Annotated in this window: 49 protein-coding genes (1 of these 49 only partly in view); 21 read left to right on the top strand and 28 right to left on the bottom strand. The window is 52.3% G+C overall.

What is annotated here, in order from left to right; genetic code table 11:
- Positions 1 to 197: 197 nt before the first annotated feature.
- The 5 genes from ABIB59_RS19065 to ABIB59_RS19045 all read right to left on the bottom strand — a co-directional run bounded on the left by ABIB59_RS19065 (position 198) and on the right by ABIB59_RS19045 (position 3,793).
- On the bottom strand, positions 198 to 449 hold the full coding sequence (locus tag ABIB59_RS19065) for a hypothetical protein (protein WP_125123757.1): 252 nt from the start codon (positions 447 to 449) through the stop codon (positions 198 to 200).
- 65 nt (positions 450 to 514) lie between these two features.
- Positions 515 to 730, bottom strand: a complete 216-nt coding sequence (locus tag ABIB59_RS19060) for a hypothetical protein (protein ID WP_165159548.1) — start codon at positions 728 to 730, stop codon at positions 515 to 517.
- Positions 731 to 1,074: 344 nt separating this feature from the next.
- Entirely contained in the window at positions 1,075 to 1,299 is a 225-nt protein-coding gene (locus tag ABIB59_RS19055; RefSeq protein WP_041851292.1) for a hypothetical protein, read from the bottom strand.
- A gap of 297 nt (positions 1,300 to 1,596) precedes the next feature.
- Positions 1,597 to 2,328: a MerR family transcriptional regulator gene (locus ABIB59_RS19050; RefSeq protein ID WP_041851291.1), complete on the bottom strand. Its 732-nt coding sequence runs from the start codon at positions 2,326 to 2,328 to the stop codon at positions 1,597 to 1,599.
- A gap of 244 nt (positions 2,329 to 2,572) precedes the next feature.
- Positions 2,573 to 3,793, bottom strand: a complete 1,221-nt coding sequence (locus ABIB59_RS19045; RefSeq protein WP_354036592.1) for a diguanylate phosphodiesterase — start codon at positions 3,791 to 3,793, stop codon at positions 2,573 to 2,575.
- 346 nt (positions 3,794 to 4,139) lie between these two features.
- Here ABIB59_RS19045 and ycgZ point away from each other — a divergent pair, with 346 nt between their 5' ends.
- The 3 genes from ycgZ to ABIB59_RS19030 all read left to right on the top strand — a co-directional run bounded on the left by ycgZ (position 4,140) and on the right by ABIB59_RS19030 (position 5,147).
- A complete protein-coding gene (gene ycgZ, locus ABIB59_RS19040; protein ID WP_041851289.1) occupies positions 4,140 to 4,382 on the top strand; it encodes a regulatory protein YcgZ in 243 nt (80 codons plus the stop codon).
- A 131-nt stretch (positions 4,383 to 4,513) separates the two neighbouring features.
- Entirely contained in the window at positions 4,514 to 4,825 is a 312-nt protein-coding gene (locus ABIB59_RS19035) for a hypothetical protein (protein WP_107224418.1), read from the top strand.
- A gap of 55 nt (positions 4,826 to 4,880) precedes the next feature.
- Positions 4,881 to 5,147: a biofilm development regulator YmgB/AriR family protein gene (locus ABIB59_RS19030; RefSeq protein ID WP_041851440.1), complete on the top strand. Its 267-nt coding sequence runs from the start codon at positions 4,881 to 4,883 to the stop codon at positions 5,145 to 5,147.
- A 49-nt stretch (positions 5,148 to 5,196) separates the two neighbouring features.
- Here the strand turns inward: ABIB59_RS19030 and ABIB59_RS19025 are convergent, their stop codons facing one another.
- The gene (locus ABIB59_RS19025) at positions 5,197 to 6,390 is read right to left on the bottom strand and encodes a BaiN/RdsA family NAD(P)/FAD-dependent oxidoreductase (RefSeq protein ID WP_110295415.1); all 1,194 of its coding nucleotides are present in this window, start codon (positions 6,388 to 6,390) and stop codon (positions 5,197 to 5,199) included.
- A 230-nt stretch (positions 6,391 to 6,620) separates the two neighbouring features.
- Between ABIB59_RS19025 and pitA the strand changes: the two genes are divergently transcribed.
- Positions 6,621 to 8,117, top strand: a complete 1,497-nt coding sequence (gene pitA, locus ABIB59_RS19020; RefSeq protein ID WP_041851286.1) for an inorganic phosphate transporter PitA — start codon at positions 6,621 to 6,623, stop codon at positions 8,115 to 8,117.
- A 39-nt stretch (positions 8,118 to 8,156) separates the two neighbouring features.
- On the opposite strand, the gene uspB is transcribed toward pitA, so the two are convergent.
- Positions 8,157 to 8,492 (bottom strand): universal stress protein UspB, encoded by a 336-nt coding sequence (gene uspB, locus ABIB59_RS19015; protein WP_041851285.1) that lies wholly within the window; start codon positions 8,490 to 8,492, stop codon positions 8,157 to 8,159.
- 518 nt (positions 8,493 to 9,010) lie between these two features.
- On the opposite strand from uspB, the gene uspA reads away from it, so the two are divergent.
- A complete protein-coding gene (gene uspA, locus ABIB59_RS19010; RefSeq protein WP_041851284.1) occupies positions 9,011 to 9,448 on the top strand; it encodes a universal stress protein UspA in 438 nt (145 codons plus the stop codon).
- A gap of 260 nt (positions 9,449 to 9,708) precedes the next feature.
- Here the strand turns inward: uspA and rsmJ are convergent, their stop codons facing one another.
- The gene (rsmJ, locus tag ABIB59_RS19005; RefSeq protein WP_354036589.1) at positions 9,709 to 10,461 is read right to left on the bottom strand and encodes a 16S rRNA (guanine(1516)-N(2))-methyltransferase RsmJ; all 753 of its coding nucleotides are present in this window, start codon (positions 10,459 to 10,461) and stop codon (positions 9,709 to 9,711) included.
- Positions 10,462 to 10,589: 128 nt separating this feature from the next.
- Positions 10,590 to 12,632 (bottom strand): oligopeptidase A, encoded by a 2,043-nt coding sequence (gene prlC, locus ABIB59_RS19000; RefSeq protein ID WP_041851282.1) that lies wholly within the window; start codon positions 12,630 to 12,632, stop codon positions 10,590 to 10,592.
- A gap of 231 nt (positions 12,633 to 12,863) precedes the next feature.
- On the opposite strand from prlC, the gene ABIB59_RS18995 reads away from it, so the two are divergent.
- Positions 12,864 to 13,313: a hypothetical protein gene (locus ABIB59_RS18995; RefSeq protein WP_052249309.1), complete on the top strand. Its 450-nt coding sequence runs from the start codon at positions 12,864 to 12,866 to the stop codon at positions 13,311 to 13,313.
- A gap of 42 nt (positions 13,314 to 13,355) precedes the next feature.
- On the opposite strand, the gene ABIB59_RS18990 is transcribed toward ABIB59_RS18995, so the two are convergent.
- On the bottom strand, positions 13,356 to 14,627 hold the full coding sequence (locus tag ABIB59_RS18990) for an acid phosphatase (protein ID WP_354036587.1): 1,272 nt from the start codon (positions 14,625 to 14,627) through the stop codon (positions 13,356 to 13,358).
- 193 nt (positions 14,628 to 14,820) lie between these two features.
- Between ABIB59_RS18990 and ABIB59_RS18985 the strand changes: the two genes are divergently transcribed.
- The 4 genes from ABIB59_RS18985 (at position 14,821) to ABIB59_RS18970 (ending at position 18,592) form a co-directional block, all read left to right on the top strand.
- Entirely contained in the window at positions 14,821 to 15,663 is an 843-nt protein-coding gene (locus ABIB59_RS18985; RefSeq protein ID WP_354036585.1) for a 23S rRNA (adenine(2030)-N(6))-methyltransferase RlmJ, read from the top strand.
- Between the two features lie 228 nt (positions 15,664 to 15,891).
- Positions 15,892 to 17,244 carry a glutathione-disulfide reductase gene (gorA, locus tag ABIB59_RS18980; protein ID WP_039080270.1) on the top strand — a complete coding sequence of 451 codons (1,353 nt, stop codon included), beginning with the start codon at positions 15,892 to 15,894 and terminating at the stop codon, positions 17,242 to 17,244.
- Positions 17,245 to 17,485: 241 nt separating this feature from the next.
- The gene (locus tag ABIB59_RS18975; RefSeq protein WP_039080253.1) at positions 17,486 to 17,851 is read left to right on the top strand and encodes a VOC family protein; all 366 of its coding nucleotides are present in this window, start codon (positions 17,486 to 17,488) and stop codon (positions 17,849 to 17,851) included.
- Positions 17,852 to 17,884: 33 nt separating this feature from the next.
- Positions 17,885 to 18,592, top strand: a complete 708-nt coding sequence (locus tag ABIB59_RS18970; RefSeq protein ID WP_039080252.1) for a helix-turn-helix transcriptional regulator — start codon at positions 17,885 to 17,887, stop codon at positions 18,590 to 18,592.
- Between the two features lie 65 nt (positions 18,593 to 18,657).
- Here the strand turns inward: ABIB59_RS18970 and ABIB59_RS18965 are convergent, their stop codons facing one another.
- The 3 genes from ABIB59_RS18965 to ABIB59_RS18955 form a co-directional block, all read right to left on the bottom strand.
- Positions 18,658 to 19,398 carry a class I SAM-dependent methyltransferase gene (locus ABIB59_RS18965; protein WP_354036582.1) on the bottom strand — a complete coding sequence of 247 codons (741 nt, stop codon included), beginning with the start codon at positions 19,396 to 19,398 and terminating at the stop codon, positions 18,658 to 18,660.
- A gap of 144 nt (positions 19,399 to 19,542) precedes the next feature.
- A complete protein-coding gene (locus tag ABIB59_RS18960; protein WP_071195007.1) occupies positions 19,543 to 21,441 on the bottom strand; it encodes a methyl-accepting chemotaxis protein in 1,899 nt (632 codons plus the stop codon).
- Positions 21,442 to 22,234: 793 nt separating this feature from the next.
- Positions 22,235 to 23,182, bottom strand: a complete 948-nt coding sequence (locus ABIB59_RS18955; protein ID WP_354036580.1) for a bifunctional helix-turn-helix transcriptional regulator/GNAT family N-acetyltransferase — start codon at positions 23,180 to 23,182, stop codon at positions 22,235 to 22,237.
- Positions 23,183 to 23,481: 299 nt separating this feature from the next.
- On the opposite strand from ABIB59_RS18955, the gene ABIB59_RS18950 reads away from it, so the two are divergent.
- Complete coding sequence (locus tag ABIB59_RS18950; RefSeq protein ID WP_108700486.1) at positions 23,482 to 24,240, top strand: glutamine amidotransferase; 759 nt, start codon at positions 23,482 to 23,484, stop codon at positions 24,238 to 24,240.
- Between the two features lie 37 nt (positions 24,241 to 24,277).
- Here ABIB59_RS18950 and ABIB59_RS18945 read toward each other — a convergent pair whose 3' ends face one another.
- The 5 genes from ABIB59_RS18945 to ABIB59_RS18925 all read right to left on the bottom strand — a co-directional run bounded on the left by ABIB59_RS18945 (position 24,278) and on the right by ABIB59_RS18925 (position 31,388).
- Positions 24,278 to 25,270 carry a fimbrial protein gene (locus ABIB59_RS18945; RefSeq protein WP_335256603.1) on the bottom strand — a complete coding sequence of 331 codons (993 nt, stop codon included), beginning with the start codon at positions 25,268 to 25,270 and terminating at the stop codon, positions 24,278 to 24,280.
- Positions 25,271 to 25,868: 598 nt separating this feature from the next.
- Positions 25,869 to 26,843, bottom strand: coding sequence for a fimbrial protein (locus ABIB59_RS18940; protein ID WP_354036578.1), 975 nt, complete (start codon positions 26,841 to 26,843; stop codon positions 25,869 to 25,871).
- 702 nt (positions 26,844 to 27,545) lie between these two features.
- Complete coding sequence (locus ABIB59_RS18935) at positions 27,546 to 28,511, bottom strand: fimbrial protein (RefSeq protein WP_354036577.1); 966 nt, start codon at positions 28,509 to 28,511, stop codon at positions 27,546 to 27,548.
- 702 nt (positions 28,512 to 29,213) lie between these two features.
- A complete protein-coding gene (locus ABIB59_RS18930; protein ID WP_155525380.1) occupies positions 29,214 to 30,200 on the bottom strand; it encodes a fimbrial protein in 987 nt (328 codons plus the stop codon).
- Between the two features lie 291 nt (positions 30,201 to 30,491).
- Positions 30,492 to 31,388: a LysR family transcriptional regulator gene (locus ABIB59_RS18925; protein WP_354036575.1), complete on the bottom strand. Its 897-nt coding sequence runs from the start codon at positions 31,386 to 31,388 to the stop codon at positions 30,492 to 30,494.
- A gap of 144 nt (positions 31,389 to 31,532) precedes the next feature.
- Between ABIB59_RS18925 and aguB the strand changes: the two genes are divergently transcribed.
- Together aguB and aguA are read left to right on the top strand one after the other, a co-directional pair.
- Complete coding sequence (gene aguB / locus ABIB59_RS18920) at positions 31,533 to 32,420, top strand: N-carbamoylputrescine amidase (RefSeq protein WP_039080240.1); 888 nt, start codon at positions 31,533 to 31,535, stop codon at positions 32,418 to 32,420.
- The gene (gene aguA / locus ABIB59_RS18915; protein ID WP_071195014.1) at positions 32,420 to 33,502 is read left to right on the top strand and encodes an agmatine deiminase; all 1,083 of its coding nucleotides are present in this window, start codon (positions 32,420 to 32,422) and stop codon (positions 33,500 to 33,502) included. Before aguB ends, aguA begins: the two co-directional genes overlap by 1 nt.
- Positions 33,503 to 33,603: 101 nt before the next feature.
- On the opposite strand, the gene ABIB59_RS18910 is transcribed toward aguA, so the two are convergent.
- On the bottom strand, positions 33,604 to 34,008 hold the full coding sequence (locus tag ABIB59_RS18910) for a GNAT family N-acetyltransferase (RefSeq protein ID WP_110295427.1): 405 nt from the start codon (positions 34,006 to 34,008) through the stop codon (positions 33,604 to 33,606).
- A gap of 82 nt (positions 34,009 to 34,090) precedes the next feature.
- Positions 34,091 to 34,852: a sulfite exporter TauE/SafE family protein gene (locus ABIB59_RS18905; protein WP_071195016.1), complete on the bottom strand. Its 762-nt coding sequence runs from the start codon at positions 34,850 to 34,852 to the stop codon at positions 34,091 to 34,093.
- A gap of 156 nt (positions 34,853 to 35,008) precedes the next feature.
- Here ABIB59_RS18905 and ABIB59_RS18900 point away from each other — a divergent pair, with 156 nt between their 5' ends.
- Together ABIB59_RS18900 and ABIB59_RS18895 are read left to right on the top strand one after the other, a co-directional pair.
- A complete protein-coding gene (locus tag ABIB59_RS18900) occupies positions 35,009 to 35,914 on the top strand; it encodes a LysR substrate-binding domain-containing protein (RefSeq protein WP_107224337.1) in 906 nt (301 codons plus the stop codon).
- Between the two features lie 252 nt (positions 35,915 to 36,166).
- The gene (locus ABIB59_RS18895) at positions 36,167 to 37,816 is read left to right on the top strand and encodes an alpha,alpha-trehalase (RefSeq protein WP_039080235.1); all 1,650 of its coding nucleotides are present in this window, start codon (positions 36,167 to 36,169) and stop codon (positions 37,814 to 37,816) included.
- Positions 37,817 to 37,829: 13 nt separating this feature from the next.
- Here ABIB59_RS18895 and ABIB59_RS18890 read toward each other — a convergent pair whose 3' ends face one another.
- Positions 37,830 to 39,419 carry an STY4199 family HEPN domain-containing protein gene (locus ABIB59_RS18890; protein ID WP_079496948.1) on the bottom strand — a complete coding sequence of 530 codons (1,590 nt, stop codon included), beginning with the start codon at positions 39,417 to 39,419 and terminating at the stop codon, positions 37,830 to 37,832.
- A 152-nt stretch (positions 39,420 to 39,571) separates the two neighbouring features.
- Between ABIB59_RS18890 and ABIB59_RS18885 the strand changes: the two genes are divergently transcribed.
- Positions 39,572 to 40,108, top strand: coding sequence for a GNAT family N-acetyltransferase (locus ABIB59_RS18885; RefSeq protein WP_354036571.1), 537 nt, complete (start codon positions 39,572 to 39,574; stop codon positions 40,106 to 40,108).
- Between the two features lie 67 nt (positions 40,109 to 40,175).
- Entirely contained in the window at positions 40,176 to 40,574 is a 399-nt protein-coding gene (locus ABIB59_RS18880; protein ID WP_039080232.1) for a YdeI family stress tolerance OB fold protein, read from the top strand.
- Between the two features lie 88 nt (positions 40,575 to 40,662).
- Here the strand turns inward: ABIB59_RS18880 and ABIB59_RS18875 are convergent, their stop codons facing one another.
- Positions 40,663 to 41,421 (bottom strand): SDR family NAD(P)-dependent oxidoreductase, encoded by a 759-nt coding sequence (locus tag ABIB59_RS18875; RefSeq protein ID WP_039080231.1) that lies wholly within the window; start codon positions 41,419 to 41,421, stop codon positions 40,663 to 40,665.
- 118 nt (positions 41,422 to 41,539) lie between these two features.
- Here ABIB59_RS18875 and ABIB59_RS18870 point away from each other — a divergent pair, with 118 nt between their 5' ends.
- From ABIB59_RS18870 to ABIB59_RS18860, 3 genes are all read left to right on the top strand, one after another.
- Positions 41,540 to 42,439: a LysR family transcriptional regulator gene (locus ABIB59_RS18870; RefSeq protein ID WP_071195020.1), complete on the top strand. Its 900-nt coding sequence runs from the start codon at positions 41,540 to 41,542 to the stop codon at positions 42,437 to 42,439.
- A 53-nt stretch (positions 42,440 to 42,492) separates the two neighbouring features.
- A complete protein-coding gene (gene yhjD, locus ABIB59_RS18865) occupies positions 42,493 to 43,536 on the top strand; it encodes an inner membrane protein YhjD (protein ID WP_039080229.1) in 1,044 nt (347 codons plus the stop codon).
- Positions 43,537 to 43,798: 262 nt separating this feature from the next.
- Positions 43,799 to 45,115 (top strand): MFS transporter, encoded by a 1,317-nt coding sequence (locus ABIB59_RS18860; RefSeq protein WP_271849351.1) that lies wholly within the window; start codon positions 43,799 to 43,801, stop codon positions 45,113 to 45,115.
- A gap of 161 nt (positions 45,116 to 45,276) precedes the next feature.
- Here the strand turns inward: ABIB59_RS18860 and ABIB59_RS18855 are convergent, their stop codons facing one another.
- The gene (locus ABIB59_RS18855) at positions 45,277 to 47,331 is read right to left on the bottom strand and encodes an AsmA family protein (RefSeq protein ID WP_125123742.1); all 2,055 of its coding nucleotides are present in this window, start codon (positions 47,329 to 47,331) and stop codon (positions 45,277 to 45,279) included.
- Between the two features lie 72 nt (positions 47,332 to 47,403).
- Positions 47,404 to 48,174 carry a cyclic-guanylate-specific phosphodiesterase gene (gene pdeH, locus ABIB59_RS18850; RefSeq protein WP_039080226.1) on the bottom strand — a complete coding sequence of 257 codons (771 nt, stop codon included), beginning with the start codon at positions 48,172 to 48,174 and terminating at the stop codon, positions 47,404 to 47,406.
- 231 nt (positions 48,175 to 48,405) lie between these two features.
- Here pdeH and kdgK point away from each other — a divergent pair, with 231 nt between their 5' ends.
- Positions 48,406 to 49,335 carry a 2-dehydro-3-deoxygluconokinase gene (gene kdgK, locus ABIB59_RS18845; protein WP_335256590.1) on the top strand — a complete coding sequence of 310 codons (930 nt, stop codon included), beginning with the start codon at positions 48,406 to 48,408 and terminating at the stop codon, positions 49,333 to 49,335.
- Positions 49,336 to 49,536: 201 nt separating this feature from the next.
- Here kdgK and ABIB59_RS18840 read toward each other — a convergent pair whose 3' ends face one another.
- The 4 genes from ABIB59_RS18840 to bcsC form a co-directional block, all read right to left on the bottom strand.
- Positions 49,537 to 51,030 carry a M16 family metallopeptidase gene (locus ABIB59_RS18840; RefSeq protein ID WP_039080224.1) on the bottom strand — a complete coding sequence of 498 codons (1,494 nt, stop codon included), beginning with the start codon at positions 51,028 to 51,030 and terminating at the stop codon, positions 49,537 to 49,539.
- A 218-nt stretch (positions 51,031 to 51,248) separates the two neighbouring features.
- A complete protein-coding gene (locus ABIB59_RS18835) occupies positions 51,249 to 52,535 on the bottom strand; it encodes a dicarboxylate/amino acid:cation symporter (RefSeq protein ID WP_039080223.1) in 1,287 nt (428 codons plus the stop codon).
- Positions 52,536 to 52,692: 157 nt separating this feature from the next.
- Entirely contained in the window at positions 52,693 to 54,699 is a 2,007-nt protein-coding gene (gene hmsP / locus ABIB59_RS18830) for a biofilm formation regulator HmsP (protein ID WP_039080222.1), read from the bottom strand.
- Between the two features lie 217 nt (positions 54,700 to 54,916).
- Positions 54,917 to 57,671, bottom strand: partial view of a cellulose synthase complex outer membrane protein BcsC gene (gene bcsC, locus ABIB59_RS18825; RefSeq protein WP_354036560.1) — the 3' portion only. The gene runs 737 nt beyond the window's last position; 2,755 of the gene's 3,492 nt are visible here — the last part of the coding sequence; the start codon falls outside the window, past its right edge — the gene reads right to left on this strand; its stop codon occupies positions 54,917 to 54,919.

The following is a 57,671-nucleotide window of genomic DNA, read 5'->3' as shown; positions in this document are numbered from 1 at the left end:
GAAAGGATATCCGATCCTGTTAGCAAAGATAACTGCCCCGGAACAGTGACATTAAAAGCATGATACGTTAAAAAACAGTGTGTCTCACAATGTCAGACGTTTAAGATTTTACTTATCTAATTAATATCAAAGCCAAATAACTTACTGAAACAACAACAATAAAAAAGCCGAAGGTGGTTATTCACCTTCGGGGTGGTTTAATGAATCTGATAGCTGCTGTGGTAAATTCCGCAGTGAGATTGCGGTGAAAAACGCTGGTGCGTTCGCACCTCATCAATCGCCCTTGAATAGCTCATTCGCAGGTTGCGGTCAGTTACATTAACCCGGTTATCATCCAGAGTGTGAATTAGTGTGTCATGCGTTATTTCCGCGCCACACTCAAGTAATTGAACCAACGCCTCACTAATAAGAATTTCTGTGGCTTTGTCGGTCGTTTTTACTGTCATCATCGCCTCCTCATGATTTGAATGTCAGGCTGCGGATATCGTCAATTCGCGCAGCCTGGTACATTTATTTACTGCATTTTACGCAAAACCATTTTTCTGGCTTCCTGATAAATAGCCTTACGCTCTGCAATATTTGTTTTCTCCTCTTCCATCAGAAGAGTCAGGCTTAACCCGCGCGTGGTCACGGGTAGATTGTTTTTAATTAAATATGCTGCTGCGAAGCCTATCGCTTCACGAATCAGTTCATCCCGGGTCAAATTTACATTACCGGATTGTTTAGTCATATAAACGAAAAAGTCTCCTGTTTCTTTTAGAAAGAAAAATTTACATATGTCAGATACAAGCCATCAGGCCTGAATAATTAATGACATTGGATGCGTAAATATCTCGCCACCCGTATTCCATAAAGAGTCGGGGTATCCGGAAAATCATTATGAGCCGGACAAATAAAGGCAAAGCGTCCTCTTCCCTGTGCCAGTTAGCAGGGCAGAGTGTCAGGATATAAATGAAATCCAAACGCGAGTAGCAGCCCGATTAACGTGCCTGAACAAGCCCCGTAAAAGAGTGCCTAGCCTATCCCGGGGCTGTTTTAAAGCCGATTTTTACGGCACGGGTACGTTACTGAAAACTAATTTTCAGTAAGTGAGCTATGGTCATGGCGGGCATTTTTGAGCAGCGAATGCCCCAGCCAGATTTGAGATAATTGGTATTCATTCGTCACCTCCTCAGCGTGTTGCGTTAACATCAGCATTAGTGACTCACGTGATATTGCCTTGTTACTGGCTATATGAGAAAGTACTGCTTCACCGATCGCGATATAACCTAACTCATGTTTATCAATGGTTTTTACCAAACCCACCTCCTTTATTTTCAGCCATAAATAATGTCTTGCATTTTTATTATAGCCAGGCGGTTATTCGCCAAATAATATTCAGGGGATTCTTAACAAGGTAATAGAATGGATGAAAGGCTTGAACAGGCTGTGATCAGGGGGAATTATGTTGCGGGATATAAAGCGAGGAACGGAACAGAGTGAAAGGATTATCACGCAGCGGTGGCTGAACAATGCGAGAAGAATAAACGGAGGGCGGAAGTGAGCGACTCACCTCCAGTACAGGAGACAGAACAGCGTGCGCGTTACATTTCCGCACTATGCCCCATGCAACGCGATGGCGAATCCCTGCTCCCGCCAGTGGGTAAACTGTTCTTGCTGATGACGCGATAACGCTTTACCGGTCCAGACAAAAATGTGCAGGCCTGGAAAAAGCTCCGGACGAAGAGTTTCCAACGGCTCCGCGAGGACGTCAATATTCCAGTCATGCTGAGACAACCGCCAGGCTTCCAGCCACATACGGGTGCGATCATCGTTGCCCCAACCAATAAACAGCGCATCTTTTCCCATCTTCTTACGAGAACGGGTAAGGCACAGGACGGCGTAATCAATTAACACGCCATCTAATAAGCTACACATGGCGCGAGCCGTACTCTGATCGAGCGAAAGCCGTTGGCGTACAGGGACAAAGACATGATCGATAAGAACATCGGCGGTATGTTCCCGTCCCATCGCCATAATCAAGGCACGTAATTTTGCAGGGCGAACCTGCCTTAATACAGACATGACCTCTTCCTGAAGCGACTCCCAGCCATCATGGGAATCTACTTTTTTATCTTCAAGAAGCGCTTTGACTTTACCGACCGGGACGCCGCTTTCAATCCAACGTTTAATTTCCTCAATCCGTTGAATATCTTCTTCGTCAAATTGTCGATGGCCCCCTTCACTACGCTGAGGTTTCAACAATCCATAGCGACGCTGCCACGCACGCAGCGTGACAGGATTTATTCCACATCGTTCAGCGACATCGCCAATACTGTAAAAGGTCATTGCTTCCCTCAATTCAAACCCAATACGTTACACTTCACATTCACTCTTCTGTACAGATTGTACAATTTTCATAACTTGTACAAACCAGAAAGTGCTTATGAGCAAGCATAACCGGAAACGGGCCATGTGCAAAAATGGATTTTATTTCACCGAAGCCAGCGCACGCAGAGAAAAGGCTGGCTTCCCCATACTGCCGAAAACACGTTGCGGCAAGGGAAAGCCAGTTGCTCACAGCAGATGGAATTTAAAGGCCACCTCTTTTTTCCGGCCACGCAATGGCAGGAATAGCCCCGGATGCAGGAGGGGCAAAAAGATAACCCTGGAATTGAGAGATACCCGCAGACTCCAGCCACATCCACTCTTCTGCCTTCTCCACCCCCACGGCCGAAACCATGATTTCCAGAGAAACGCAGCATTTGATGATGGCCTGAATAATGGCCTGCCGGGGGCCGCTTTTATGGACATCTTTGATCAGGTCGCGGTTAATTTTGATCCGCTCAGGCTGAAATTGCGCCAGCAACAGCAGGCCTGCAAATCCGGCGCCAAAGTGATCGATGGCCACCCGAAACCCGGCTGCTTTCAATAACCTAACGGCATTCGTAAACTCATCCAGGCGGGAAATAACTTCATTTTCGGTGAACTCCACAATGACCTGTTCAGGCACCAGACCGTTGGTTTTAATGGCATCTAAAAGAAAACTAACCGCTCCGGGAACATTCACCAGCGTCATTGGCAGCAGGTTCACGGAGAGTGTCTGAGTCCCCAGATTCAGTGCGGCCGCCATCGCAAACGCCACCTGTTTACTTTTGAGATCGGCCTCATAGATTTCATCACGGCTAAGCCCTTCAAACCAGGCTTGCGCCGAGCGGCCCTCAGGGGTACGGATCAGGGCCTCAACTGAAACCACTTGCCGGGCGAAGGGATCGATAATGGGCTGGAAGGCAAAATAACAGCCGGCCTCGCGGTCAGGGGGCAACGTTTGAGAGAATGAATCGTTTTCATCCGTCACAAACTCCCAGGCATCACCCGGTGGAATCTCAAAATAGTTCTCTTTTTCCAGGTCTTCTACAAACGTGCGAAAGAACTGAAGTGCGCGATCTTCATAGGTCAGTTGGTATCTGGAGGTGCCTTTATCAAGCACATGCTGCAGAACTTCCTCTCTGTCATATTCACGTAAATCAAAGAGTTCCATTCCTGACTTACCAAATCGCCGCAAGGGCGCGTAGTCGCGCAACAACTCAACCAGGTTGTAGTGCCGCTTATCGTTACAAATATGCTGATAAATAGCAGAAACACTTTCCTCAGGGCCTTCAAGCAACTGGAAAAAGTGGGTGCCGTTGAAAAGCAAAATCCCGGTGATATCTGCCTCACCATTTTTGAGATTCGCCGCAGCAACCATCTCCTCCAGCACGCTAAAGGAGACGTTATCGCAGATATGGCTGCGGTAAATAAGAGTTGTGAGCATGAGCTATCCAAGAGAAAGCGTTGTAATTACCACAATGACAGAGGCTTACGCAGGGGACCTTGTAAACAACCATGACCAACGGCGGGTATACAACAGGTGAATGTGGAGACGACAGTCCCAACATCCATGTGGTTTTTTATGTCATCGCAGATAAACGCGTCCCAAAAGTGTAGCCTGGAATGGTGAAATGTGCTGATTTTCTCCCGCCTATCTTATTGAAAATAAACATATAGCATTTATTGCTTAAAATCATTGTTAAATTTGTACAATTTTTATGTACAGCTTTTCTATAGTTGTATAGCTTAACGACTTCAATTATTGACAACGGGTTATACAGGAGTGATGTATGCATCAGAACGGCTATCTTCCGGACACAGCGAATGCCATCGCTCGCTATTTCAGCGCTGCGGATCTTCCGTCACAACAAGAGACGTTAGGGCAGATTGTAGTGGACATCCTGCGGGATGGTCGGCATCTGAACCGTAAATCACTTTGTACAAAGTTACTGAGCCGTCTTGAGCAGGCGTCAACGCCAGAAGAGGAACGCCATTATCAGGGGCTTATCAGCCTGCTTTTTGGTAATGATTAAGCCAAATGCAGTAAAAGTATCCTGATAAATCAAGTCACTTCTGAGGGTTAAGGTGTCAGCCTGATTCCTGTCCAGAGATGACTTCATGCCGCGTTTCATTCATGAACAGAGCGGCAAGCAGAGATGCAGTTATGAATAGTAGTGATAATGAACAACTGACAGATGAATTGATCGGAGAGGCGCTACTTTTTCTTCTTAAAGAAAATGGCCCGATAAACACCCTGGCCCTCATTGCCCGGCTGCAAGAAATGGAGAGCCGCGAGCAGGATAGCCAGAGACGGGCGGTGCTTATGCGTCTGATCGAGGAAATCAGCAGTAATAAATTTGCCTCATCCCGTGTTCAGAATGGGAATGAGCAAGACGAGAACATCAGAGACGCCGGAGATAATGTCTATCCATTATTCGGCAATCGCCAACGGCAGGGCCGCAGTAAAAAGCAGTGATAGCTGATGGCCCCATTACGGAAAACTATACTAAGGCGTGAAAATGAACCAGGTGATGATTGAAAAATCAGAGCTTTATAAGAATTTGCCCAACAAGACATTGTCTGATTATTTTCGTAACGCTGGCGATTTATTGGCCGAAGAGGCGATTATTCTCGGGGGCGTGATCCGCAGCATTCTGGCTTACGATGGTCAAGTGACCAACAAAGCCATCATCCTGCGGCTGATTAACCTGATGGAAAATACAGAAGATGTCGTCAGAAAGGACATTCTTCGCAAAACCCTGGAGATCGTGGTCGATCATACGATGGACGATATCTGATCTTCGCAGGACCGGAAGGCACAACGGATCATGACCATCCAAAGACCACTTATTCTTCAGCCAGCGCCTGCGCACACGCCCAGGCGCTGGCCCATGCCCACTGAAAGTTATAGCCGCCCAGCCAGCCGGTAACATCCATCACTTCACCAATAAAATAGAGCCCCGGTACCTTGCGGGCTTCCATCGTGCGTGAAGAGAGTTCGTTGGTATCGACACCGCCGAGCGTCACTTCCGCCGTGCGATAGCCTTCGGTGCCGTTAGGCTGCACGCGCCAGTTCGTCAGCGCGTCGATCAACGTTTCCTGGTCGCGGCTATTGAGCTGCTTAAGCGTGACATCCGGGATCTGCCCCAGTTGTTGCAGACACTCCACCAGCCGTTTCGGCAGTTGCATCGCCAGCGTGTTTTTCAGGCTTTGATTCGGGTGCGCCTGGCGCTGCTCGTTAAGCAGACTGTCGAGATCGCACTCCGGCAGCAGGTTGATAGTGACAAACTCCCCCGCCTGCCAGTAGCTGGAAATTTGCAGCACCGCTGGCCCGGAAAGGCCGCGATGGGTGAAAAGCAGGTTCTCTTTAAATACCGTGCCGTCCTCTGCGGTAATCACAGACGGCACCGAGACGCCGGAAAGCACCTGAAATTGTTCCAGCAAGGGTTTATGCAATGTAAACGGCACCAGTCCGGCACGCGTCGGCAGCACATTCAGGCCAAACTGTTCAGCGAGCTTATAGCCAAACGGCGATGCGCCCAGACCTGGCATAGAAAGCCCGCCGGAAGCGACCACCAGTTTTTTCGCCGCCACCGTGTCACCATTCAATTGCAACGTGTAGCCATCGTCATCACGGGAAACACTCAGGACTTCACTACGCAAACGCAGCGTCACCTTGCCTTTTTCACACTCCGCCACCAGCATGTCGACAATCTGTTCAGCAGAGTCATCACAAAAGAGCTGGCCCAGCGTCTTTTCATGCCAGGCGATCCCGTACTTGCCCACCAGGTCAATAAAGTCCCATTGGGTATAACGGGCAAGGGCAGATTTGCAGAAATGGGGGTTCTGGCTGAGATAAGCCGCAGGCTCGACATAAAGGTTAGTAAAGTTGCAGCGACCGCCGCCGGACATCAGGATCTTGCGGCCAGGTTTCTTGCCATTATCCAGTAATAGCACGCGTAACCCCGCCTGCCCCGCCTGAGCTGCACAAAACATTCCCGCCGCACCGGCACCGATAACAATGGCATCAAACCGTTCCACACTAAAATCCTCTTCATTATGTCGCGGCGGATTGTAAATAGTTCAGGGTGGTCACACCAGCACGAATACGCAGACCAATATCCATTGCATTGAAAAATATAAGAATATGCTTAAAGCAAAGGAGGCGAACCAGAAAGAATGTCAAAAAAAGTCCATTTTTCACTTTGCCGATGCTGCCAAACTCCCTGATAATGCGCCGCGTTCATGTCCTCAAAATGGCGTAACGTCCTATGCTACATTTATTTGCCGGTCTGGATCTCCATACCGGGCTGTTACTTTTGCTTGCTCTGGGTTTTGTTCTGTTCTACGAAGCGATCAATGGCTTCCACGACACGGCGAACGCAGTGGCAACGGTTATCTATACCCGCGCTATGCGCTCACAGTTGGCTGTTGTTATGGCAGCGGTATTTAACTTCTTCGGCGTACTGCTGGGTGGGTTAAGCGTGGCCTATGCGATTGTGCATATGCTACCGACCGATTTGCTGCTTAACGTCAGTTCAGCACATGGCCTTGCGATGGTCTTCTCTATGTTGCTGGCCGCGATCATCTGGAACCTCGGTACCTGGTATCTCGGCTTACCTGCATCCAGCTCCCACACCCTGATTGGCGCGATTATCGGTATTGGTTTAACCAATGCCCTGATGTCCGGCACCTCGGTAGTGGATGCGCTTAACATTCCAAAAGTGCTGAACATTTTTGCCTCCCTGATTGTCTCGCCAATTGTTGGCCTGATTTTCGCGGGCGGGCTGGTGTTCCTGCTGCGTCGGTTCTGGAGTGGCAGTAAAAAGCGCGCGCGTATCCACCTGACGCCAGCAGAGCGTGAAAAGCAAGACGGCAAAAGAAAGCCGCCTTTCTGGACGCGTATCGCGCTGATTCTTTCTGCTATTGGCGTGAGCTTCTCTCACGGCGCGAACGATGGTCAGAAAGGGATTGGTCTGATCATGCTGGTACTGATTGGCGTCGCACCTGCGGGCTTCGTGGTTAACATGAATGCCTCAGGTTATGACATCACCCGTACCCGTGACGCGGTGAACAACGTAGAAGTGTACTTCCAGCAGCATCCGGAACTTCTGCAGAAGGCAACGGGCGTAGCGCAACAACCGCTGACGCCTGCGGAAACAGCGGCAACACCGGCACAGTTCCACTGTCATCCGAGCCGCGCCATTATCGCGCTGGATCGTGCTAAAGAGATGCTGACCGGGATTGAAAGCTACGACAAACTCGGCGTGGAGCAGCGCAGCCAGTTGCGTCGCATCATGCTTTGTCTGTCGGATATCACCGACCAGGTCGCGAAGCAGCCTGACGTCAATGCCGACGACCAACGTCTGCTTAAGAAGCTAAAAAGCGACATGCTGAGCACCATTGAATACGCGCCAATCTGGATTATCATGGCCGTCGCGCTGGCGTTAGGTGTGGGTACGATGATTGGCTGGCGTCGTGTGGCGACCACCATCGGCGAAAAAATCGGTAAGAAAGGCATGACTTACGCGCAGGGCATGTCCGCACAGATGACTGCCGCAGTCTCCATCGGTCTGGCAAGCTATACCGGTATGCCCGTCTCCACCACGCACGTACTCTCGTCCTCAGTAGCAGGGACGATGATCGTCGATGGCGGCGGTCTGCAACGCAAAACCGTCACCAGCATTTTGATGGCCTGGGTCTTTACCCTACCGGCGTCAATCATCCTTTCGGGCGTGCTTTACTGGTTAGCCCTCAAGCTGATTTAACAACGAAACGGGTCAGGAAACTGGCCCGTTTTTTTTTGCTCAGTGCCAAATCATCAGAGCAATCAGGCTCACCAGAATCAGCCCACAGAGCGCGCTGGTTAAGATGAACTGCCCGCGTACTCGCTCACAGCGGCGAATAAACTCTTCATCATGATGGTCGCGATAGCGCTGGCCATAAATGTACCAGACTAAACGCATCTGCTTGCTGGGTTGTCCATGGGAGGTAAAAAAGCCTCCGCCATCAACGTACTGGTAAAGCAAGGGGTCACAACCACGAAGTACCACTAACAATGCGCGCAATGACGAAAAATAACGCGCCATGTTAACCACACAAACGATGCACAAAGCCCAAAACAGCGCGACGGTGCTGATCATATCTCCTCCCCCGGCGAACCGCCCACGGAAACGTGATCCGGGATTACCGCTCCCAGATAATCAACCAAGTCATTCAGTGAAGAGTATTACCAATAGCCGATCGAGATCACAAACTGAAATCCAAACGGCTCATTAAATAGTGTAGGAGATTTGTTTATTTTTTTGCCACAACGTTAATCAATCTTGTGCATCTGGTTGTAAATATTGGTTAAGTGAATCGTGATCCAGGCAGATTGACGATAACTTCACAGAGTTATAAGGTAGAAATATTCCCACACTCTACGTAATTCGGGTTGCAGGAAGGCGGCAAGAGAATGAATCCCCTGAGCATAGAAGACCGTGCGATGGGATAAACGAACGTAGCCAACGCATCTGCGGCGTAAAGTACGAAGAGTATAAAATGAAATGCTTAAGGCCGGGCGCTACCCGTGCAGGTGGTACGCAGGACGCGGGAAACAGTGCTGTGTCAGGGGTGAGTAACCCTATGGTCATCGACAACTTATGGAAGGAGTAACACTATGGCTTACAAACACATTCTCATCGCAGTCGATCTTTCTCCTGAAAGCAAATTGCTGGTCGAAAAAGCAGTATCCATGGCGCGGCCTTATAACGCGAAGGTGTCACTGATTCATGTCGATGTAAATTATTCTGATCTCTACACCGGTCTTATCGACGTTAACCTGGGCGATATGCAAAAACGTATCTCTGATGAGACACACCATGCGCTGACCGAACTGTCTACCAACGCGGGCTATCCGATCACGGAGACCTTAAGCGGTAGCGGTGATTTGGGGCAGGTACTGGTAGATGCCATTAAGAAATACGATATGGATCTGGTGGTTTGCGGGCATCATCAGGACTTCTGGAGCAAACTGATGTCCTCCGCACGTCAGCTCATCAATACTGTCCATGTGGACATGCTGATTGTTCCGCTGAAAGATGAAGACGAAGAATAACCGTCCCTCTTTTCTTGCCTGCTAACGCCCGCTGCTGCGGGCGTTTTATTTTCTGGCGCTGATTTCCCCGCCAAAGGCCGATAAAACCGCCTTGTGCAATTACATGTAGCCCCGGTACCCGCAGCGCCACCAGGGGTCCCGGACGGCGGCTGTCGCCTTGTCCGGGCTACAAAACCCCAGACCGCTAAGCACTAAACTGTTCCCTCTCCCTATGAGAAAGGGCCAGGGTGAGGGCAGCAGACCGCACTGCCCTCACCAATTCACTCCGGCGTCCCGGAATAAATATCAAACCGATGCCCCTTGGTGACCACCGCATTGGTGGTCGCCACATCGGCGAGCGGTGGCGCATAATCCGGGCGCTTCACCACCACACGTTTCGTCGCCAGTTGACGCGCGGGCCCCAGCAGGCCATCCGCGTCCAGATCCGGCCCCACCAACGACTGGAACACCCGCATCTCTTTCTTCACCAGCGCGCTTTTTTGCTTATGCGGAAACATCGGATCGAGATAAACCACCTGCGGACGCGGAGTAATATCCGCCAGCCCGGTCAGGCTGGAGGCATGAATCAACTGCAACCGCTCCTGTAACCAGGCGCCAATTTCCGGGTCCGCGTAGCCACGCACCAGGCCATCATCCAGCAGTGCGGCAACCACCGGGTTGCGCTCTAACATCCGCACCCGGCAGCCGACTGACGCCAGCACAAAGGCATCACGCCCCAGTCCCGCCGTCGCGTCCACCACATCAGGCAGATAATCGCCCTTGATGCCAACGGCCTTCGCCACAGCCTCGCCGCGCCCACCGCCAAATTTACGCCGATGGGCCATCGCCCCACCCACGAAATCGACAAAAATACCGCCGAGCTTCGGCTCATCGCGTTTGCGCAGTTCCAGATGCGACGGTGTAAGCACCAGCGCCATCAGGTTATTTTCGTCATGTTCCAGGCCCCAGCGGGACGCAAGAACAGATAAGGCGCCGTCTCCGGCGCCTGTTTCATCTATCAAACAGATTTTCACTACATAAACCCTAAATAATTCAAGCGGCAGGAAGGCGGCAAGTGCGTGAATCCCAGGAGCTTACAAGAGTAAGTGACTGGGGTGAGCAAACGTCGCCAACGCACATGCAGCTTGAAGTATGACGGGGATTAGCCTTCGATACCATAATGCTCCAGCATCGCATCCAGTTGCGGCTCACGGCCACGGAAACGCTTGAACAGCTCCATCGGCTCTTCGGAACCACCACGGGTCAGAATATTGTCGAGGAACGACTGTCCGGTTTCGCGGTTGAAAATCCCCTCTTCTTCAAAGCGTGAGTAGGCATCTGCCGCCAGCACATCCGCCCACAGGTAGCTGTAATACCCTGCGGCGTAGCCCCCTGCAAAGATATGGCTGAACGCGTGCGGGAAGCGGCCCCATGTCGGGCTTGGCACCACGGCAACCTGTTTTTTAATTTCAAACAGCGTGTCGAGGATTTTGGCCCCCTGCTCCGGGCTAAACTCGGCGTGCAGGCGGAAATCGAACAGGCCGAACTCTAGCTGGCGCAGGATAAACAGCGCCGCCTGGTAGTTTTTCGCGGCCAACATTTTATCCAGCAGATCCTGTGGCAGCGGCTCGCCCGTTTCATAATGACCCGAGATAAATGCCAGCGCTTCCGGCTCCCAGCACCAGTTTTCCATAAACTGGCTCGGCAGTTCGACCGCATCCCATGGCACACCGCTGATACCAGCAACCCCCGGCGTTTCGATACGGGTCAGCATATGATGCAGACCGTGACCAAATTCGTGGAACAGGGTAATCACTTCATCATGGGTGAACAGCGCCGGTTTGCCGCTGACCGGACGGTTGAAGTTACAGGTAAGGTAGGCCACTGGTTTTTGCAGCGAACCGTCTGCCAGGCGCATTTGCCCAACACAGTCATCCATCCACGCGCCGCCGCGTTTGTGCTCACGGGCGTAGAGGTCAAGATAGAAACTACCGCGCAGTTCATTGCTTTCGTCATACAGCTCAAAGAAACGCACATCCGGATGCCAGACATCGACATCATGACGCTCTTTCGCGGTAATACCGTAAATCCGTTTCACCACTTCAAACAGGCCGCTTACCGCTTTGTTTTCCGGGAAGTACGGGCGCAACTGTTCGTCGCTAATGCTGTACAGATGCTGCTTCTGTTTTTCGCTGTAGTAAGCGATATCCCACGGTTGCAGCTCATCCACACCAAACTCTTTTTTGGCGAACGCACGCAGTTGCGCCAGCTCTCTTTCACCCTGCGGACGGGCGCGTTTGGCGAGATCGGTCAGGAAGTCGAGTACCTGCGCCGGGTTTTCCGCCATTTTGGTCGCCAGCGATTTATAGGCATAGCTTTCAAAACCGAGCAGTTGGGCCAACTCGTGACGCAGGGCGAGAATTTCCGCCATCACCGGGCTGTTATCCCATTTGCCAGCGTTCGGCCCCTGGTCAGAGGCGCGAGTGCTGTAAGCGCGATACATCTCTTCGCGCAGCGGCTGGTTATCGCAGTAAGTCATCACCGGCAGATAGCTCGGAATATCCAGCGTCAGCAGGTAACCTTCTTGTTCTTTGGCTTCGGCCTGCGCTTTAGCAGCGGCCAGCGCGCTTTCCGGCATACCCGCCAGCTCCGCTTCGTCGGTCACCAGTTTCGTCCAGCCCATGGTCGCATCGAGCACATTGTTGCTGTACTGATTGCCCAGTTCGGACAGGCGCGCGGCGATTTCGCCGTAGCGTTTTTGTTTCTCTTTTTCGAGGCCAATACCGGACAGTTCGAAATCACGCAGGGCGTTATCGACAGATTTCTTCTGCGCAACGCTCAGGGTGGCGTAGTGATCGCCATTGCGTAAGTCGCGGTAGGCGTTGTACAGACCTTCATGTTGCCCAACCCAAGTGCTGTATTCCGACAGCAGCGGCAGCGTCTGCTCATAGGCTTCACGCAGTTCCGGGCTGTTTTTCACAGAATTCAAATGGCTCACCGGGGAGAACAGACGCCCCAGCACATCGTCCACTTCCGCCAGCGGCTGGCACAGATTTTCCCAGGTGTACGGCGCACCATGGGCTACCACGCTTTCCACCGCGGTACGGCAATCATCCAGCGCTTTCGTCACGGCAGGCACGACGTGTTCAGGCAGGATTTTTGAAAACGGCGGTAATTCGAAACGCGTGAGTAATGGATTGGTCATAAGCGCAGTCCTGTCCTGTTAAAGAGAGTGAGTGAAGCGCACGATCCGGCGCTCTGCATAACGTTGTAGCATGGGGTTAAGTGTAGAGGATTTCAATGGCAGGCGTTGCGCTGAACTGCTTATCGCTGCAATACCCATTTGCACATACGATGTCGTTTCCGCTATGAAATCAAAGTAATAAGAACCGTCGTACAGGGCGTATACTCATCACAACGGCGAAAAGGAGACCGCATGTTGAATTTCATTATGACAATACTGCCGCTACTGGCGCTTATCGGGCTGATACTTGTGTTTCCAAAATGGCGACATCGAAAAAACGACACACAAGCCAATCATGGGTTACGAAAGATATCCATCACCACCAAAACCTTTCGGCCGGGTAAAGGGGGGCAGCTATTACCCACGGATTATTATTTCGATGAAGGGTACTTCTATGAAGTTCAGCTTGATGTGAAAAAATCTGTTCCACTGAGCGCGATAACAAAGATCGAGCGCGACAATATCAAAGTGAATAATCGTTCTTTCTGGATAGTGACTTACATGACTGACGGGCAGATGAAGCAGGCAAGATTCCGCCATAACTACACCCTGTTTAACACCGACTTTGCCGATTTCCTGGAGGCGGTTAAACGCGCTAACCCTGCCGCCAGCGTGCGCGAGCTGACCGCTTTTAGCCTCTGATTACCAATACGGTGCAGGCAACGCCCGCACCGTTGTCAAAACTTACTTCGCTTTATGCGCCAGGGCATAAGCCGCAGGCAGATTCAGGCGCTGCCAGAAGTTCTGATCGGCAGTTTCGCCAGAAAGCGGGTAACCGTCTGGCAGTGCGGTTTTCACCATCAACTCGCGCCGCGCTGTCGCTGACAGGTTTGGCAGCGCCGCCTCCAGCAGCACTTCCGCCCCTTCCGGTACTTTCACCGGCTGCGTTTTCCCTTTTTGCTGCGGCAGGTCGTAGGTCATGGTAAAGCGGTAAAATTCTTTCATCGCCGGATCGCGGTACGGATCGTCTTTCCCCGCCGTTTTCGCACACTCCGCAAGCGACGCACCGCACTCTTTCTCCAGCGCCGTACGCAACTGATCGCGCGCTTCGTTGAACAGCTTGCGGTACGCCGGATCGTTGAGGTAATGCGCCACGTTACGCTGGGCCACCATTCTTGAACCCATCACATCCAGCGGGTAGTGTACGCCCAGCACGATGCGGGAATAGCCATAGCGGGCACCGCGCTCCACCAGCGAATCAAAGCGCTCCGGGATCATCTCCGCCATCAACAGCGCATCGGTGTAACCGGTATTGGTATGGCCGCTTGGGAAGGAACCGCCATCGGCGGAGTACGGTTTGTTGTCTTTCACCACCACATCATCCGGGACCTGGTGAATGGTGTTGCCCTGAATAAGGAACGGACGCTTGTAGTCGAAGTGCTTCTTCGCCGCGCCGGTGCTAACTTCGCTGGCTTTAATTAGAGCAGCCGCTTTGCCCAGTTCTCTCTTGTCATAGGCGTCAAGAAACGCTTTACCCAGACGCGGACCGAGCGCGTCGGACAGGAAGTACAAGTAGCTGATACCTTCTGCATCCGCCAGCGCCTGATGGCGCAGCCCCTGGGTGGCATCGAGATTAATCGTCTCAACGGTTTTCAGGTTGGCATCCAGTACAGGAGCAGGCAGCTTGTTGAACGAGGAGAGCAATTCAATGCCGGCCTGCTGGTTATCTTTTACTTTGAAATCATAGCCGCTGGCTTTCAACCAGGCGGTGTCGGCCTGTTTTGCACTTTGCGACGCTTTTTCCAGGTGCTCACGCTCCACCTTTGCGCCGTCCCCTTTTAGCGCAGCACGCAGCGCGGCCAGAGACTGGTTTTCCAGGCTATCAAACGCCTGGCTTTCCGAGGCCGGCGTGGTGGTATTGGCAATGTCGTGCGCAGTAGAGAGCGGCACATCTTTCGCCATCGCCTGATGAGCAAGCAGCAGTGAGACAGTTAACAGCGTTAAACGGATTTTCATTTTTTATCCTTTTATTCAAACGATTACCTTGCCTGCGCTCGACGCTAGCCCTGTAAGTTGACGCTTTTGTGACAGGGATAAATTTTGAAACGTTTTACGACTGCCTGAAACAACCGCAGGGTTCAACGACATTCCCGCGCAATCTACGGTAAACTGTGGCTAATCTCGTTCATATTCTGGAATTTCTATCTCCATGCTCAGTTATCGCCACAGCTTCCACGCAGGCAACCATGCCGACGTTCTCAAACACACCGTTCAGAGCCTGATCATTGAAGCGCTCAAAGAAAAAGAGAAACCGTTTCTCTATCTCGATACCCACGCGGGCGCGGGCCGCTATCAGCTTTCCGGCGAACATGCCGAACGCACCGGGGAGTATCTGGAAGGGATTGGACGCATCTGGCAACAAGACGATATTCCGGCTGAGCTGGAGCCGTACATGAGCGTGCTGCGCCACTTTAACCGCAACGAGACGCTGCGTTACTACCTAGGCTCGCCGCTGATTGCCCGTCAGTTGTTGCGCGAGCAGGACAGCCTGTTCCTGACAGAGTTGCATCCGAGCGACTATCCATTGCTGCGTCAGGAGTTCCAGAAAGACGAACGTGCCCGCGTTGAGCGTGCCGATGGCTACCAGCAGTTGAAAGCCAAACTGCCGCCAGTTTCCCGTCGCGGCCTGGTGCTGATAGACCCGCCGTATGAAATAAAAACCGATTATCAGGCGGTGGTATCCGGCATTAGCGAGGGCTACAAGCGCTTTGCAACCGGCACCTATGCTCTGTGGTACCCGGTGGTGCTGCGCCAGCAAATCAAACGTATGGTGCATGACCTGGAAGCAACGGGCATTCGTAAAATTCTGCAGATTGAGCTGGCGGTACGCCCGGACAGCGACCAGCGCGGGATGACCGCCTCCGGTATGATCGTGGTTAACCCGCCGTGGAAATTAGAAGCACAGATGAATAACGTGCTGCCGTGGCTGCACAGTAAACTGGTGCCCGCCGGAACAGGCCACACCCTCGTTAACTGGATTGTTCCCGAGTAATCGCAGCAATCGAAGGAACCTTGCTGGCTGCGCGTTACAATCGCGACACTTTCGACCTCGTTCAGGATTAAGAGCCTACCCAGTAGGCGTACATTGTTGCAGCGAGTTTGGACACGGACAGCGCGGAACAACCGGAGCGTACACGCAGTACGTGAGGATTGTGAGCACTGCCCAGGTCCAAAATGGCCAATAAAATAGCCTAATTGGATAGGCTCTAAGGAATTAACCATGAGCAAACATTACGACTATATCGCCATTGGCGGTGGCAGCGGTGGCATTGCCTCGATTAACCGTGCCGCCATGTACGGCCAGAAGTGCGCGCTGATTGAAGCCAAAGAGCTTGGCGGCACCTGTGTGAATGTGGGTTGTGTTCCGAAAAAAGTGATGTGGCACGCGGCGCAAATCCGCGAGGCTATTGATCTGTACGGGCCGGACTACGGCTTCGACACCACCGTCAATCATTTCGACTGGAATAAACTGGTTGCCAGCCGCACGGCCTACATTGACCGTATCCACACCTCGTATGACAACGTGCTGGGTAAAAACAATGTCGATGTGATTCGTGGTTTCGCCCGCTTTATTGACGCGAAGACTGTCGAGGTTAATGGCGAGACGATCACCGCCGATCACATCCTGATCGCAACCGGTGGTCGCCCGAGCCACCCGAAAATTCCGGGTGCAGAATACGGTATCGACTCCGACGGTTTCTTTGCCCTGCCCGCGCTGCCTAAACGCGTGGCGGTGGTCGGTGCCGGCTATATCGCCGTTGAACTGGCCGGGGTGATTAACGGGCTGGGCGCAGAAGCGCATCTGTTCGTGCGTAAGCACTCTCCGCTGCGCAGTTTCGATCCGATGATCAGTGAAACGCTGGTTGAGGTGATGGCCGCCGAAGGCCCGACGCTACATACCCAGGCAGTCCCCAAAGCCGTGGTGAAAAACGCCGACGGCAGCCTGACGCTGGAGCTGGACGATGGACGCAGCCAGACAGTGGATTGCCTGATTTGGGCGATTGGTCGTGAACCGGCGAACGACACCTTCAATCTGGACGTCACCGGGGTGAAAACCGACGAGAAAGGTTTCATCGTGGTGGATAAATTCCAGAATACCTCCGTGCCGGGTATTTACGCTGTCGGCGATAACACGGGTGCGGTTGAGCTGACCCCTGTCGCCGTGGCCGCAGGCCGTCGCCTGTCTGAACGCCTGTTTAATAACAAGCCGGACGAGCATCTGGATTACAGCAATATCCCGACCGTGGTGTTCAGCCATCCGCCGATCGGCACCGTGGGTTTAACCGAACCGCAGGCGCGCGAGCAGTATGGCGATAGCGAAGTCAAAGTGTATAAATCGTCGTTTACCGCGATGTATACCGCCGTGACCTCTCACCGCCAGCCGTGCCGCATGAAGTTAGTCTGCGTTGGCCCGGAAGAGAAAATCGTCGGTATCCACGGCATCGGTTTCGGGATGGATGAAATTCTGCAAGGCTTCGCGGTCGCCCTGAAAATGGGAGCCACCAAGAAGGACTTCGACAATACCGTGGCGATTCACCCAACGGCGGCAGAAGAGTTTGTCACCATGCGGTAAGCCCCTCCCCCGGGTGGCGGCTGACGCCTTACCCGGGCTACGACCGGTTTTCTCCCTCTCCCCCGGGGAGAGGGTTGGGGTGAGGGGAATATGCGGCTCGGGAGGTGGGTTCCGTTCCCCTTTACAATCCCCGCAGCACCGCCTCCGGGAATTTCTCTCCCCCGCCGATCACTCCTGACACTATGCTGTCAGGAGGGGGGTGCCATTATCTCGTTGTCGAAAACACAACGAGGGCAAGAAAATGAGCAACGTTATCAACTGGTTTGAGATTCCGGTTCAGGACCTGCAACGGGCAACCGCGTTTTATGAACATTGCATCGACGCGCAATTTCGTCAGGAGCATGTCGCCGGTATGTCGATGGCGGTCTTTCATTATCAGGAGCCTGCAATCGGCGGGGCGCTGGTAAAATCTGAGGCGTTACAACCTTCCGCAAACGGCACCGTGGTCTATCTCTACACCGCAGATATCGCCGCGTCCCTCAAAAAAGTGGCGGAAAAAGGCGGCACCTGCTGCTTCGGGCCAGAAATTTTACCGGATGATATTGGCACCATCGCACTTATCATTGACAGTGAAGGGAATAAAGTCGGGCTGCATCAACCAGCCTGACAACATTAACCGACCACTGACAGGAAATTTGCCATGAGCCGCCGTGCCGATCGTCTGTTCCAGATAGTCCAGATCCTGCGTACACGCCGTCGGGTCACGGCCGCTCTGCTGGCGGAGAGGCTGGAGGTGTCAGAGCGTACCGTTTATCGGGACATTCGCGATCTGTCGCTGTCCGGTGTGCCCATTCAGGGCGAGGCAGGGAGCGGCTATCGCCTGATGCCGGGGTTTGATATTCCCCCGCTGATGTTCACCGGTATGGAAGTGGAAGCGCTGATTGCCGCGATTGGCATGCTGCAAACCTGGAGCGGCGACACACTGGCTAAAGCGGCGGGTTCGGCACAGGAAAAGCTGCTGGCGGTACTGCCGACAGACCGGCGCATCCTGGCCGAACGAAACCGCATCCTGACCCCGGACTTTGGCAAGTACCCACAGACGCGGCGCTGGTTTGATGTTTTCCATCAGGCCATGCGCCAGCGCGATGAGGTCTGGATCCGTTATGAGAACGAGCAGGGTGAAGGTTCTGAGCGGGCGGTTCATCCGCTGGGCCTGTCGTTCTGGGGAGAAGTATGGGTACTGGTGGCCTGGTGCACGTTGCGTCAGGATTATCGCTGTTTCCGCCTCGATCGCTGCCAGGCCGTGACCTTAACCGGGAAACAGTTTGCCGAACGGCCCGACCGCTCCCTTGAAGATTTTATCCACCAGCAGAAGGCGAGAGCTAAGCGATACAGTGAAAAGCAGTAATAACAGTCGCACCGCCTGACATGACACTCTCAGTCCGCCATCTCCCGAATTCCCGCGCCGGAAAATTACCCGATTTTCCCGGCTCTGATGTTAATCGGCCATATAAAGGTCCGCGTTTGTACCGGGTCGCCCCAGAGGTCGCGTACGTCGTCGTAAAAGCGGGTTAACAGCCCCTCCTGCCCGGCGTCACGTGCACGCTTCACCGCAGACCAGGTGGAGAGATAGCCCATCAAGGCGTCGAGATCCCACTGCAAACGAATCGCCATTTCCGGGACGGGAATTTCCGTAAAGGGGAAGGCGATGTCCGCATAACCGTTATCCACCCGTTGCCTTTCCGGGGGCCAGTAGGGGCCAATTTCGTCATAGTAGAATTGACGAACGCGCGCCCGGAGGGTCTCGTCAGGGTTGAGCACGCCGTAGCTGATAATCGCAATCACCGCATTCGGCGCCGCAACCCGCCGGACTTCCCGGTAAAAGGCCGGTAAATCAAACCAGTGCGCCGCCTGGGCGACGGTAATCAGATTGATATCGCGTAGCGCTTGCGGAAGCTGCTCCGCCGGGCCTTGCAGATATGTAATGCGGGCATGAGGTGTCGCGTTGTCGATTTGCGTCTGGCTGGGATCAATCCCCGTCACCTTATCGAAGGCTGAGGCCAGTAACGTAGTCAACTGGCCCGTACCGCAACCGACATCCAGCGCATGGTGATGTTCCGGCGTTATTGAAAGCAGGTAATCCAGCAAGACTGCGGGATATTCCGGGCGATAGCGGGCGTAATCGGCGCCGCCGCTTGCAAACCAGTTCGGCATGGGGTGTCCTCTGTTTAGTAAAAATACAGTAGTGCGAATGGCTTTTTGCGACAAGGGGAATACACAGCGGGCATTAACGGGAAGGGTAAGTGGCGGATGCCAGAGAGAAGAAAGCCGACTCCGCAGAGTCGGCTATGTTGTCTGTCAGAGCTTGAAGCTGCCGACGACGTTTTCGAGTTGTACGGTTTGTTCTTCCATCGACTGCGCAGCCGCCGCCACCTCTTCGACCAGCGCCGCATTCTGCTGCGTGGCGCTATCGAGCTGGTTAATGGCGATATTGATCTGGGCAATCCCGCGACTTTGTTCATCGCTGGAAGAGCTGATTTCTGAGATCAGCACGCCCACACCTTCAACTTTTTCCATCAGGCCATCCATCGTCGTACCCGCCTGACGAACCAGTCCGCTGCCCTGCTCAATGCTGCTCACCGACTCTTCAATCAATTTCTTGATCTCCTGAGCTGAGCGGGCACTGCGCTGCGCCAGTGAACGAACTTCGCCAGCGACCACGGCGAAACCACGCCCGTGCTCGCCCGCCCTTGCCGCTTCCACCGCGGCGTTAAGCGCCAGGATGTTGGTCTGGAAGGCGATGCCGTCAATCACACTGATGATTTCCACCACTTTCGAGGAGGACTCATTGATGTTATTCATCGTGGAGACGACTTTATTAACCACATTGGCCCCTTGTTTTGCCGCAACGGAGGCCTCTTCCGCCAGCTTGTTCGCCTGCAACGCGTTCTCTGCGTTCAGGCGCACGGTACTGGTCAGCTCTTCCATTGATGCCGCCGTTTCCACAATCGATGCCGATTGATCTTCGGTACGCGAGGAGAGGTTCAGGTTGCCACTGGCAATCTGGCGCGAAGCCGAAGAGATCGCCATCGAGCTACTCCCTACCTGCTGCATCAACTCATTAAGGAACGAAATAAACTTATTGAAGTTGTTGATAATGGCGTTAAATTCCGGGCTCTTACTTTGCGCAAGACGCTGCGTTAAATCCGCACCGCCGCTGGACAGCGCTTCAATATTACGATTGAGCAGCGTCACATTATGGAAAATATTGCGCACGATGATCATCATGATAAGGACGATAAGTATGCCAATAATCGCCTGTACGATGGTCAGCTTGGTCATAATAGCGTCAGACATACTTACCAGGTGGCTGCTCGGAATGTCGACCGCCATAAACCACGGGCTGCCGCTGATTGGCAGAACGAACAGGGAATGCGCCCCGTCTTCACCGTCATAGCTGCCACGCACTTCTGTTGTTTTACCCTGGCCTAACAGGCTAACTAACGGTGCCGCCGCCGGAATGCCCAGATCGCGAACGTTTGACAGGGCCGGTTTATCCTGTACGGAGGAACCGTTACCGACGATTTTGCCGTCCGCCTCAACAATCAGTACGCTGCCGTTTACCGCTTTACCCATGTCGACAGCAAGCTGGTTAAAGAAGCCCAGCGTCACATCGATGGTCGCCACGCCCCACGCTTTGCCGTCTTTCCAGATCGCCATTGCACAGTTAGTTCGCGGCTGAGGGCTGGCTGCGTCCTGATAGGCTTTCGCCCACGCACACTCGCCTTTTGGCGCATTCATACCGTCTTTATACCAGGGCTGCTCCCAGTATTTTGCCGACTCTGGTTGGTTCCAGACGGTGTTGACCTGCAAATTGCCGCCCCCGTCGCGGGCATAGAAGGTACTGAATTTATCCCGAGCCGGATCGCGCTGCCCAGGCAGAGGCCAAATCCCGCCGCCGAAGACGTTTAAATCGCCGTATTGGTTTACCAGGCGCGGCAGTAATTCGTCAATTTGCTCGCTTTGCAGCCCAACAACCAGTTCAGTGATGGAGCGTTGCTGCGCCTTAACGCGGTTCATCTGCTCTTTTATCGCGTTACTTTGTAATTCAACCGTCGCCTGAATATTTTTGGTCTCCGTTTCGATAATCTGCGGAGAAACGAATAGCTTGATAACAATATAGGTAACTATCAATAAGATAACGAAAAAGCTTATAAGCAACAGGCCTATTCGGCCTTGGGTATTTTTCCATGTCATAATGGCAGCACTCGATCTGGTTGAATTAGGGGTTATAACGACATTTATTTGAAATTCTTTAATCTAAATCGTGCTACGGTTTCATATAAAACGAATTTCATATTACAAAATGACGTTTTAAAAAAAACGTTCTGCCGTTCACAATTTTTAAGTGCGATGCCTTGTTTCTATAAAAGATAATATGCCCGTATAAATCATTTCCCGTGAATGAACATACATCGATGATATCAATATCATTTTCATCAATATGCGAACATTCTCATGAAACAGAATAGTACGGGCAGCAATATGCGCGTTCGTACACTTTTCAAGCAGAAGAGATGTTTACGCTCTGGCACAGCAAAGCAACGTCTCTATGCGGTTCTGGCAGGGAGAAACGCAACCATATGTGAGCCAGTCGCATGCTTTTACTGCGCTTTTGCGCGCGATGATACGCCGCCTGCCGGGCTATGGATTTCGGTACCGTTTTAAATGCCAGTGCATGGCGATCATCACATCAAGCAAGATATAAAAGCATTTTTATTGCCGTGAGTAACCTTATATTTCGTCGGGCAATATACTTAAATTAAATATTCGCCATGATATCCGAAACGAATACCATTCCCATCCAGGCATCCACATCTTTAAAAAGATGTCCGCATCAAGCTAATATTTACGGGTCGTCAGATTAAATATTGCCAGGTCAGGCATCGACGGTCAGAAATTCATAGAATAGTTGCCGGGTTGATAACACGTACAAAATAACGGCTGTTTATCGGGATGGGCAATTTTTCAGACACTCGCAATATTCGTTTCATATGCGCTTGCGCGTAAATTGCTGTTCCAGCATCTCACTGCCCCACTGCTCCCCCTGCCACTCTTTTGTCAGCCGGAAACCAAAGGATTCGTAGAGTCGCCGCGCCGCATCAAGCCCGCTAAAAGTCCACAGTTGTACAGCCGCGAAGTTCTGGCTGTCGCAAAAATTCATCGCCTCAGTCAGCAATCGACGGCCCACGCCACCGCCACGGCAATCGTCATCGAGGATAAACCAGCGAAGATGCGCCTCGTTGTCGCCCAGATCCTGCCCATCAATCGCGAGCGACCCCACAATCCGTCCATGATGAATGGCAAGCCAGATACGATTGCACGCAACATCCAGACGCCCGGCGAAGTCAGCCAGCCCGGCCGCCACTTTGCTTTCAAAAAAGTACCCGAAGCCATAATGGCGAGAGTAGTAGCTGGCATGCATTTCGCTGATTCGGCCAATCATGCCGGGACGATAGCCAGCAACAATCTCAATCTCATCTTGTTGTAACGGCGCTTCACCGTTCCGGCAGGCCGCCAGCGCATGTGCATAAGCTGAAAGGCCCTCGGCAACCGCGTGCTGCCGGGAAGGGGTGAGATGCGCCAGCGCCTCGATCACCCGCATACTGCCGTACTGATTAATGCGAGCGACGCTCTCTTTTCCCTGCGCGGTCAGTTGCAGCTCTTTAAAACGCGCATCATCTTTGGACGGAACTTCCTGAATTTCACCTGCGCGGACGAGCTTACCGAGCATACGACTTACGCTGGATTTCTCCAGCCCTAATATCTGTACCAGTTGTGCGGCGGTCATGGCTCCCTGGCTTTCAATCTCCAAAAGGGTATGCACCGCTGAGGGAGAATAGTCTGTGGCGGCAAGGGTGGCATTCATAAACCCGAGTTCACGGACCATAAGACGGGAGGCAATACGGATTTCGTTAATCAGACTGGCGTTTTGCATGCTTATGACCCTTCGCACCAATAGTTGTACAATACAACCATCTAAGGGCATAGCTGTCAATATGAACTGACGTACTCACCCCCGCGAGCGTAAAAAAGCTAAAAATAGCCAAAAAAAGCATAAGCCGTGCTGTGTTTGTTTTTTCACCACTAAAACAAACGAATAGCCCCGGCACGGGCCTGTAAAGCGCCCCGCTCGCCGCTTCGCCTTTACAATCCCCTTCCCGCTAAGCCCTTCACAGGCCGAATTTTTCGGCGCATAGTTGAACAAATGTTCAGCAGAGGAAGAGAGTGGTTGTAATGACAGACCGTCCGTTAATTATCCTGCAAGTAGGTTTTCCTTCAGAGTCTATTCGTGAAGTCCACGGCGATATCCCCTCCTGGTTCTGTCGTGCCATTCAGCACCCTCTTGAGAAAACAGAAGTTATCCGCGTGTTTGAAGGCGAAGCGCTTCCGCCGCCGGATGCCAACCGTGTGGCCGTGATTACCGGTTCATGGGCGATGGTGACGGACCGTCTCCCCTGGAGTGAAGCCGCTGCCGGGTGGGTACGCGAAGCCATGTCGATTGGCATGTCGCTGTTCGGTGTCTGCTACGGCCACCAGTTGATGGCACATGCGTTGGGCGGCGAAGTGGAGTGGCATCCGCAGGGGCGTGAGGTCGGCAGCCAGGCGATTCAACTTCATCCGCATGCCAGTAACGATGTGCTGCTGAGCACCTTGCCGCGTGAATTTCCCGCGCATCTGACTCATATGCAGACCGTCTCTCGCCTGCCGGAAGGGGCGCTGGCGCTGGCATCGTCCGCCCATGACCAGCACCAGATTGTCCGCTACGGACCCAACGCCATGTCGACACAATTCCACCCGGAGTTCACTCCGGAGATCGCCGCTGACATGATTCGCCAGCGCGAAACCGTGCTGACCGAAGAAGGCTTTGACCCGCTGGCACTGCTATCAGGTGTTTTGCCCTCGCCGGAAGCCACAGAATTATTGCGCCGCTTTGTACATCAGGCGTTTAATCGTGAGGCACCGCAGCAGGAAGTGCTGGCGCAGAGTGCATAACCAATAAAGAGGCACCTACGATGCCTCTTTAAATATTTTATTCATAGGTAATAACAAACTCACTTTTAGCCCTTATCGTTCCGGGATTGATACTCCCATTCTTGGTAAAATAATGGGCTTTAAATTTTAGCTTCGTATTTTGAGAAGGCCACCATTTGACTAATACTTCTTTTCCTATTTCGAGAGGCGTGTCATCAAACATGATCTGAACGCCAACATTTTCGTTCCCCGAATTCATATTTTTCAGCACATCGTTACTTGCCACGCCAGGCATTTTATCACCATTAAAGGTGATCTTCGCTTTAGAGACATTATTTATGCAATCTATATTGATGGTAAATTCCTTGTTTGCGCCCTGATAACGCCAAAGTGATCTCATTAAATCGCTACGCCTTACCTCCGGTAGTTTCACAGTACTATCATACGTTTTGACATCACAGGTAGGAACGAGGGGGACAATATCGCCATTGAAGACATAATGAAGATTCCCCATAGTAATGCCCGTTGGCACCAGACCCGTATAATGCCTCATAGTAATTGAGGCTATATTTGTTCCCTGTGGGATAGGGTCATAGGGAGTTGTACTGTTTCTTAATAATCTGACTGAAATGGGTACTGTTGGATAATCGACATATTGCACTGTCGGCCCCGGAAAAAGCTTACAATCGCCATCAACCCAGACACAAACATCCTTAGCGTTATTTCCTTCGATCCATCCTGAATTATTAATATTTACCTGTAAAGTAAACCCTCGAATGGCTAATTCAGGATTGAAGTTGACCCACCAAATTCTAACGCTGTCTTTCATTGCTTCAGTTGGTCTGCCTGTCGCTTTCAAGGAAGCCGTAGGACTCGCTGGAGAAGTGATATTCCCGAGCGTTTTAGGAAATGTTGAAGCGTTCATATACACCGTGGTTTCCGTATTCGTCCACGTAAAATCCGTCCATTCCTCTGCACCGGCATACTGACTGATTGAACCAATGAAAAGGCCGGATATGAGACAACGCATTAAGCTATTTCTTTTAATCACTCTCTCCATCCTTGAAATCACAAATAAAACAATAAAAAACCACCTCCATCAAAATAATATAAAACAGAAAGATGCAGAGAATATTGTTTAAGGAAGTTACGTAGAAGCTCACAATCTGTCAACAATCTACCGTTATTCGAAAATAAAATAAGAATATGCACACATAATTTACTAACATTAATGAGAACACGGGCGTTTTACCATTTACATGGTGAATATTTTGATTAAAACAGATAAATTTAATACAGGGATGATTTGAATTTATGGCTCCTCTGCTCAAACTCCTCAATCAACCATTGCAATACCGACTGATCATCAAATAAACGATACGCTAACAGGATTAAGTCATAAGACGGCGAGCCATTTCGCGATACAGCAGGCAGGTCAGATAACCCACAAATACGTATCTACCCGCCAGCGGTTCTGCACCAGGGCGATAAAGGTGCCGGGCCTGCAGCCAGCATCAATATGGTCCGCGCCGGGGTTGACCGCAGGGGATGGGTTTGTGATTCGGGGGGCAGGTGGTTGAAAAGGCAGGTATGCAGGCAGTGATGATAAACCACAGGGGGCATGGCAATGCCCCCTGAAAAGGAAAAGATTATTGGTAGGTAAAGGTAAATTCACTGTTAGCTTTGATGGACCCACTCTGTACGGTGCCGCCCTTATAGTAATAATAAGCGTTAAATTTCAAATTCTCGCTGTCAGCCGCTGTGCTTAGTACTTCCATATTCTCGCCAACTTTTATCGCATTGTTGTTATGCACAAGTTGAATGCCGATATTATCGTTGCCACTGAGCTTATTCACCAGAACATCTTCGCTGGTAATACCAGGCATCTTATCACCGTTAAATTTTACGCTAACCTTTGGCTTATTTTCACAGGCGAGATTGATATTAAACTCTTTGGTCACCCCGGTGTATCGTCCCGCTCCATGCCTCACTAAATCGGCACGTCTGACTTCCGGCAGTGTCACATTATTATCAAAATTTGTTATATCGCAGGTAGGGATAATAGGGGTAACAACGCCATCAAATCTAAAATATAAAGTAGCTGGAGAGGATGTCCACCCAGAAGGGTAGATGCTCGAATAATGCAATAAGGTGATAGTCGCAATATTTGTACCGGCAGGTATTGGGTCATAAGCAGCCGTACTGTTTCTTAATAACCTCACCGAAACTGGCAACGTCGACTTTGTCACGCTGGTTGAGATAGACATTATAATGCAATTTGCATCCACCCAAACGCATTTACCTACGGCAGCCGTATTTGACATCCAGGATGAATTACTTACTTTAACCTGCAGAGTGAACCCGCGAGCAGTGAGATTAGGGTTTATTGTCACAGACTTGATTTTTACTGAATCCCGGTGATCACTATTTGGCCAACCGTTGGCCAACACCGTCGCGGAAGCACTGGCTGCGGAGGTGATGTTTCCTAATGTTGCAGGAAAGGCAGACGCATTCATATACGCAGTCGCGTTGTCCTGAATAAAACTAAAACCTATAGCAACTTTAGATATTAACCCACACGCCAAAACTGGCACGATCAAAAACCAATGCATTATTTTATTCATAAAGCGCCTTAAAGCATTTAATATTCACCAGAAGAATAGATGCATTTAAATTATAAATTTAATCTATGCACCCCAACATAGCCAGAGCATTATTCGTCAATAATATTATTTTTCGATAAAGTTACCCATCCCGTACGCTAACTGTCAAGTCTTTAAACAGAGTAATTATGAAAATAAGAAATGAATCGTTGTTTTTTAAAAAAACCATTTATTCCCCAGACGTCAATGCATAGCCTTAATACATTCACAACCGAAATGAGAAAATTATAACAATCGACATATACAAACTTTTTATTTCATACATTAATCAATCCGTTCCACCTTTAGTGTGTGAATCAGCTACTGCAATACCGACTGATCATCAAATAAACGATGCGTTAACAGGATTAAGTCATAAGACGGCGAGCCATTTCGCGATACAGCAGGCAGATCAGATAACCCACAAATACGCATCTACCCGCCAGCAGTTCTGTACCAGGGCGATAAAGATGTCGGGCCCGCAGCCAGCATCAATATGGTCCGCGCCGGGGTTGACCTCAGGGGGATGGGTTTGTGATTCGGTGGTCAGGTGGTTGAGGGGCAGGAATTCAGGCAGTTCGGTATGTTACAGTGCGGTAATCGTTACGGCTCGCGCGGCGCGACAGCAGGCAGTGATGATAAACCACAGGGGGCATGGCAATGCTCCCCCTGAAAAGGAAAAGATTATTGGTAGGTAAAGGTAAATTCACTGTTAGCTTTGATGGAGCCGCTCTGTACGGTGCCGCCCTTATAGTAATAATAAGCGTTAAATTTCAAATCTTCGCTGTCAGCCGCTGTGCTTAGTACTTCCATATTCTCGCCAACTTTTATCGCATTGTTGTTATGCACAAGTTGAATGCCTATATTATCGTTGCCACTGAGTTTATTCACCAGAACATCTTCGCTGGTAATACCAGGCATCTTATCACCGTTAAATTTGACGCTAACCTTTGGCTTATTTTCACAGGCGAGATTGATATTAAACTCTTTGGTCACCCCGGTGTATCGCCCTGCGCCATGGTTTACTAAATCCGCACGCCTGACGTCCGGCAGTGTCACGTTATTATCAAAGTTTTTAACATCACAAGTGGGAATGACAGGAGTAATTTCACCACTGGTATAGAAATCAAGATATGCCACTGCCTCCCCGTTTGGCGCACTGACTGAATATTGAGTGAGCGTAACACCCGCGATATACGTACCAGAGGGAATTGCAGTATATACGTTCGAGCTATTACGCTTCAGTCTTACATAAACAGGAACTGTCGGTTCGTTATATCTATTTTGATGTTGAGAGATATTACAATCTGCCGTGTAATAAACGCAACGACCATTAGAATAAGCTGAATTCGTCCATGAGTTATTGATTCCAATTTGAACTGTGAATTCCCTGGAAGAAATACCGGAACCAACTCTTACAGATGAAATCTTCACCTTATCTTGTAACATTGAGGTAGGTATTCCGTTAACCTTTACAGAGGCTCCACCACTGGCACCAGACGTGATGTCCCCTAATGTATTTGGCACCTTCGAATTACTAAGATAAGCTGTAGCTCTATCTGTGAGAAAAACAAAAGCCAGAGCGGTTTCTGAAAAAACAAACCCAAATAAAGCAGTTATAACTAATAACCAGCAATTTCTTTTTTCCATAAACACTCCTTTTAAAAAATACATAAACCCCACAAATAATAAATCATAATAACTTCATGAGATTAATGAGTCACAAACATCATGTAAGTGAAATTTAGCAGTACAGAAATATTAATTTCGCGACAAGTTACTCACCCCAACTGGCATCGTCAAGTACTAATTCCTCACAAAAGACAAAATAGGCATAAAACCATTATTATTTGAGATGCGATAATTATAATGAATATTTTGGATGCAAATAAACAATTCACACATATATTTATTAAGTCAATGGTTTTAGAAGGTGAAAAACAATACCTGCATAATTATTTTCTTTATCAATCAATCATTCCCCCTTTCCATTCTTTTATCAGCCACTGCAATACCGACTCATCATCAAATAAACGATGCGCTAACAGGATGAAGTCATAAGACGGTGCGCCATTTCGCGATACAGCAGGCAGATCAGATAACCCACAAATACGCATCTGCCCGCCAGCAGTTCTGCACCAGGGCGATAAAGGTGTCGGGCCCGCAGCCAGCATCAATATGGTCCGCGCCGGGGTTGACCTCAGGGGGATGGGTTTGTGATTCGGTGGTCAGGTGGTTGAAGAGGCAGGTATGCAGGCAGTTCGGTATGTTACAGTGCGGTAATCGTTACGGCTCGTGCGGCGCCACAGCAGAAAGCGCCGGGGCATGATAATGCCCCAGAAAAGGAACAGGTTATTCGTAGGTAAAGGTGAACTCGGTCTGTGATTTAATGGGGCCGCTCTGTACTGCACCGCCTTTATAATAATAATAGGCGTTAAATTTCAAATTCTCGCTGTCAGCCGCCGCGCTTAGTAATTCAATATTCTCACCAATTTTCATCGCATTGCTTTTATAGAAAAGTTGAATGCCTATATTATCGTTGCCACTGAGCTTATTCACCAGAACATCTTCGCTGGCAATACCGGGCATTTTATCACCGTTAAATTTGACGGTCACCCTGGGCATATTTCCACAGGCGAGATTGATATTAAATTCTTTGGTCACCCCGGTGTATCGTCCCGCGCCCTGCCTCACCAGATCGCTACGCCTGACGTCGGGCATTATCACATTACTATCAAAGTTTGTTATATCGCAGGTGGGGATAATAGGGGTAACAGCACCGTCAAATTTAAAATATAAAGTGGCTACAGGACTCGACCGCCCCGACGGATACGCGCTTGAAAAATGCCATAAAATGACAGTCGCAATATCTGTACCGGCAGGTATTGGGTCATAAGCAGCCGTACTGTTTCTTAATAACCTCACCGATATGGCTTGCGTCGCCCTATTATTTACAGGCGTTGAGGTAGATCCATTGATGCTGCAATTGGCATCCACCCAAACACATTTTCCTACGGCAGCACTGGCCGACATCCATGATGAGTTAGCCACCTTGACCTGAAGAGTGAACCCGCGAGCAGTGAGATCAGGGTTTATTGTCACAGACTTAATTTTTGCTGAATCCTTGGAATTACTATTTGGCCAGCCACTGGCCAACACCGTCGCAGAAGCACTGGCTGCGGAGGTGATGTTTCCTAATGTCGCAGGAAAGGCAGACGCATTCATATACGCAGTCGTTGTTGCATTGTCCGGAACAAAATCAAACCCTATTGCAACCTGCGGCAATAGCCCATATAGCAAAAATGGCACAATCAGGAAGCAACGCATTGTTTTATTCATAAATTGCCTAAAGAGACCTGGCATTCACCACGGAAATTAATAATATTGAATTATTTTTACAATCTATATATGCTCGACATTTAAAGCACACCCTAACAATAATATTGCTTTCTGAGAAAGTTACCTATTCCAGACACTGTCTGTCAAGTATTTTGGCTGGGAAGATATGTAAATAAGAAATGGATTGTTATTTTAAAAAACACATTCGATGAATCAATATTAGAAATAAATACATTCACACAAATAATGCGGAATATTATAATAATTACCTCATGTAAATTTTCAGCCCGATTAATCCATCCGCACCGTCTTTAGCTCCTCAATCAACCACTGCAATGCCGACTGATAATCAAATAAACGATGCGTTAACAGGATTAAGTCATAGGACGGTGCCCCCTCGGGTAATGCCATAATCCGTAGCGGCATCATCGCGGCAAGCTCCTCCGCAATGCGATACGGCACACACATCAGATAACCCGACGCCACCGCCACTCGACCTCCCACCGCGTAACTCTGCACTACCGTCGTGAGAGGGCGATAAAGGTGCTGCGTCAGCAGCCAGCTATCAATATGGTCCGCACCAGAGCTTACCGCCGGGAGATGGATTTGCGCTTCCGTGACCAGGTGTTTGAGGGTCAATTGTTCTGGCAGATCGCTACGCTCCAGCGAGGCAATCGCCACATAATGGTCGGAAATTAGCGGGTGTTTATTAAAATACTGCGGGATGTATTGCAGGTTATCCACGCCGATAAAGGCATCCAATTGCCCGCGCTCCACCCGTTCAAACTTAATGGTTTCGGAGAGAATATCGACGGACAGACGGACATTCGGCGCAGTGTGTTTAAATTTCGCCGTCAGGGCAGGCATGTACATAAACTCGAAGTAATCCACCGCGCCAATATAGAAAGTGTGCGGATCTTTGGCCGGGTTGAAATTGCCTTTCCCCCGCGTGGCCGCCTCCAGTTTGCTCAGGGCATTTTCAATCACCGGGATCATCGACGCCGCATAAGGGGTCGGTTCCATACCATTGCGGGTACGGACAAACATCTCATCATTAAGCTGCTCGCGCAGGCGATTGAGTGCATGGCTGAATGCCGATTGCGTAATATTGGCTTTGCGCGCGGCCCGCGTGACGTTTTTTTCTTTAGCCAGAATCGGCACCAGGCGCAGCAAATTCAGATCCATCATGACTATGCACCTTGTTCATTATTTCATGCAAATAATACATTTTATGCATAACGCTGGAGATTGCTATAGTCATTGCAACGTAAAGTAAGCACGCCTGGTGTTTATAAACTGCACACTTCAACATCTGCTTTTATGGAGACGCTCATGAGAAATGTAACGGTTGCCGCTACTCAAATGGCCTGCACCTGGGAACTGGAAAAAAACGTTGCCAACGCTGAGCGTCTGGTACGTGAAGCGCACAGCAAAGGCGCGCAGGTTATCCTGATTCAGGAGCTATTCGCTGCTCCCTATTTCTGTATTGATCAGAGCCCGGAACACTATGCGCTGGCGCAAGAAGTGGCCACCAGTCCGCTGATCAAACATTTCTCTGCCCTGGCAAAAGAGCTGGAAGTTGTGCTGCCGTTAAGCCTGTTCGAAAAACACAACAACGCGTACTACAACTCGCTGGTGATGATCGATGCCGATGGCACCGTGATGGAAACCTACCGTAAAACGCATATTCCGAACGGCCCGGCTTATCAGGAAAAACAGTTCTTCATCCCAGGCGACACCGGCTTCAAAGTGTGGAATACCCGCTACGCGAAAATCGGCGTGGGCATCTGTTGGGATCAGTGGTTCCCGGAAACCGCACGCTGCCTGGCACTGAACGGCGCGGAAATCATTTTCTACCCAACGGCGATTGGTTCTGAACCCGCTTATCCGGACATCGACAGCCAGCCGCACTGGACGCGTGTTCAGCAGGGTCACGCGGCGGCAAACCTGGTGCCGGTTATCGCCTCTAACCGTATCGGTACCGAAGCGAGCAAATACATCGAAGGTCTGGAAATGACCTTCTACGGCTCATCGTTCATCGCCGATCAGACCGGTGAACTGGTCGCGCAGGCCAACAAAACTGACGAAGCCGTGCTGGTACACACCTTTGACCTGGACGCGATTGCCGCACAGCGCGCATCATGGGGCCTGTTCCGCGACCGTCGCCCGAACATGTACGGCACCATCGCCACCTCTGACGGCAGCGAAAGGAGCAAATAATGTCCGCGCTGACAACTCCACGTCAGGATGGCTTCGCCATGCCTGCAGAATGGGCACCGCATCAGGCAGTGTGGATGTGCTGGCCTTATCGTACTGACAACTGGCGCGCCAACGGTGCGCCAGCGCAAAAGGCGTTCGCCGCCGTGGCTGAGGCTATTTCCCGCAGGACGCCTGTCATTATGGCAGTGCCGCGTGCCGAAATGGAAAAAGCACGCAGCACCATGCCAGCCAGCGTGACGCTGGTTGAGATGGAAAGCGACGATGCCTGGATGCGCGACACCGGCCCAACCGTGGTGCGTAACCCGGCGGGAGAGATTCGCGCCGTAAGCTGGACGTTTAACGCGTGGGGCGGTCTTCTCGGCGGCCTTTATGAAAGCTGGGATAAAGACCAGCAAGTAGCAGGCCAGGTGGCGCAGTATCACCAGATGCCGTGCTACAACACCGGCCTGATTCTGGAAGGCGGCTCCATTCATGTGGATGGTGAAGGTACGCTGATGACCACCGCAGAGTGTCTGCTCAACCCGAACCGCAACCCGCACCTGTCGCAGGCGGAGATTGAGCAGCAGTTGCGTGAGTATCTGGGCGTTGAGACCTTTATCTGGCTGCCAGAAGGGGTATTTAACGACGAGACCGACGGTCACATCGATAACATGTGCTGTTTTGTCCGCCCCGGCGAAGTGGCGTTGCACTGGACCGATGACGAGAACGATCCGCAGTACGCCCGTTCCGTTGCGGCACTCAACGTCCTGGAAAACACCACGGATGCGCGTGGCCGCAAGCTGAAAGTCTGGAAAGTGCCATCACCACAGCCGCTGTATGCCAGCGCAGAAGAGACCTGTGACGTTGAGAAAGGGACGGCGATTGAGCGCACCGAAGGTAATCGCCTGGCGGGCTCCTACGTGAATTATCTGGTCAGCAACGACCATATTATTTACCCGCTGCTGGACCCGGCCACCGATGCGCAGGCCGAAGTGCTGTTCCGTCAGATGTTCCCGGATTTCCTGATTACCGGCATTCCGGCACGTGAAATTCTGCTCGGCGGTGGCAATATTCACTGCATTACGCAGCAGATCCCGCGTTAATTCCGTAGACCCTCACCCCAGCCCTCTCCCTAAAAGGGAGAGGGTGAAAAGCCAGCCCGCAGCCCGCATGATCGATCCCCTCTCCCTGCTCGATCGGTCCTTTACCCCCGCACCATCCGCACATACTCCACCCCTTTTTTGAAGAAGTGTTCGCCTTCGGGACGGAAACCGAATCTGTTGTAGAAGTTGACGGCCCCGATACGCGCATCCAGACACACGTCATGTACGTCGGCTGTCGCCATCTTTTCCAGCACCGACTGCAACAAAAAGCCGCCAAAGCCCTGCCCCTGATACGCTTCCAGCGTGGCGAACTTACGAATCTGGCAAACCGAGGCATCCAGCATAAAGACCGACAGGCAGCTCACCAGTTTACCGTTATGCAGCACGCCAAAATGCAGCGCATCATCGTCACCTTCCACCCGTGATGCATCGCGCGGAAGGTGCGGCCATAAAACCGGATGGCGGATATCAAGGCAGTTGTCGAGGGTCGTCGTCACGAATTCCATTATCGTCTCACGCAAATATGGCGAAAACACAGACGATAACACGCAACGATATCAGCCGATCATTCGATAACCTGATGTACCGTTAATGCAGCGTCTCCCATAACAGCTTTATCAACAGCGTTGCGGCAAGAATCAGAAAAAGACGGCGAATCCACAGGTTTCCGCCGCGTAGGGCAACTCGTACGCCCACCAGCGAACCACAAATAGCGGAAATCCCTAACGGTATCGCAATATCGTAATGAATAAGCCCATTAGGAATTAAAAAGAACAGCGTGGAAAAATTGGTGCCGAAATTCACCACCTTTGCGCAGGCTGTTGCCCGTAAAAAATCAAAATGGAAAAAACGGATAAACAAAAAGAGCAGAAAACTGCCGGTACCCGGACCGATAAAACCGTCATAAAAGCCAATCGCAAAACCTAACAGCACACCCTTCGCCAAATCACCTCGGGTGGGTTCCCGGCTGGTATCACTATGACCAAACTGCGGTTTAAACCAGGTGTACGCCAGCATGATCGCCAGCACCACAATCACTATCGGACGCATCCAGTCGGATGGCATAAAATCCAGCAATCTAATGCCCGTGTACGCGCCGATAACCGCACTTATTGCGGTCGGCAAAATCAATGACCACGGCAATCGCAGGCGCGCGGTGAATTGCTTGATAGACATCAGGTGCCCCATCACGGAGGAGCACTTGTCGATTCCCATTATTTCGGCAGGTGTGAACTGCGGCAGAGTAGAATAAAACGTCGGCATGGTAATCAGCCCGCCCCCGCCCACCGCCGCATTAATAATCCCGGCAATAAACGCCACGGGTATTAATACCAATAACTCACTGCTCATCTGTTTTCCCTGGTATCAGCGCTCAGGCCGCACGCGCGGTGCAGCCTTAAAAGAGTGGAATAGCGTTTTATTTATAATCTGGCGGCAATGGTAAGGTTGCGATGTATACCTGTCCAATATATAAATCTCTATGTATTTATATATCTGGAAATATAAATGGAATTCCGTCACCTTCGCTATTTCCTGGCCGTGGCTGAGGAGCTGCACTTTACCCGTGCCGCAGAAAAGCTCAATATCGGCCAGCCGCCATTATCACAGCAGATTCAGGCCCTTGAAGAAGAGCTGGGCGTTCTGTTATTCAATCGCACCCGACGCAAAGTCGCGTTGACAGAAGCGGGCGAGCATTTCGTGATTAAAGCCAGAGAGATGCTGCGACTCAGCAGCGACCTTCCCGCCGAGCTACGGGCCATCGCGCAGGGTAAAAGCGGCGAGTTACGTATTGGGTTTACCACCACCGGGCTGCTGGTCGATGAACTCAGTGCGCCGCTCAAAGCTTTCCGCCGTCACTATCCCGAGGTTCGGGTCACGCTCAGTGAGATGTACTCACAGCAGCAATTCACCGCTCTGCTCAATGAGGATATCGACGTGGGATACATCCGCGTCACGCCAGGAACCACCCGCGATGGCCTGAATATCCGGGTGCTCAGGCGCGACCAGCTCTGCGTCGTGCTGCCTGATGATCACCCCAAAGCCGCCTGTGAAACCCTGACCATTACTGATGTGAAAGATGAGCCTTTCATCTTTTATCCCGACACGGCCGGCGCATCCGTGCCGGATAAAGTCAGGCGTATGTGCCAGAAATCGGGCTTCACTCCCTATGTCGTCCAGGAGGCGGCGGAAGTGTTGACGCATATTGGACTTGTCGGCGCAGGCGTGGGCGTTTCCGTCTTACCCAGACCCATTGATCAGCTCAAGCCGAAGGGAGTGAAATTTATCCCGCTTGCCGAAGATGACGCAGAGTTATGCATGGCGATCGTCACCCGAGAGAGTGAAAATAACCCGCGAACGCTAAATTTTTTGCGGTTACTGACTGGCGTGAATGCGGGAAAGTTACCAGGCTAAAGGGATTGCCCTGAATATTCATAACCTGTTGCATTTTGAATGTTCTGAATTCTGTCGTTTCGCTTTCGGAGGAGCGGCAATTAAACGATTGAAATTATAAAAATTAATCAATTTCGCTCTTTTTCCACCCGCGCCTAAACGTGATCTAGCGCACGCTTTGCACCCCAAAGATCGAAGCGAATGTCTAAGCTTATAGATATGCCGGGAAACACCCGTAAACTCTTACGACGACCTCCGGAGGCCAGTATTATTATGTTCAACCAGAAACTTCACAGCGCTGAATCCGTAGAATTTGGGATCGCACAAGAACCCCGCTACGAAATCGATCCCTGCGAGTTAAAACTGGCTGAAATGATCGACGCGGAGCCGGAACCGGAAATGATCGAGGGGCTGCCCGCTTCGGACGCCCTGACCCCATCCGATCGTTATCTTGAACTGTTTGAACACGTGCAGTCATCGCGTATTTTTGCCGATAGCAAAACATTCCCGGACTGTGCGCCGAAAATGGATCCGCTCGATATTTTAATCCGCTATCGCAAAATTAAGCGCAAACCCGATTTTGACCTGCGGCTGTTTGTTCAGGCGCACTTCTGGATGCCGGAAACCTATGGCAGTGAATACGTTTCGGACCCGGAAAACTCCCTCAAAGAGCATATCGACCAGCTATGGCCGGTGCTGACGCGTGAGCCGCAGGACCATATCCCGTGGTCATCACTGCTTGCTCTGCCACAGGCCTATATCGTCCCCGGTGGGCGATTTAGCGAGACCTACTATTGGGACTCCTACTTCACTATGCTGGGGCTGGCGGAAAGTGGTCGCCACGACATGCTGAAATGTATGGCGGACAACTTCGCGTGGATGATTGAACGCTACGGTCATATCCCAAACGGTAACCGTACCTACTATCTCAGCCGTTCGCAGCCGCCGGTGTTCGCCCTGATGGTAGAACTGTTTGAAGAGGATGGCGTGCGCGGCGCGCGACGCTACCTGGACCATCTGCTGATGGAGTATGACTTCTGGATGGATGGCGCGGAGTCGCTGCTGCCGAACCAGGCCTATCGCCACGCGGTACGTATGCCTGACGGCTCCCTGCTCAACCGTTACTGGGACGACAGGGACACGCCGCGTGATGAATCCTGGCTGGAGGATGTGGAAACCGCGAAGCACTCCTCTCGCCCGGCTAACGAGGTCTACCGGGATCTCCGTGCGGGTGCGGCTTCCGGCTGGGACTATTCGTCACGCTGGCTGCGAGACGCCAATCGCCTGGCGAGTATTCGCACCACCCAGTTCATCCCCATCGACCTGAACGCCTTCCTGTTCAAACTGGAAAGCGCTATCGCCAATATTGCCGGCTTAAAAGGTGAACGGGAGCAGGAGGCGGAATTCCGTCTTAAAGCCAGCGACAGACGGGCAGCGGTCAATCGCTACTTGTGGGATGAGGAGAAAGGCTGTTATCGCGACTATGACTGGCGTCGTGGCGAAATGGCGCTCTTTTCCGCTGCCAGCCTGGTCCCGCTGTATGTCGGCATGGCTACGCATGAGCAGGCAGATAAACTGGCTGAGGCCACGCGCACGCGCCTGATGACGCCTGGCGGTATTCTGGCGACGGAGTATGAAACCGGCGAACAGTGGGATAAACCCAACGGCTGGGCGCCTTTACAGTGGATGGCGATTCAGGGCTTCAAACTGTACGGCAACGACGCGTTGGGTGACGAAATCGCCCATAACTGGCTGCGCACCGTTAACCATTTCTACCAGCGTCACCACAAGCTGATTGAGAAATACCATATCGCCAGCAGCACGCCGCGCGAAGGGGGTGGGGGTGAATATCCGCTCCAGGATGGCTTTGGCTGGACAAACGGTGTGGTTCGTCGCCTCATCGGGTTATACGGGGAGCCGTAGCTCCCCCGTTGATTCAGTCGATAGCATCATAAATAGCCGACTGAATATCTGCCCATTTCTTCGTGTTATCGTCAGGCGCAGCCTCATAACGCAGTTGCGCCTGTTCCATTTCATAACGCTGACGTCTCACGACGGGTTCCGATGTACAGAACGCCTGCAGGTAGTTCTTACGCAGCGATGTCAGCTTCGTGCCGGAAGCCATCTCATGCCCCATGTTTTCGATAAACCGGCGGCATGGGCGGTTTTCTTCCATCTGTAGCCGATAACGCAGCAACATCTCCAGCACATCCGTGTAATCGTTCGCCATCGCCTGCTCGGTCCACGACAGTTTCCAGCTCATGCCCGTACGGAGAAACAGCGACACGACGCGGGTATCGTTGCGGTCAATTGCGGAACGGAAGTTGCTCTCATCGCGGGGGATGCCCATTTTGGTCAACTCTTCTTTGGGCGTCGCTTTTTCCTTATCCTGAGAGATAGGCACCGTAATCCGCCCCTGCCCTGACGCCGGCACCGATACTGATGAGTCGCTAAACAACCAGAATGCTCCCGCCACGATGACCAGCACCGCAACGCCGACTGCGCCCCACAGTGCTTTGGAAAGCATCTGTTCACGCTCCTCGCGGGTACGCGCGGCGCGTTTTTCCGGCCTTTCAATTCCATCGCGAATTTGCATAGCATCACCTCCCGCCGCCCGATCTTTCTTGCGCGCCTGTTCCCAGAATGTATCTAAATCATCTTCCGCCTCTCGCAACAAGCTTGCGGGATTAACCTGTATGCGCCCGTCTTCCCATGCCCGCTGCACTGGCCCGGCAATCTGCGGGTAATAGTTCTCCAGTAGCATCAACTGGTTCGAGGTTAACGGTTGCCCCGCGACGACAGCGCTGCGTATTTGCCGAATATCGTCCAGAAATGTTTGCAATGTTTTGCGCGGCTCAAGAAACAGACTCAATACCGGTGAATCGTTAAAAAGCCGGGCATAATGCTGGCTAAATTCTTTCTTATCAATTAATAACAGCGCCAGTTCGCTAAATAACATACCACTGAGTACATCGTTGCGATCGCCGACTTTCAACCAGCGCCGAACGCAATCGGCGCCAAATCGCGTTTTCAGGTGGTTACTCAGCCGCAACGCATCCGGCCAGGCATTTGTTACCAGCGATTTGAGCATCAACTCCAGCGCCCGTAACTGTTTTAACCCCTGCTGCTGCCCTTCTTTGTCTGCATTGAGGGTTGTCGCATAGGTCAGCAATGGCTGCTTCGCCCGCAGATGTTCCAGCGTGCGCACGAAACGCAGCGCGACAATAAGCTGGTTCTCTGTAACGTTCTGCCCCTTTTCATAATACGGCACCAGTTGTTGCAAATGGCGTAGCTGTAAGGTGAACTGGGTTAATTCCGCATCATTAAGCCTTAACCGTTTTGCGACAGCGCCCCATCCGCCGAGGCTCAAACGTGCAATATCGAGTTGTTCAAGAAACCAGCGAGGATCCTTCCCTTCGTCAAAATGCACATTAAGCAGCATTAATATTTCTTTCGATGCCTGACGAATAATTCCTGTGCATTGCTCGAATTGTTCCCCCAGGTTCTGCGAGGATGTATGGGTCATTCTTTTCCTTTAAGTACAACCGGTGAAATAATTAACTGGAAAAAAAGAAACGTTAATTTTTCTTTATTTATGGATACTTAAAACATAGACCAGTTAATGATTATTATCAGTGATAGCGGTTTTAACACGAAAAAAACAATGGAGCTATTTTTATGCCGACGCTGGTCACGCCACGGCTCATTTGCACGCCGATAACACCGCAAGACTGGCCTTTTTTCCTCGCATTGCAGCAGGATCAGCAGGTCATGCGTTATGTTGCCGAAGACCGCCCGCAGGAAGCCATCCGCGAGGCATTTGAATCCCGCTTGCCTGTCTGGTCGCCCGGTTGTGAGCACTGGTTATGTCTTGTGGTGCGCGACAGCGCCACGCAAACCCCGCTTGGGGTGACGGGCTACCGCCATCACGAAGCAGACTGCGCCGAAGTCGGGTTTTTGTTTGCCCCCCAGGCGCAGGGAAAAGGTTACGGGCTGGAGTCATTACAGGCGGTTTGCCGCTATGCCTTCACCGAAGGGGGCATTCGTCGCCTTGTCGCGACCGTAACGGCAGGAAACGACGCCTCAAAGCGTTTACTGGAAAAGGCAGGATTTGTGCAGGAAGGTGAACTGCGCGAAGCCTTCTGGCTGGCGGGGCGCTGGCATAACGACTGGCTGTTTGGTCTGCTGCACCATGAATACCGTGAAAGCAGATAATTCACCTGTCATCTTCCTCTCTCTGTGCCAGGCTTAGGCAGTGTTTTGGCAATAAAGAGGAGAGCATATGAAGAAGATTCTGCTGATAACAAGTTTTACAGCATTATTCTCCATGGCGGCATTCGCGCAGGATGCACCAGGTTTAAAGACGGACAAGGCGCCGCCGCCGCCGCATAAAATGGAAGATGGCTATCGCGGTATGGAAGATGCCCGTAGCATGACCATTAAACAGGCGAAAACCATGCATGACGGCGCTTCCGTTTCGCTCAAAGGGAACCTCGTGAAGAAAACGGGGGAGGATCTCTACCAGTTCCGCGACAAAACCGGGCAAATTGACGTGTATATCCCAATGGCCGTTTTCGATGGCAAAAATGTTTCCCCGGACGAACTGGTGGGCATTAGCGGGTCGTTAGATGCTAAACAGAAACCAGCCCGAATCAAAGTCACCCACTTTCAGAAGCAGTAAGTCTCACCGCCCGGTGGCATAACGCCGCCGGGCAAATGGTAATGCATACGTCTGAGACCGATAGCTAAACCACGTTAAACGATGACCTTTACAGGAACATCCCGCCCGAGACTTCCACGCGTTGAGCATTCATCCACGCCAGATCGTCGCTCAGCAGAGCCGCCATCGCGCCGCCAATATCATCCGGTTTACCGACGCGCCCCAGCGCCGTTTGCCCGGCAATATGTTTATTAATTTGCGGATTATCACGGACTTCACCGCCGCGGAAATCGGTCTCAATCGCGCCAGGGGCAATGATATTGACGGAAATCCCGCGCGGGCCCAGCTCTTTAGCCTGATAGCGGGTCAGCACTTCCATTGCCCCTTTCATCGCGCCATAGGTCGCGTATCCTGGCAGCGCAAAACGCGCCAGCCCGCTTGAGACATTGAGGATGCGCCCGCCATCTGCCAGCAATGGCAATAGGCGCTGTGTCAGGAAGAATGGCCCTTTAAAATGAATGTTCATTAATTCATCAAATTGCGCTTCACTGGCCTCAGCAAAGGGAACCGCGATGCCAACACCGGCATTGTTTAATAAATAATCAAATGTATCCCGATTCCAGACGTTTTTTAGCTGATGCTGTACGTCCAGGGCGAAAGCCTCGAAACTTGCAACATCGCCGACATTCAATTGTAAAGCCACCGCTTTCACGCCTTTTCCCTCAATTTCCGCCACAACTTCATCAGCCGCCTGCTGGTTGCTGTTGTAGGTCAGGATGACGGCGGTTCCGCGTTCTGCCAGCTTCAGCGCTGCGTTTTTCCCCAGTCCACGGCTGCCGCCTGTTACTAATGCGATACGTTGTGTCATAAGAAACCTCGTTTTGTTGGGTGTTGACTGTGGAAAAAGCTTATTAGCTGGTGATAAAACAATAAAGGCGCTGAATTACACTTCACTGTTTCATTTACAACAACAATGGATGCGTTCGATGGATAAAATTTATGCAATGCAATTGTTCATCCGCGTGGCAGAACTGGAGAGTTTTTCCCGCGCGGCAGACTCATTAGGCCTCCCTAAAGGCAGCGTTTCGCGGCAGGTTCAGGCGCTGGAAAACCACCTTGGTACACAGTTGCTGCATCGCACAACGCGACGGGTGCAGCTTACCCAGGACGGGATGGTCTATTACGAGCGGGCGAAAGATTTGCTCGCCAATATGGACGAACTTGACGGACTTTTTCTGCACGATCCGTCGAGCATCAGTGGGCGGTTGCGAGTTGATATGCCCGTGGCCGTGGCGAAAAACCTGGTGATTCCACGGCTACCGGCGTTTTTGCAGCAATATCCCGGTATTGAACTGGAGCTAAGCAGCAGCGACCGGCTGGTGGATATTATTCGCGAGGGGTTTGACTGCGTGGTGCGCGTCGGCACGCTGAAAGATTCCGGCCTGATTGCCCGCCCGCTGGGTAAGCTTTCCATTATTAATTGCGCCAGCCCCGACTACCTGGCGCGTTTCGGCTACCCGGAAAGTCTGGACGATCTCTCTTCGCATGCGGTTGTGCATTACGCCCTCAACCTCGGCGCGCGTCCGCAAGGCTTTGAAGTCTGCCTCGATAAGCAGACCACGTGGGTGAAAACCGGCGGCATTTTGACAGTCAACAGTACCGAGACCTACCACGCCGCCTGCCTCGCAGGGCTTGGCATTATCCAGGTGCCGCGCGTCGGCGTGCGGGAAGCGCTACGCGCAGGAAAGCTGGTGGAGATCCTGCCGCAATATCGTGCAGAACCTATGCCGGTATCACTTATTTATCCCCATCGTCGTAATTTGTCGCGCCGCGTGCATCTGTTTATGGAATGGCTGGCCGGAGTGATGAAAGATTACGTTGATTAGACGCAGTCTATAATTTTATTCACTGCGAGTTAAAAAGAAGGAAAATTGCCCTGATGACGCCGGAAAACAGCGAAAAACGTCCGACCCAGGATCTGGATTACGAGCCAGTCAGAAAAATGGATACATCGGGAACATCAACGAAAGACACCCCTCCCAGCGCGGGTGACAACAAGGCGCCCTCACCGCTGGAAACGGTCACCCAGGTGGCGAAAAAAGTGCAGCGCCGTCCAATGATTGCGCACCTGATCCGCGCCACTGAACGCTTCAATGATCGTATGGGAAACCAGTTTGGCGCGGCCATCACCTATTTCTCATTTTTGTCGATGATCCCCATCCTGATGGTCTCCTTTGCCGCTGCCGGGTTTGTGCTGGCCTCACATCCCACGCTATTGCAGGACATTTTCAATAAGATCCTGACCAACGTCAGCGACCCGACGCTGGCGACAACCCTGAAAAGCACCATCAATACCGCCGTGCAGCAGCGTACCACGGTGGGGATTGTCGGGCTGGCGATTGCGCTTTACTCCGGCGTTAACTGGATGGGCAACCTGCGCGAGGCGATACGCGCCCAGTCGCGGGATGTCTGGGAGCGTAACCCACAGGACCAGGAAAAAATCTGGGTGAAGTACTTCCGTGATTTTATTTCGCTGATTGGCCTGCTGGTGGCGCTGATTGTCACACTTTCCATCACCTCGATTGCCGGTTCGGCGCAGCAGATGATTATCTCCGCCCTCTATCTTGATAATATTGAGTGGCTGAAACCTGCATGGCGACTGATTGGTCTGGCGATCTCTATATTCGCCAACTACTTGTTGTTCTTCTGGATTTTCTGGCGGCTACCGCGCCACCGTCCACGGAAAAAGGCGTTGATTCGCGGTACGTTTATTGCGGCGATCGGCTTTGAGGTGATCAAAATTGTGATGACCTACATGCTGCCATCGCTGGTGAAATCTCCTTCTGGCGCCGCCTTTGGTTCTGTACTGGGTTTGATGGCGTTCTTCTACTTCTTTGCCCGGCTGACGCTGTTTTGCGCCGCCTGGATTGCCACTGCGCATTACAAAGACGACCCACGGATGCCAGGCAAAACACACCGCTAAATCCCTAACTGGGCTGAATATTTCAGCCCAATTCATCATTTCAGAATTAATATCCAAGCCGTAACTTTTATTTAACCTAAAACCAGTTTTAAATTCTATTATTGAAATTATGTGAAGCATTTCATAGAAGCGAAATCGCAGGTCTGAAAATTATCCGCTTTTTGCCTGGTTTTTGTACGTTTCCGCACTTTGTTACAGATTGAAATGTCGCTTTTGCTGTGGCTAATATGGTCGTTCGTTCGCCAAAAAATAAGAAAATTTTATGCAAGCCACAGCCACAACCTTAGACAACGAGCAGGAAATCACGCCGGTAAACTCACGCAGTAAAGTCGTTATCGCTTCACTGATTGGCACCGCTATCGAGTTCTTCGATTTCTATATCTATGCCACTGCGGCGGTTATCGTTTTCCCGCATATCTTCTTCCCGCAGGGTGACCCGACCGCCGCAACGTTGCAGTCGCTCGCCACCTTTGCGATTGCTTTCGTCGCGCGTCCAATTGGTTCCGCCGTGTTTGGTCACTTCGGCGACCGCGTAGGGCGTAAAGTCACCCTGGTGGCGTCGTTGCTGACGATGGGGATCTCCACCGTATTAATTGGCCTGCTGCCAGGCTATGAAACCATCGGCGTGATGGCTCCGTTGCTGCTGGCGCTGGCACGTTTTGGCCAGGGTCTGGGGCTGGGTGGTGAATGGGGCGGCGCGGCGCTTCTGGCGACCGAAAACGCACCGCCACGCAAACGCGCGTTGTATGGCTCTTTCCCACAACTGGGCGCGCCGATTGGTTTCTTCTTTGCGAACGGCACCTTCCTGCTGCTCTCCTGGTTACTGACCGACGAGCAGTTTATGAGCTGGGGCTGGCGCGTACCGTTTATCTTCTCCGCCGTGCTGGTGTTGATTGGCCTGTATGTTCGCGTGTCTCTGCATGAAACGCCGGTATTTGCGAAAATCGCCGCCGCGAAAAAACAGGTGAAAATCCCGCTGGGCACCCTGCTGACCAAACATGTCCGTGTGACCGTGCTGGGCACCTTCATCATGTTGGCCACCTACACGCTGTTTTACATCATGACCGTCTATTCCATGACGTTCAGTACCTCGCCTGGCGGGCTGGGTATGCCGCGAAACGAAGTACTGTGGATGCTGATGATGGCGGTTATTGGTTTTGGTGTGATGGTGCCGGTTGCCGGGCTGCTGGCCGATAAATATGGCCGTCGCAAAAGCATGATCGCCATTACAACACTGATCATTCTGTTTGCCCTGTTCGTCTTCCCGCCGCTGTTAGGCTCCGGCAACCCGGCGCTGGTAATGGCTTACCTGCTGATCGGTCTGAGCCTGATGGGGCTGACTTTTGGCCCGATGGGTGCGCTGCTGCCGGAGCTGTTCCCGACCGAAGTGCGCTACACCGGTGCATCGTTCTCGTATAACGTGTCATCAATACTGGGGGCGTCCGTTGCGCCTTATATCGCCACCTGGCTGCAGGCGAACTACGGTCTGATGTATGTGGGGATTTATCTGGCGGCGATGGCAGCCCTGACGCTGACCGCGCTGTTGTTGACTCACGAGACCAAACACCAGTCGCTGTAATGATCATTACCTCTTTCCCGGATGCGGCGTCAACGCCTTATCCGGGCGACGATTTTGCAACGGCATGGTAAAACCTGGCACTCCGCCGACATTCACTCGATCGGTCCCCTCTCCCTTTGAGGGAGAGGGTTAGGGTGAGGGGCAACCACCGCACCAATCTCTTACTTTTTCATCTGTGCCAGAATCGCCCGGCACTGGTTGGCTTCACCTTCCGATGGCGAAATCAATGCCAGCAGTGCAGCCGCAGGGGTCACCAGCGTTGCCAGCGCTGCGGCCACCGCACCACGGGCAATCAGCGGCCCCGGTTTTACCCCCGCCTGCGGATTCTTAAATGTTCCGCGCACATACAAAGGTGAACGCAGCGTAACGATACGCACCCCTTTACTTTCCGGGTTAATGGTCAGGTCCAGTTGCTCCGAGGCGAAACTCGCCGTACCCGTCACATTCACCAGCGCGTTTTCGGTATCAAAAGCGAAGATTTGCGGACGCGCCACGCCATTAACCAGATCGAGATTCGCCGCCGCGCAGTTCACCCGCACCTCATCGTCGCCAAAGATCTTGCCGATAACGTAGTTACCCACATTCAGCCCGGCAATCTCCATCAGATTACGGCTGATAAGCCCGTCATTCATCAACAGCTTAAGGTTACCGTTGCTGGTGCCCAGCAGCGCCGCTACGGAGTTCCCTGTCCCCCGGAAATCCGCATCGCCATTCATCTCACCGAGGGTTTTCTGCATCAGCTCGACATTTGGCATCAGTTGTTTCAGTTTTAACCGTCGCGCCTGGATTTCCGCACGCCCCTGCATCGGCTTTTTATCCCCTTCAAGGCGAATATTGGATGAGATCGTCCCGCCCGCTAAGCCGAATTTCAACGGCTGCAGTTTCAGATCCGCATTCTGTAAAATGATATGGGTTGTGAGGTCGCTTATCGGCAATGTGCTGCCATGCTCAATGCGCTTCCCTTTAAAACGCACGTCGGCATCCATCGTGTTCCATTTGTCGGTTTCAAAGCGATCGTAAGGCAACACCTTCCCGGCAGGCTGGATATTTTTTTCACCCTTCTTCTGCTCTGCCTGTTTCGCTTTATCTCCCCCTTTACCGGAGTCCACGCCGATCAAGGGGCCAAGGTCGGCCAGACGAAGCTGACGAGACTCCAAATCGCCTTCCAGTTTCGGGCGTGGTTTACCGGTGGTATAGGTGAGTGAGCCATGTATGTCGCTTTCGCCGATACGCCCGTTAAAATCGCGATAATCATAGACACTGCTTTTTTCGCTATCTATCTTCGCCACCAGATGACCATCCGTTTCAAACGGCGGGGTATCCGGCAGCAGCACGCCTGTCAGTTCGTAGAGATCCCCCAGGGTATCGCCAGCGAATTTCAACTGGAGGTCGACGCCGCCCATTTTCATCGGGTCGTTAACCTTGCCGACAAAGGCCACACGGGTGTTGCCGGAACGGAAATCTGCCTGTACCGGGAAAGGCGTGTCTTCGCTGCGTAGCGCCAGCATGCCACCGATTTTCCCCGTGCCTGTCAGCGGTTGGCCGTTATAACGCCCCTGGGCTTTCAGCCCGAAAACATAATCTGCCACGCGCGTTTTATCTTTACTGTTGCCCGTGACTTCATTGAAAGGGAGCGGTTTGCCTAACGGATCGACGAGGATCTCGATATCCGCTTTGCTCACCTTGTCGTTAACAGCGATACGCCCTTGATCGAAGAGAATATTATCCAGGCGGAACGACCAGCCGGAAGGCTGCGCATTGGGATCGTTGTTTTCTGCACTGGCGAGCTTAAAGGTCCAGTTGTTGTTCTTTTCAGACAGGCGGATCAGGCGCGCATCCGGCTTTTGCAGTTTGATCCACGGCAGGTAAACGGTTTTCGTTAATAGCGCCAGCGGTGCGAGAGTGGCTTCGACGCGCGGCAGGTGCACCATGGTGACTTCGGGGATCTCAGGTGGGTTACCGAGGACAATATCGTCGGCATGAATGTGCGGCCAGGGTATCCAGCTACGCCAGCCCGTCTCCTCTTTTTGTCGCTCCCACACCACGCCCAAATCACCGCGAATCGCAAAGGGGCGATTAAGTTCGGTAGAGACTTTCTGATTAATGGTCGGTTTGAGACGGTTCCAGTCAAAGGTGGCAATGATAATAATGGCCACCACAATCAATAAAACCAGTGTTCCAGTGACAGCAATAATCGCTTTGCTTGTTTTTGTCATGCGGGCACCCTTTCTTTATTGCCTTGCCTGTCATAAAGATAGCCGAGGCTGGCAGAAAGGGGTGCCCTGCGATCAGAGCTCCAGCAGTACGTTTTCCAGCGTATTCAGTGGAACCGGGCGCGAAAGGAAGTAGCCTTGTGCGGCAAAAGCCGGAGAATTCTGAACATCACGCCACTCGTCGAGGGTTTCAACACCTTCAACAATCACCCCCTGGCAGTAGCGATTCATTAACTGAATGAGCAGCGCGAACAGGTTGCGTCCTTCGGGCGTCTTGCGCAGCATAATAAACAGGTCGCGCGACACTTTGATGTAGTCATAATGCATTTCGCTAAGCGCCGAGAAGTTGGCCATTCCGGTACCAAAATCATCCAGCCACAGCGGTCCCATTTCACTGATCGTGGCGAACGTGGAGTCTTGCGGCAGGCGGATATGTTCCACCAGTTCAAAACGGATCCACGGCACGGTGTCGATGAGGGCTTTTAATGCTTTATTCGAGCGCATGGCTATCAGCGTGGGCCCATCGACATTTACGGATGCCAGCACGCCGTGCTGCTCGAAAAAGTCTTTCTGTTTGGCCAGCAGAGCGATCTGTTCGTGTACCACGTCGACACGATGACGCACCGCGACCTCGGAAAAATAGCGGTCCGGTGGGATGCGCTGATCGGGCTGGCTCGGATGCGTCACAATGGTCAGCACCTCAACCGCCATCAGGCGACCATCAGTTTTGTAAATTGGCTGATAAGTATAAGCACGCTCACACTGCAGCCAAAAACGACGTTCCTGTAGGCTTTCTATGCTCGCCTCGGAGTAGTTCAGCCGCTGGATAACCTGCTTTAACTTCATTTCTTCTTCCTGTTGAAAATGAGTAGCCCCGGAGCTCTCGTCATTGGGTTATCGGCCCCTGAGGTGAGAACTTTACCTTCATGACCCACGCAAAATGAAAAAGCACTTTGCGGAATCAGCAGAGAATACGTTCTGTGTCAAAAAAATAATGGAACGTCGTTTTAATATAGTTGACCACGAAACGCGCACAACGCACACTACCGTTAATTCATCTGATTCAGGTTCCGGACTATGTCAAAGAAAATTGCCGTCATCGGCGAATGCATGATTGAACTGTCACAAAAAGGCGCGGAAGTGAATCGCGGTTTCGGTGGCGACACACTCAATACGTCGGTTTACATCGCTCGTCAGGTAGACGCTGCGGCGTTATCCGTGCATTACGTTACTGCGCTGGGTACCGACAGTTTCAGCCAACAGATGCTGGAATCCTGGCAGGCAGAAAACGTCGATACCACCCTGACTCAGCGCATGGAAAATCGACTGCCCGGCCTGTATTACATCGAGACCGATGACACCGGCGAGCGCACCTTTTACTACTGGCGTAACGAAGCCGCGGCAAAATTTTGGCTGGAAAGCGAGCAGTCTGCCGCCATTTGTGAAGAGCTGGCGACCTTTAATTATTTGTATCTCAGCGGTATCAGCCTGGCGATTTTAAGCCCGGCAAGCCGTACTAAGCTGCTGTCACTGCTGCAGGAATGTCGCGCAAACGGCGGTCAGGTGATTTTCGATAACAACTACCGTCCGCGTTTGTGGGCCAGCAAAGAAGAGACCCGTCAGGTCTATCAGCAAATGCTCGCCTGTACTGACATCGCGTTCCTGACGCTCGATGACGAAGATCTGCTGTGGGGCGCACAGCCGGTGGAAGACGTTATCGCACGCACTCAGCAGGCGGGCGTAAAAGAGGTGGTGATTAAACGCGGTGCGGACTCCTGCCTGGTCGCAATCCAGGGGGAAGCCCTGAAAGAAGTGCCAGCGGTGAAATTGCCAAAAGAGAAAGTGGTGGATACTACCGCAGCGGGTGATTCATTCAGCGCCGGGTATCTGGCCGTGCGCCTGACCGGTGGCGATGCCGAAGCTGCTGCCAGACGCGGCCACTTAACGGCCAGCACGGTAATTCAATACCGTGGCGCGATCATTCCACGCGACGCCATGCCGAACTAAGGATTTTCCCTGCCTCCTGTCCGGGGCAGGTCTTTTTCCCCTCACCCTAACCCTCTCCCCAAAGTGGAGAGGGGACCGATCGTGCTCGCATTTTTGTGGGGATTCCTCAGCCCACAGGGAGAGGGGACTATTTCGTGCGGTCTGAACGTTTGGTAGCCCGGATCAGGCGCTTGCGCCGCCATCCGGGAACACCCACAACGCTTACTGCTGCGGCGGAATATCCGACACATCCTGATGGGCATCATCCACGTTGGCTGGCGCGGCATTCTGCTCACCAGAAGACATCAACTCTTCCCAGCTCGCCTGCAGATCCTTCATGTTGTACTCCGGCTCGCCTTTCGGCTGCAGCAATACCAACGCCATATCCTGCGAAAGCTGCTGACGTAAATCCTGATTCAGCATTTCTTTCGTCAGGCTACTCAGGAAGTTCTGGCGCAATTTTTGGTACTGCTCGGGCGCGATATCCACCACCTGGTTTTGCAGCGAACGCATCCGCTGGCTAATCAGGATGTCGGTATCCGTGCGGGCATAAGTGGCAAACAGCTTCTGAAGCTCAAGATTTTTTTGCGCCACCAGCGCATCAAACTCTTCTTGCGGCAGGCCGCGATCGCGCACTTTCGCCAGCTCGCGGGCCACGATATCCAGATTGCTGTTGAGCCTATCGTTTGGCGAGTCAAGATTGATGGCACACTGCGCACGCTGGAACAACACCCGACAGTCGAAGCTCAGACCAATGTCTTTCACGTTGGTCTTCGCCAGATACTGCTGCACGTGCCAGAACAGCGCCTCGCGGGCTAAATCAGCACGCCAGTAGCGTTGCAAGGCCGCAGATTCACGAATCGGCTGCCAGGCGGTATCCCACATGATGGAAAGACGATCCTGACGCACAGAATCCGTCATGATACTTACTGGCTGACGCGGTAGTGGCGATAAGGTTGGCACCGGGGCCGGTGTTTCGCGCTTGCCTTTAAGATCGCCAAACGCTTTGTTAATCTGCTCGGCAACCGCGCGGCTATCAACGTTACCCACCACAATCAGCGTCATCGCGTCCGGGGTGTACCATTTCTGATGGAAGGCCTGGAGCTGTTTCGCATCCAGCGGTTGTTTGAGCGTTTCAGCCGGATCATGGCCGAGCAATGACGACCCTTTCAGGCGATAGCGCCACCAGTTGTCTTTGGTGTTACCCGGCCAGGTCGCCACCATATCTTCGCTCGCCAGCGCATGGTTAATCGTTTCTGGCGTAATGGTGAGGCGCCCGGTGCTGTCTGACAGCCAGACCAGCGCTTCTTTGAGCAAATCGTTGCGGTTATTCGGCAGGCTCAGATTGAACATCGTGTATTCATACGAGACCAGCGCGGGAGGTAACGGACGCTTCGGGTCGATACCCTGCTGCCACAGTGAACGTACCTGTGCAGGTTGCAGGCTACCGCTTTGGGTCAGCGCAATACGTGGAAGAAAATGGCTAAAGCCGCTCTGTTGCGTACTCTCGGTGAGCGAACCGGTATTAATAGACAGACGTACTTCGATGCGATCGCTGGGGCGTTGTGGTGTGGCCAGGACTTGCCATTGCAAACCATTTGCCAGTGTCCCCTGTTGCCAGGCCGGGTCGGGCTGGAGCGCATCTGCCTGCACATAACCGACAGCTGCCATCATGAGCAAACCGCCTGTTAACAATCGAATTTTTGTGCCCTGCATGAGAACCCCTGATCAACGTTCCTGGTTAAAAAGTCAGCCCCGACATGTCTGGAGGCTAAAGATACTTTAACACTTCGCTGTTAGACCTCACGAATCGCAAAATGTCACACAGCGAAGTGAAAAATCCCGGGCAATTCGTTCTGAATTGTGACGGGCCAGGGGGTAATTATGCGCAGGCACCCGTAGCCCGACAAGGACTACGGGGCTAAGTAGCGAAATTAAGAGGAAATTTCGCCGGTTTTGCTGCTTGATGCACGATTATTCAGCGTATCCGTTAGCTTTTTCTGATCGAGCTCTTTTACCCATTTCGCCACGACCACGGTCGCCACGCCATTACCGACCAGGTTAGTCAGCGCACGCGCTTCTGACATAAAGCGGTCGATACCCAGAATCAGCGCCAGCCCTGCTACCGGTAAATGGCCCACCGCGGAAATGGTTGCCGCCAGTACGATAAAACCGCTCCCGGTCACCCCCGCTGCGCCTTTTGACGAGAGCAACAGGACCACCAGCAAGGTTATCTGATGGAAAATATCCATATGGCTGTTGGTGGCCTGGGCGATAAAGACGGCCGCCATCGTCAGGTAAATAGAGGTTCCGTCGAGGTTAAACGAGTAGCCGGTAGGGATAACCAGCCCCACGACGGACTTGCGACAACCGAGGCGTTCCATCTTCTCAAGCATACGCGGCAGCGCAGACTCGGACGAAGAGGTCCCCAGCACGATCAGCAGTTCTTCGCGGATGTAACGGATAAATTTGAAAATGTTAAAGCCCGTTGCGCGGGCAATCGAACCCAGCACCACCACCACGAACAGAATACAGGTGATATAGAAGCAGATAATGAGCTGCCCCAACTGGATCAGCGTGCCAACACCGTACTTACCGATGGTAAAGGCCATCGCGCCAAACGCACCAATCGGTGCAAGACGCATAATAAAGTTGATGATGCCGAAAATGACCTGCGAGAAACTTTCAATCACGTTGAAAATTAGCTGGCCCTTGTTGCCCAGACGGTGCAGCGCGAAACCAAACAGCACGGCAAACAGCAGCACCTGCAAAATGTTGCCGCTGGCAAACGCGCCAATCACACTGCCCGGGATAACGTCCATGAGGAAGGCGACGATACCCTGCTCTTTGGCCTGTTCTGCATACACCGCAACCGCTTTAGCATCCAGCGTTGAGGGGTCAACATTCATCCCCGCACCGGGCTGCACTACGTTGACGATAATCAGGCCGATAATCAGTGCCAGCGTACTGACCACTTCAAAATAGAGCAACGCCACCGCACCTGTGCGGCCTACCGCCTTCATGCTTTCCATACCGGCGATACCTGTCACTACCGTACAGAAGATGACAGGGGCGATAATCATTTTAATCAGCTTAACGAAGGCATCACCAAGCGGTTTCATTTGCGCGCCCAGTTCCGGGTAGAAATGGCCGAGCAAAATACCGATAGCGATTGCCGTCAGTACCTGGAAATACAGACTTTTAAACAGAGAGGTTTTCATAGGGTGTCCTTGAGGTATAAACCACAGGCTTTTTGGGGATTTCTCGCGCCTGCGGGTTAAAAATAACACCCAGAAAACATGACAGAAATATACTCACATCAAATTTGAAACAATGATGTTAAAAAGTTAGAGCTGACTCGTACAAGCCAGCAACATTTCAACCATTTTCAGCATTGTCTGGCATCGAAAAATAACGCGCTTCAAATGCTTCCGGCGTCATGGCGCGATCAAACAAAAATCCCTGTACGATTTCCACACCCGCATTTTGCAGCCATTCGCGCTGCGCTTCGGTTTCGACCCCTTCGGCGATAATGTGTAAATCCAGGCTTCGCGCCATGTGGATAATCGACGCCACCATGCTGCTGTCGTCGGGCAAGCCTTCAACAAAAATTTTGTCGATTTTAAGTACATCTACCGGCAGTGACTTCATATGGTGTAATTGACGTAACCCGGCATAGCCCATGCCGAAATCGTCCAGCGCAATACGCACCCCCGCATTCCGCAGCGGGCGCAGAATGGTCACCGCCGCCTGTGGGTCATCAATGCGACGGCTCTCAGTCACTTCAAGAATCAAGGTGTTGGGTTTAATTCGATAGCGATTGAGCAGTTCCAGCATGTCCGGCACCATATCGTGGTGCATCAGTTGCAACGCCGAGAGATTCACCGACAGCGGCATCATCAGCCCGCGCTCTTGCCAGGCAGACAACAGACGGCACGACTCTTCCAGTACCCAATAACCCACGGTAACCATTAGCCCGCACGACTCGATACGTTCGATTAACCCTTCCGGCAGCTCCCAACTGCCATCCGGTTGCTCCATACGCAGCAATGTTTCGGCGCTCACCACCGCATTCGTGGCGAGGTCCACCTGCGGCTGAAGCCAGATGGCAAACTTGCGATTTTCAAGCGCGGTCAGGATATTGCTCTCTTCCGTCAGCCGTTTTTGCGCCTCTTCCATCTCTTTTGGATCGAAGAATTGAATCTGATTTTTCCCTTTGCGTCGCGATGTAAACGCCGCTGAAGCCGCACGTCGATAAAGCTGTTCTGCGGTCTGGTCGCCATGGAACATCGCCACACCGATGCTGGCACTCGGGCGCAACTGAATGCCGTGAATGGGCACGCGCTCATTAATAACAGTGAGTACTTGCTGACCTAATGTTATGGCGTGCCATGGCTCTTTCACCCCATGGGCGATAATGGCGAAGTCATAGGCACTGACCTGGGCGAGCACCATCCGCGGTGAAATGACAGATTTCAGCTTCTCCACCAGCGTCAATAGCAGCATCTCGCGCTGTGACTCTTTCAGCACACCCGCCGTATCCTGCAACGTTTCACAGGCGATAAACATCAGCGCGGTAGTCTTCTGCCGTGCCACCACCTGATCCAGCAGCGCCATCAGGAAAGCTTTGTTTGGCAGTTCCGATACCGGGAAGAGGGTCGACTGGGTGTTCAGCTCATCATGCTGACGCAACAGGTTTTGCTGATTACGGTTATAGCTGCGAACCAGGCTGCCAATCTCATCATCCTGATGGTGGCGCGGCAACGCCAGTTGGTGCCCGACCTGGTCCTGCTGCGGTACATCGCTCAGTTCGCGGGCGATTTTGCGCAGCGGATGGACGATCAATCGGTTAATACACCAGGTGATCGCCACCGTCATAATCAACGTCAAAAGTAAGTAAGCAGTTACCAACGTTGAAAGGGTGCTCATCACGAATTTATAGACGCGATAAGAGTCCGCTTCGAGCACCAGATAGGCAATCGGCTGTGGATTGGCGGGGCGCTGCAGGGAGTAAATGGGCAATGAAATCTGGATAGGCAGTTCAAACACCCGTGCGATCATCATAGGCACCGGGCGCTCGGGAATAAATCGCAGGCGCAACGCCTGAAACTGATTGGGCAGCACCACATCCGCGCGGATAACCACCCCGGCAGGCTTAATTTGCTTAAGTACCGATTCCGCTTCCGGGAAATCGGCCTTTAATATGGCTTCGGACAGCGGTTCACGTACCGAACGGGCAATACTTTCCAGTTGCGTAGCCGTGTTGTAGCGATTCTGCTGCACAAAATGAAACAGCAAAATGACGCAAAAAATGAAAATAAACACCATCGCCACGGAAAAAACCGCAGTCATCTGTTTAATCGTTAAAGAACGGCTGACACGCAAAATCACTCTCCAGAGATACACAAGCGCAGGGCAATAAAATACAACTCCGCCGCCAGAGTATACCCTATCGTGACAGTTTGAGATAAAGAGGCGTCAAGATTGCCTCAGCGCCAACGCTATGAGGAAAAAGCGTCAGCAATACACGGAATAATAAGCACAAATTTCATGTGGCGGGCCATATTGCCCGCCACGCTTCCCCCAGGAATTATCCTCATTATCACCAGTCAGCGTATGGCGTCAGCGTCTGCGGCGGCATGTCCATATCGCCCTGCCATCCTGCGGCGGAATAACGGATAAAGAGCATTCCCTGGCTTGGCGTGTAATCTTTCGCCTGCTGAATATTCACGCCAAGGCCAACGGACCAGTTCGCGTTAATACGCCGTTCAACCAACGCCTGGGCGGTATAACCCACGCCGCTCGATGAACTCCCTTCCTCCAGCGCGGTTCTGGCGTCGGTACGATAATCCGCCGGGATCAAATTCAGTAACGGATAGCTTCGTTCCGTTTTCTTACGCGAATGTGACCAGGAGGCAGACCCACCCAACTCCCAGGACCAGTTCTCCGTACGTTGACGCCAGGTCACGGGCACCGAAAATGACAAATATTCTTGCGGGCTATAATAGCCCCCTTGCCCCAGGGTGTAGTGGCTCAGATCTTTGTCGTAGTGCCAAATCATATTATTAAGGCCAATGGTCAGACGGCGGTTATTCTCATTGATAAGCTTGTAGTAATACCCCGCCATCCATCGCACTCGCCAGTTGTCAGCCACATTTTTCCCGGTCAACTGATCGGTGCCTAAAGAGGCCCAGACGCCGTGCGCCTCGCCACGGTCATAGCTCATGCTGGCGGTGGCACCGTTCGCCCGCACGCCGCCCCATGTGGTACCGGGATGATCGCCATTGCCGTTATCTTTCTGCCCGCCAAACGCCAGTAAGGAGCTGGAAATCGGACGACGATGCACATTCAGCGTGTAGCCAATCGCCCCGATATCATTGCTGTAGCTCAGGCCGCCGACGATATCCACCACGTTAAAACCAATCGGCGTGGTGCCAATATCCATATCCCAGGTCTTATTGCGCCAGCCTACCGCAACGCTCACGCCGTTAGCCGTCTGGGTGCGGTCACCGCCCTCACAGGCCACTTCATTACAGGTTCCCCAGTGCGGCGAATATGTCCCGTCATCTTTAAGCGAGAACTTTCCGGCATCCATATTCACCATATCGGTACGAAAGAACATCCTGCCGTCAGCCAGCGGCGCATCGGCCTGCAGCATAGTGGTGTGGGCTTTTAAATCAGAGTAGCCGCCCGTGCCGCTCGACCCCCAGTAGTTATGCTCCAGCGTGACATTCACATCCTGCTGACGATAAAGTTCTGCGGCATCGCTGCGCACGCCGCGTTTCAGCCAGTCATCTTTCTCATTGTTACGGGTTTTATAGGTGAATTCGTCATTGCTGGTGGGACGGGTTGCCGCCACGCCCGATGCAACCATCGCGTCTTTATAGGTTTCCAGCGCCGCCTGCGGTTGCCCCTCCAGCACCTGGAAACGCGCCGCATCACGCAGCACCAGCGCGCTTTCCATCGAAGGCGGTAGCCCCTTCGCTTGCGGCACAATCTCGCTGAAAGTCTGACGGGCGGCATCATTATCGCCCACCGCCGCCTGCACCATTGCCACCCGGCGTTGGGTATTGATCGTCCGTGGCGCAGTCGGGGTGGCGGCCGGTAATTTGGCCAGCATTTCACGCGAAGCCATGCGGTTGCCGTCGGCGGCATAAATTTCTGCCAGCCCCAGTACCGCATCTTCATTGGTCGGCTCGCGATTCAACACGCGCTGATAGGTCGATATCGCCGTGGGATTATCGCCCCGCTGTTGCGCCCAGTCGGCAAGCGTCAAATCAATACGTGTCGACGCAGGCTGCTGTTGAAGAAAAGCGATTGCCTCCGCCTCATGGCCCGCATCGCGCAATTGATTAGCCCGCGCCAGGCGTTGATTGGCTTCCAGCCTGTCGGAGAGTTCCTGAATATTGCTGTTCCACTTGTCGCGCGACAGCGTGTTGAGGTGCGCCAGCGCCGCGCTCTCCTGGTTATTGCCGGAAAGATAGAGGCCGTAAGCGTAAACCTGCTCAGGGTCTGTGGGTTTATTGCGCGCCAGCGCGCGCATCTGCGCGTCGGCTTCAATCTGTTGGCCGGCGGAGCGCAAATCACTGGCCAGACGGTAGGTCACCCACACACTATCCGGGTCCAGCGCCAGACGGCGCTTTTGCAATACGGCGGCCTGCGCCCAGTTGCCCTGATTTTCCAGCCGCTCCGCCTCTTGCGCGAGTCGGTCGTTGGTCAGGCTGCGTTCAATATCGTTAATGCTGCGCCGCTGGCTGGCGCTCAGTGACTGAATAAAGGCATCGGCTTTTTCCGGCGACTGCGCGCGGTAAATATTCGCCAGACCGCGTACCGCGTTGCTGTTGCCGCTATCCATACGCAGTGCCTGGTAATAGAAACGCTCGGCGGCGGCGGTATCCTTGCGGGCCATTGCCGCATCGCCCAGCCCCAGCACCGCGTAGCTGTCGGTATTATCAATCGCACGCGCCTGCTGGTAGAGGCGTTCCGCCTGGGCAGGATTTTTCGCCGCCAGTTGCGCATCGCCTTGTTGGATCAGCAACCAGTAACGGTTCACCTTGAGCAGGCTGTCCCATTTGCCGCGATTATCGCTATTGGGATCGAGGGCGATGGCCCGCTCAAACTGCGCCACCGCCCGGGCACGATCGCCTTTCTGGGAATAGGCCTGCCCCAGCGCTCCGACGGCTTCGCTGTCCTGATGATTTTTGCTTACGGCATCCTGCAATGCGCCAATCGCCGTGCCGCCCTTGCCCGCTTCCACGGCCGCCAGCCCGCTGGCACGCTCCCGAAATGCCGGGTCAGCCAACTGTTTCTGTTGTGCATCAAGCTGCTGGCGCGCCGTCACAACCGTATCCCCTTCA

Origin of the sequence: Citrobacter sp. UYEF32, from assembly GCF_040546205.1 — a bacterium.
Classification (GTDB): Bacteria; Pseudomonadota; Gammaproteobacteria; order Enterobacterales; family Enterobacteriaceae; genus Phytobacter; species Phytobacter diazotrophicus.
The sequence above is the reverse complement of the archived record's forward strand: the minus strand, read 5'-3'. Positions and strand labels throughout refer to the sequence as shown.

Excerpts from the sequence above, each read along its gene's own strand:
- ABIB59_RS18890 (WP_079496948.1), bottom strand. The coding sequence starts at position 39,419 with ATGACCCATACATCCTCGCAGAACCTGGGGGAACAATTCGAGCAATGC.
- ABIB59_RS18950 (WP_108700486.1), top strand. The coding sequence starts at position 23,482 with ATGACAGACCGTCCGTTAATTATCCTGCAAGTAGGTTTTCCTTCAGAG.
- ABIB59_RS18855 (WP_125123742.1), bottom strand. The coding sequence starts at position 47,331 with ATGACAAAAACAAGCAAAGCGATTATTGCTGTCACTGGAACACTGGTT.
- ABIB59_RS18835 (WP_039080223.1), bottom strand. The coding sequence starts at position 52,535 with ATGAAAACCTCTCTGTTTAAAAGTCTGTATTTCCAGGTACTGACGGCA.
- ABIB59_RS18940 (WP_354036578.1), bottom strand. The coding sequence starts at position 26,843 with ATGAATAAAATAATGCATTGGTTTTTGATCGTGCCAGTTTTGGCGTGT.
- ABIB59_RS19060 (WP_165159548.1), bottom strand. The coding sequence starts at position 730 with ATGACTAAACAATCCGGTAATGTAAATTTGACCCGGGATGAACTGATT.
- ABIB59_RS18840 (WP_039080224.1), bottom strand. The coding sequence starts at position 51,030 with ATGCAGGGCACAAAAATTCGATTGTTAACAGGCGGTTTGCTCATGATG.
- ABIB59_RS18930 (WP_155525380.1), bottom strand. The coding sequence starts at position 30,200 with ATGAATAAAACAATGCGTTGCTTCCTGATTGTGCCATTTTTGCTATAT.
- ABIB59_RS18935 (WP_354036577.1), bottom strand. The coding sequence starts at position 28,511 with ATGGAAAAAAGAAATTGCTGGTTATTAGTTATAACTGCTTTATTTGGG.
- ABIB59_RS18875 (WP_039080231.1), bottom strand. The coding sequence starts at position 41,421 with ATGACACAACGTATCGCATTAGTAACAGGCGGCAGCCGTGGACTGGGG.
- ABIB59_RS18960 (WP_071195007.1), bottom strand. The coding sequence starts at position 21,441 with ATGACATGGAAAAATACCCAAGGCCGAATAGGCCTGTTGCTTATAAGC.
- uspB (WP_041851285.1), bottom strand. The coding sequence starts at position 8,492 with ATGATCAGCACCGTCGCGCTGTTTTGGGCTTTGTGCATCGTTTGTGTG.
- pdeH (WP_039080226.1), bottom strand. The coding sequence starts at position 48,174 with ATGAAGTTAAAGCAGGTTATCCAGCGGCTGAACTACTCCGAGGCGAGC.
- ABIB59_RS18925 (WP_354036575.1), bottom strand. The coding sequence starts at position 31,388 with ATGATGGATCTGAATTTGCTGCGCCTGGTGCCGATTCTGGCTAAAGAA.
- aguB (WP_039080240.1), top strand. The coding sequence starts at position 31,533 with ATGAGAAATGTAACGGTTGCCGCTACTCAAATGGCCTGCACCTGGGAA.
- ABIB59_RS19030 (WP_041851440.1), top strand. The coding sequence starts at position 4,881 with ATGATTGAAAAATCAGAGCTTTATAAGAATTTGCCCAACAAGACATTG.
- pitA (WP_041851286.1), top strand. The coding sequence starts at position 6,621 with ATGCTACATTTATTTGCCGGTCTGGATCTCCATACCGGGCTGTTACTT.
- prlC (WP_041851282.1), bottom strand. The coding sequence starts at position 12,632 with ATGACCAATCCATTACTCACGCGTTTCGAATTACCGCCGTTTTCAAAA.
- ABIB59_RS18965 (WP_354036582.1), bottom strand. The coding sequence starts at position 19,398 with ATGCCGAACTGGTTTGCAAGCGGCGGCGCCGATTACGCCCGCTATCGC.
- ABIB59_RS18885 (WP_354036571.1), top strand. The coding sequence starts at position 39,572 with ATGCCGACGCTGGTCACGCCACGGCTCATTTGCACGCCGATAACACCG.
- gorA (WP_039080270.1), top strand. The coding sequence starts at position 15,892 with ATGAGCAAACATTACGACTATATCGCCATTGGCGGTGGCAGCGGTGGC.
- ABIB59_RS19065 (WP_125123757.1), bottom strand. The coding sequence starts at position 449 with ATGATGACAGTAAAAACGACCGACAAAGCCACAGAAATTCTTATTAGT.
- ABIB59_RS18970 (WP_039080252.1), top strand. The coding sequence starts at position 17,885 with ATGAGCCGCCGTGCCGATCGTCTGTTCCAGATAGTCCAGATCCTGCGT.
- ABIB59_RS18905 (WP_071195016.1), bottom strand. The coding sequence starts at position 34,852 with ATGAGCAGTGAGTTATTGGTATTAATACCCGTGGCGTTTATTGCCGGG.
- aguA (WP_071195014.1), top strand. The coding sequence starts at position 32,420 with ATGTCCGCGCTGACAACTCCACGTCAGGATGGCTTCGCCATGCCTGCA.
- ABIB59_RS19050 (WP_041851291.1), bottom strand. The coding sequence starts at position 2,328 with ATGACCTTTTACAGTATTGGCGATGTCGCTGAACGATGTGGAATAAAT.
- kdgK (WP_335256590.1), top strand. The coding sequence starts at position 48,406 with ATGTCAAAGAAAATTGCCGTCATCGGCGAATGCATGATTGAACTGTCA.
- ABIB59_RS18910 (WP_110295427.1), bottom strand. The coding sequence starts at position 34,008 with ATGGAATTCGTGACGACGACCCTCGACAACTGCCTTGATATCCGCCAT.
- ABIB59_RS18870 (WP_071195020.1), top strand. The coding sequence starts at position 41,540 with ATGGATAAAATTTATGCAATGCAATTGTTCATCCGCGTGGCAGAACTG.
- ABIB59_RS18975 (WP_039080253.1), top strand. The coding sequence starts at position 17,486 with ATGAGCAACGTTATCAACTGGTTTGAGATTCCGGTTCAGGACCTGCAA.
- ABIB59_RS18900 (WP_107224337.1), top strand. The coding sequence starts at position 35,009 with ATGGAATTCCGTCACCTTCGCTATTTCCTGGCCGTGGCTGAGGAGCTG.
- ABIB59_RS18990 (WP_354036587.1), bottom strand. The coding sequence starts at position 14,627 with ATGAAAATCCGTTTAACGCTGTTAACTGTCTCACTGCTGCTTGCTCAT.
- ABIB59_RS18995 (WP_052249309.1), top strand. The coding sequence starts at position 12,864 with ATGTTGAATTTCATTATGACAATACTGCCGCTACTGGCGCTTATCGGG.
- ABIB59_RS19045 (WP_354036592.1), bottom strand. The coding sequence starts at position 3,793 with ATGCTCACAACTCTTATTTACCGCAGCCATATCTGCGATAACGTCTCC.
- yhjD (WP_039080229.1), top strand. The coding sequence starts at position 42,493 with ATGACGCCGGAAAACAGCGAAAAACGTCCGACCCAGGATCTGGATTAC.
- ABIB59_RS18955 (WP_354036580.1), bottom strand. The coding sequence starts at position 23,182 with ATGCAAAACGCCAGTCTGATTAACGAAATCCGTATTGCCTCCCGTCTT.
- ABIB59_RS18985 (WP_354036585.1), top strand. The coding sequence starts at position 14,821 with ATGCTCAGTTATCGCCACAGCTTCCACGCAGGCAACCATGCCGACGTT.
- ABIB59_RS18880 (WP_039080232.1), top strand. The coding sequence starts at position 40,176 with ATGAAGAAGATTCTGCTGATAACAAGTTTTACAGCATTATTCTCCATG.
- ABIB59_RS18860 (WP_271849351.1), top strand. The coding sequence starts at position 43,799 with ATGCAAGCCACAGCCACAACCTTAGACAACGAGCAGGAAATCACGCCG.
- ABIB59_RS18895 (WP_039080235.1), top strand. The coding sequence starts at position 36,167 with ATGTTCAACCAGAAACTTCACAGCGCTGAATCCGTAGAATTTGGGATC.
- ycgZ (WP_041851289.1), top strand. The coding sequence starts at position 4,140 with ATGCATCAGAACGGCTATCTTCCGGACACAGCGAATGCCATCGCTCGC.
- uspA (WP_041851284.1), top strand. The coding sequence starts at position 9,011 with ATGGCTTACAAACACATTCTCATCGCAGTCGATCTTTCTCCTGAAAGC.
- ABIB59_RS19035 (WP_107224418.1), top strand. The coding sequence starts at position 4,514 with ATGAATAGTAGTGATAATGAACAACTGACAGATGAATTGATCGGAGAG.